At 68.8% G+C, this 56,751-nt stretch carries 52 protein-coding genes and 1 tRNA gene (2 of these 53 only partly in view); 25 read left to right on the top strand and 28 right to left on the bottom strand.

The genetic code is table 11. The features are described 5' to 3' along the window. Positions 1 to 848 carry the 3' portion of a polysaccharide deacetylase family protein gene (locus AQJ91_RS09470; protein WP_067018390.1) on the top strand. Its footprint begins 613 nt before the window's first position, so only the last 848 of its 1,461 coding nucleotides appear in the window; the start codon falls outside the window, past its left edge; the stop codon is at positions 846 to 848. A 30-nt stretch (positions 849 to 878) separates the two neighbouring features. After that, positions 879 to 1,241, top strand: a complete 363-nt coding sequence (locus AQJ91_RS09465; RefSeq protein WP_067018388.1) for a DUF1304 domain-containing protein — start codon at positions 879 to 881, stop codon at positions 1,239 to 1,241. A gap of 541 nt (positions 1,242 to 1,782) precedes the next feature. Here the strand turns inward: AQJ91_RS09465 and AQJ91_RS55330 are convergent. Continuing rightward, positions 1,783 to 2,082, bottom strand: a complete 300-nt coding sequence (locus AQJ91_RS55330) for a hypothetical protein (RefSeq protein ID WP_107056390.1) — start codon at positions 2,080 to 2,082, stop codon at positions 1,783 to 1,785. Positions 2,083 to 2,410: 328 nt separating this feature from the next. Beyond that, the gene (locus AQJ91_RS53445) at positions 2,411 to 2,611 is read right to left on the bottom strand and encodes a hypothetical protein (RefSeq protein ID WP_159054518.1); all 201 of its coding nucleotides are present in this window, start codon (positions 2,609 to 2,611) and stop codon (positions 2,411 to 2,413) included. A gap of 317 nt (positions 2,612 to 2,928) precedes the next feature. Here AQJ91_RS53445 and AQJ91_RS09450 point away from each other — a divergent pair, with 317 nt between their 5' ends. Beyond that, on the top strand, positions 2,929 to 3,570 hold the full coding sequence (locus tag AQJ91_RS09450) for a TetR/AcrR family transcriptional regulator (protein WP_067018385.1): 642 nt from the start codon (positions 2,929 to 2,931) through the stop codon (positions 3,568 to 3,570). Between the two features lie 28 nt (positions 3,571 to 3,598). On the opposite strand, the gene AQJ91_RS09445 is transcribed toward AQJ91_RS09450, so the two are convergent. Continuing rightward, complete coding sequence (locus AQJ91_RS09445; protein WP_067018383.1) at positions 3,599 to 4,573, bottom strand: SDR family NAD(P)-dependent oxidoreductase; 975 nt, start codon at positions 4,571 to 4,573, stop codon at positions 3,599 to 3,601. A 142-nt stretch (positions 4,574 to 4,715) separates the two neighbouring features. On the opposite strand from AQJ91_RS09445, the gene AQJ91_RS09440 reads away from it, so the two are divergent. Then, on the top strand, positions 4,716 to 5,693 hold the full coding sequence (locus AQJ91_RS09440) for an AraC family transcriptional regulator (protein ID WP_067018381.1): 978 nt from the start codon (positions 4,716 to 4,718) through the stop codon (positions 5,691 to 5,693). Positions 5,694 to 5,768: 75 nt separating this feature from the next. Next, positions 5,769 to 7,253, top strand: coding sequence for a helix-turn-helix transcriptional regulator (locus AQJ91_RS09435; RefSeq protein ID WP_067018379.1), 1,485 nt, complete (start codon positions 5,769 to 5,771; stop codon positions 7,251 to 7,253). Positions 7,254 to 7,899: 646 nt separating this feature from the next. Here the strand turns inward: AQJ91_RS09435 and AQJ91_RS09430 are convergent. From AQJ91_RS09430 to AQJ91_RS09370, 14 genes are all read right to left on the bottom strand, one after another. After that, positions 7,900 to 8,748: an oxidoreductase gene (locus AQJ91_RS09430; RefSeq protein ID WP_067018377.1), complete on the bottom strand. Its 849-nt coding sequence runs from the start codon at positions 8,746 to 8,748 to the stop codon at positions 7,900 to 7,902. Positions 8,749 to 8,808: 60 nt separating this feature from the next. Continuing rightward, on the bottom strand, positions 8,809 to 9,264 hold the full coding sequence (locus AQJ91_RS09425; protein WP_159054517.1) for an SsgA family sporulation/cell division regulator: 456 nt from the start codon (positions 9,262 to 9,264) through the stop codon (positions 8,809 to 8,811). A 237-nt stretch (positions 9,265 to 9,501) separates the two neighbouring features. Beyond that, positions 9,502 to 10,689, bottom strand: coding sequence for an XdhC family protein (locus tag AQJ91_RS09420; protein ID WP_079084818.1), 1,188 nt, complete (start codon positions 10,687 to 10,689; stop codon positions 9,502 to 9,504). A gap of 95 nt (positions 10,690 to 10,784) precedes the next feature. After that, on the bottom strand, positions 10,785 to 12,995 hold the full coding sequence (locus tag AQJ91_RS09415) for a xanthine dehydrogenase family protein molybdopterin-binding subunit (protein ID WP_067018375.1): 2,211 nt from the start codon (positions 12,993 to 12,995) through the stop codon (positions 10,785 to 10,787). Further along, a complete protein-coding gene (locus AQJ91_RS09410; protein WP_067018374.1) occupies positions 12,992 to 13,981 on the bottom strand; it encodes an FAD binding domain-containing protein in 990 nt (329 codons plus the stop codon). Before AQJ91_RS09410 ends, AQJ91_RS09415 begins: the two co-directional genes overlap by 4 nt. Positions 13,982 to 13,983: 2 nt before the next feature. Continuing rightward, positions 13,984 to 14,502, bottom strand: a complete 519-nt coding sequence (locus AQJ91_RS09405) for a (2Fe-2S)-binding protein (RefSeq protein WP_067018372.1) — start codon at positions 14,500 to 14,502, stop codon at positions 13,984 to 13,986. Positions 14,503 to 14,698: 196 nt separating this feature from the next. Next, a complete protein-coding gene (locus AQJ91_RS55325; RefSeq protein ID WP_456113457.1) occupies positions 14,699 to 15,079 on the bottom strand; it encodes a hypothetical protein in 381 nt (126 codons plus the stop codon). 37 nt (positions 15,080 to 15,116) lie between these two features. Then, positions 15,117 to 15,599 (bottom strand): Rossmann-fold NAD(P)-binding domain-containing protein, encoded by a 483-nt coding sequence (locus AQJ91_RS09395; RefSeq protein ID WP_067018370.1) that lies wholly within the window; start codon positions 15,597 to 15,599, stop codon positions 15,117 to 15,119. Further along, complete coding sequence (locus AQJ91_RS58160; protein WP_107122387.1) at positions 15,545 to 15,853, bottom strand: SDR family NAD(P)-dependent oxidoreductase; 309 nt, start codon at positions 15,851 to 15,853, stop codon at positions 15,545 to 15,547. Before AQJ91_RS58160 ends, AQJ91_RS09395 begins: the two co-directional genes overlap by 55 nt. Before the next feature lie 355 nt (positions 15,854 to 16,208). Then, positions 16,209 to 17,129, bottom strand: coding sequence for a helix-turn-helix domain-containing protein (locus tag AQJ91_RS09390; protein WP_067018368.1), 921 nt, complete (start codon positions 17,127 to 17,129; stop codon positions 16,209 to 16,211). 43 nt (positions 17,130 to 17,172) lie between these two features. Continuing rightward, positions 17,173 to 18,021, bottom strand: coding sequence for an oxidoreductase (locus AQJ91_RS09385; protein ID WP_067018366.1), 849 nt, complete (start codon positions 18,019 to 18,021; stop codon positions 17,173 to 17,175). A gap of 55 nt (positions 18,022 to 18,076) precedes the next feature. Continuing rightward, complete coding sequence (locus AQJ91_RS09380) at positions 18,077 to 19,354, bottom strand: MFS transporter (RefSeq protein WP_067018364.1); 1,278 nt, start codon at positions 19,352 to 19,354, stop codon at positions 18,077 to 18,079. A gap of 37 nt (positions 19,355 to 19,391) precedes the next feature. Further along, positions 19,392 to 20,813, bottom strand: a complete 1,422-nt coding sequence (locus AQJ91_RS09375; protein WP_067018767.1) for an aldehyde dehydrogenase family protein — start codon at positions 20,811 to 20,813, stop codon at positions 19,392 to 19,394. 409 nt (positions 20,814 to 21,222) lie between these two features. After that, a complete protein-coding gene (locus AQJ91_RS09370; RefSeq protein WP_079084817.1) occupies positions 21,223 to 21,537 on the bottom strand; it encodes a (2Fe-2S)-binding protein in 315 nt (104 codons plus the stop codon). A gap of 205 nt (positions 21,538 to 21,742) precedes the next feature. On the opposite strand from AQJ91_RS09370, the gene AQJ91_RS55320 reads away from it, so the two are divergent. Next, positions 21,743 to 21,910, top strand: a complete 168-nt coding sequence (locus AQJ91_RS55320) for a helix-turn-helix domain-containing protein (protein WP_234381968.1) — start codon at positions 21,743 to 21,745, stop codon at positions 21,908 to 21,910. A 332-nt stretch (positions 21,911 to 22,242) separates the two neighbouring features. Here AQJ91_RS55320 and AQJ91_RS09365 read toward each other — a convergent pair whose 3' ends face one another. From AQJ91_RS09365 to AQJ91_RS09355, 3 genes are all read right to left on the bottom strand, one after another. Next, positions 22,243 to 22,674 (bottom strand): Dps family protein, encoded by a 432-nt coding sequence (locus AQJ91_RS09365; protein WP_324617988.1) that lies wholly within the window; start codon positions 22,672 to 22,674, stop codon positions 22,243 to 22,245. A 127-nt stretch (positions 22,675 to 22,801) separates the two neighbouring features. Next, on the bottom strand, positions 22,802 to 23,608 hold the full coding sequence (locus AQJ91_RS09360) for an SDR family oxidoreductase (protein ID WP_067018763.1): 807 nt from the start codon (positions 23,606 to 23,608) through the stop codon (positions 22,802 to 22,804). 106 nt (positions 23,609 to 23,714) lie between these two features. Then, positions 23,715 to 24,272 carry a GlcG/HbpS family heme-binding protein gene (locus tag AQJ91_RS09355; protein ID WP_199847882.1) on the bottom strand — a complete coding sequence of 186 codons (558 nt, stop codon included), beginning with the start codon at positions 24,270 to 24,272 and terminating at the stop codon, positions 23,715 to 23,717. 195 nt (positions 24,273 to 24,467) lie between these two features. Here AQJ91_RS09355 and AQJ91_RS09350 point away from each other — a divergent pair, with 195 nt between their 5' ends. From AQJ91_RS09350 to AQJ91_RS09340, 3 genes are all read left to right on the top strand, one after another. Continuing rightward, the gene (locus AQJ91_RS09350; protein WP_067018362.1) at positions 24,468 to 24,725 is read left to right on the top strand and encodes a hypothetical protein; all 258 of its coding nucleotides are present in this window, start codon (positions 24,468 to 24,470) and stop codon (positions 24,723 to 24,725) included. A 122-nt stretch (positions 24,726 to 24,847) separates the two neighbouring features. Further along, positions 24,848 to 25,672: an alpha/beta fold hydrolase gene (locus tag AQJ91_RS09345; protein WP_324617985.1), complete on the top strand. Its 825-nt coding sequence runs from the start codon at positions 24,848 to 24,850 to the stop codon at positions 25,670 to 25,672. Between the two features lie 78 nt (positions 25,673 to 25,750). Further along, a complete protein-coding gene (locus AQJ91_RS09340) occupies positions 25,751 to 26,968 on the top strand; it encodes an acyl-CoA dehydrogenase family protein (RefSeq protein WP_079084816.1) in 1,218 nt (405 codons plus the stop codon). Between the two features lie 443 nt (positions 26,969 to 27,411). Here the strand turns inward: AQJ91_RS09340 and AQJ91_RS09335 are convergent, their stop codons facing one another. From AQJ91_RS09335 to AQJ91_RS09330, 3 genes are all read right to left on the bottom strand, one after another. Beyond that, a complete protein-coding gene (locus AQJ91_RS09335; RefSeq protein ID WP_107122386.1) occupies positions 27,412 to 29,826 on the bottom strand; it encodes a SpoIIE family protein phosphatase in 2,415 nt (804 codons plus the stop codon). Between the two features lie 280 nt (positions 29,827 to 30,106). Next, positions 30,107 to 30,430, bottom strand: coding sequence for a DoxX family protein (locus AQJ91_RS58155; RefSeq protein WP_407696833.1), 324 nt, complete (start codon positions 30,428 to 30,430; stop codon positions 30,107 to 30,109). Further along, positions 30,402 to 30,752: a winged helix-turn-helix transcriptional regulator gene (locus tag AQJ91_RS09330; RefSeq protein ID WP_067018358.1), complete on the bottom strand. Its 351-nt coding sequence runs from the start codon at positions 30,750 to 30,752 to the stop codon at positions 30,402 to 30,404. The genes AQJ91_RS58155 and AQJ91_RS09330 overlap by 29 nt, the downstream gene beginning before the upstream one ends. A 64-nt stretch (positions 30,753 to 30,816) precedes the next feature. On the opposite strand from AQJ91_RS09330, the gene AQJ91_RS09325 reads away from it, so the two are divergent. The 4 genes from AQJ91_RS09325 (at position 30,817) to AQJ91_RS09310 (ending at position 34,701) form a co-directional block, all read left to right on the top strand. Then, positions 30,817 to 31,722, top strand: a complete 906-nt coding sequence (locus tag AQJ91_RS09325) for an LLM class flavin-dependent oxidoreductase (RefSeq protein ID WP_067018356.1) — start codon at positions 30,817 to 30,819, stop codon at positions 31,720 to 31,722. Then, positions 31,719 to 33,044 (top strand): FAD-binding oxidoreductase, encoded by a 1,326-nt coding sequence (locus AQJ91_RS09320; protein ID WP_067018354.1) that lies wholly within the window; start codon positions 31,719 to 31,721, stop codon positions 33,042 to 33,044. Before AQJ91_RS09325 ends, AQJ91_RS09320 begins: the two co-directional genes overlap by 4 nt. 91 nt (positions 33,045 to 33,135) lie before the next feature. Then, a complete protein-coding gene (locus AQJ91_RS09315) occupies positions 33,136 to 33,786 on the top strand; it encodes an FMN-dependent NADH-azoreductase (RefSeq protein WP_067018352.1) in 651 nt (216 codons plus the stop codon). Between the two features lie 390 nt (positions 33,787 to 34,176). Beyond that, complete coding sequence (locus AQJ91_RS09310; protein WP_067018350.1) at positions 34,177 to 34,701, top strand: cupin domain-containing protein; 525 nt, start codon at positions 34,177 to 34,179, stop codon at positions 34,699 to 34,701. A gap of 430 nt (positions 34,702 to 35,131) precedes the next feature. Here AQJ91_RS09310 and AQJ91_RS09305 read toward each other — a convergent pair whose 3' ends face one another. Next, the gene (locus tag AQJ91_RS09305) at positions 35,132 to 35,488 is read right to left on the bottom strand and encodes an acyltransferase family protein (protein WP_407696832.1); all 357 of its coding nucleotides are present in this window, start codon (positions 35,486 to 35,488) and stop codon (positions 35,132 to 35,134) included. 364 nt (positions 35,489 to 35,852) lie between these two features. Between AQJ91_RS09305 and AQJ91_RS09300 the strand changes: the two genes are divergently transcribed. Continuing rightward, entirely contained in the window at positions 35,853 to 36,911 is a 1,059-nt protein-coding gene (locus AQJ91_RS09300) for an alpha/beta hydrolase (protein WP_067018755.1), read from the top strand. Between the two features lie 234 nt (positions 36,912 to 37,145). Then, entirely contained in the window at positions 37,146 to 39,974 is a 2,829-nt protein-coding gene (locus AQJ91_RS09295; RefSeq protein ID WP_234381960.1) for a helix-turn-helix transcriptional regulator, read from the top strand. A gap of 292 nt (positions 39,975 to 40,266) precedes the next feature. Here the strand turns inward: AQJ91_RS09295 and AQJ91_RS09290 are convergent, their stop codons facing one another. Together AQJ91_RS09290 and AQJ91_RS09285 are read right to left on the bottom strand one after the other, a co-directional pair. Further along, complete coding sequence (locus AQJ91_RS09290; RefSeq protein ID WP_234381954.1) at positions 40,267 to 40,728, bottom strand: hypothetical protein; 462 nt, start codon at positions 40,726 to 40,728, stop codon at positions 40,267 to 40,269. 28 nt (positions 40,729 to 40,756) lie between these two features. Beyond that, positions 40,757 to 41,209 carry an NUDIX domain-containing protein gene (locus AQJ91_RS09285; RefSeq protein WP_067018750.1) on the bottom strand — a complete coding sequence of 151 codons (453 nt, stop codon included), beginning with the start codon at positions 41,207 to 41,209 and terminating at the stop codon, positions 40,757 to 40,759. Between the two features lie 270 nt (positions 41,210 to 41,479). Here AQJ91_RS09285 and AQJ91_RS09280 point away from each other — a divergent pair, with 270 nt between their 5' ends. Together AQJ91_RS09280 and AQJ91_RS09275 are read left to right on the top strand one after the other, a co-directional pair. Next, entirely contained in the window at positions 41,480 to 44,122 is a 2,643-nt protein-coding gene (locus AQJ91_RS09280; protein ID WP_067018344.1) for an AAA family ATPase, read from the top strand. Positions 44,123 to 44,307: 185 nt separating this feature from the next. Continuing rightward, on the top strand, positions 44,308 to 44,964 hold the full coding sequence (locus AQJ91_RS09275; protein WP_159054514.1) for a hypothetical protein: 657 nt from the start codon (positions 44,308 to 44,310) through the stop codon (positions 44,962 to 44,964). 220 nt (positions 44,965 to 45,184) lie between these two features. Here AQJ91_RS09275 and AQJ91_RS09270 read toward each other — a convergent pair whose 3' ends face one another. Beyond that, positions 45,185 to 45,496 (bottom strand): helix-turn-helix domain-containing protein, encoded by a 312-nt coding sequence (locus AQJ91_RS09270; RefSeq protein WP_079084789.1) that lies wholly within the window; start codon positions 45,494 to 45,496, stop codon positions 45,185 to 45,187. Positions 45,497 to 45,607: 111 nt separating this feature from the next. Between AQJ91_RS09270 and AQJ91_RS09265 the strand changes: the two genes are divergently transcribed. Both AQJ91_RS09265 and AQJ91_RS09260 read left to right on the top strand, forming a co-directional pair. After that, positions 45,608 to 46,519 (top strand): hypothetical protein, encoded by a 912-nt coding sequence (locus AQJ91_RS09265; protein WP_067018342.1) that lies wholly within the window; start codon positions 45,608 to 45,610, stop codon positions 46,517 to 46,519. Between the two features lie 3 nt (positions 46,520 to 46,522). Further along, positions 46,523 to 48,304: a hypothetical protein gene (locus AQJ91_RS09260; RefSeq protein ID WP_234381952.1), complete on the top strand. Its 1,782-nt coding sequence runs from the start codon at positions 46,523 to 46,525 to the stop codon at positions 48,302 to 48,304. A 204-nt stretch (positions 48,305 to 48,508) separates the two neighbouring features. Here AQJ91_RS09260 and AQJ91_RS09255 read toward each other — a convergent pair. Further along, positions 48,509 to 48,592, bottom strand: a tRNA-Leu gene (locus tag AQJ91_RS09255). A 506-nt stretch (positions 48,593 to 49,098) separates the two neighbouring features. Between AQJ91_RS09255 and AQJ91_RS09250 the strand changes: the two genes are divergently transcribed. The 6 genes from AQJ91_RS09250 to pknB form a co-directional block, all read left to right on the top strand. Beyond that, complete coding sequence (locus AQJ91_RS09250) at positions 49,099 to 49,965, top strand: FhaA domain-containing protein (RefSeq protein WP_067018340.1); 867 nt, start codon at positions 49,099 to 49,101, stop codon at positions 49,963 to 49,965. 10 nt (positions 49,966 to 49,975) lie between these two features. Next, the gene (locus tag AQJ91_RS09245) at positions 49,976 to 50,488 is read left to right on the top strand and encodes an FHA domain-containing protein FhaB/FipA (RefSeq protein ID WP_067018338.1); all 513 of its coding nucleotides are present in this window, start codon (positions 49,976 to 49,978) and stop codon (positions 50,486 to 50,488) included. Between the two features lie 98 nt (positions 50,489 to 50,586). After that, positions 50,587 to 52,167, top strand: coding sequence for a Stp1/IreP family PP2C-type Ser/Thr phosphatase (locus AQJ91_RS09240; protein WP_067018743.1), 1,581 nt, complete (start codon positions 50,587 to 50,589; stop codon positions 52,165 to 52,167). A gap of 27 nt (positions 52,168 to 52,194) precedes the next feature. Further along, the gene (locus tag AQJ91_RS09235; RefSeq protein ID WP_067018336.1) at positions 52,195 to 53,637 is read left to right on the top strand and encodes an FtsW/RodA/SpoVE family cell cycle protein; all 1,443 of its coding nucleotides are present in this window, start codon (positions 52,195 to 52,197) and stop codon (positions 53,635 to 53,637) included. Beyond that, on the top strand, positions 53,634 to 55,106 hold the full coding sequence (locus AQJ91_RS09230) for a peptidoglycan D,D-transpeptidase FtsI family protein (protein ID WP_067018334.1): 1,473 nt from the start codon (positions 53,634 to 53,636) through the stop codon (positions 55,104 to 55,106). The genes AQJ91_RS09235 and AQJ91_RS09230 overlap by 4 nt, the downstream gene beginning before the upstream one ends. A 168-nt stretch (positions 55,107 to 55,274) precedes the next feature. After that, positions 55,275 to 56,751 carry the 5' portion of a Stk1 family PASTA domain-containing Ser/Thr kinase gene (gene pknB / locus AQJ91_RS09225; protein ID WP_067018333.1) on the top strand. Its footprint extends 539 nt past the window's final position, so the window shows 1,477 of its 2,016 coding nt (coding positions 1-1,477); the start codon lies at positions 55,275 to 55,277; its stop codon lies off the right edge, out of view.

The following is a 56,751-nucleotide window of genomic DNA, read 5'->3' as shown; positions in this document are numbered from 1 at the left end:
CGACGAACGCCTCGTCCCTCCTGGACGACATGACCTTCGCCGCCGACGGCTCCCTCAAGGCGGACTTCGACCGGGGCAACGTCGGCGCCCCCGCCGTCGGCCGCCGGTCGGTGACCTTCCCCAAGGCGACGGTCACGCCCTGGCTGTCCGGCTTCGGCAAACGCGTCCAGCAGCAGACCACCGACCCGAGCGAGGGCCTCGACCTCGGCGCCACCAGCACCCCCACCCCTACGGTGCCCGCGCCGAAGGACCCGGGAGAGGACGCGACCGACTGTGCGAAGGTCAAGTGCATCGCCCTCACCTTCGACGACGGGCCTGCCGCCCCTGAGACCGCGGACCTGCTGACGCACCTCGCCCAGTACAAGGCGCGCGCCACCTTCTTCCTCGTCGGCCAGAACGCCGCCGCCCACCCCGAGATCGTCCGCGCCGAGGCGAAGGCCGGGCACGAGATCGCCAACCACTCCTGGAACCACCCCGACCTCACCCGGCTGACCACCGCCGAGATCAAGTCCCAGCTGGCCCGAACCAACGCGGTGATCAAGCAGGTCACCGGCGAGGAGCCGGTCCTGTTCCGGCCGCCGTACGGCGCGATCGACAACAAGGTGCGGTCGGCGACCACGCTCTCGCCGGTGCTGTGGGACGTGGACACCGAGGACTGGAAGTACCGCGACGCGAACCGGGTCGCCCAGTACGTCATCGACAAGGCCGGCCGCAACGACGTGGTCCTGCTGCACGACATCCACCCCACATCGGTGGCCGCCGTGCCGGTCATCCTGAAGACCCTCACCGCCGAGGGCTACCACTTCGTGACGGTCAGCCGGCTGCGCGCGGGCCTGGGCCGTTCATGACATGGACCGGTCCACCGGCACAATCACTCCATGCATCTGATCTCAGTCGTCCTCGTCGCGCTCATGGCACTGCTGCACGCCTACATCCTGGTCCTGGAGATGTTCCTGTGGCAGCGCGGCTCCGGCCGCCGGTTCCACGGCTTCGACGCCGAACTGGCCCGCTCCACCGCCGCGATGGCGGCCAACCAGGGCCTCTACAACGGCTTCCTGGCCGCCGGCCTGGTCTGGGGCCTGATCGCCGACGACCCGACCGGCTACCGCGTCCAGATCTTCTTCCTGGCCTGCATCATCGTCGCGGGCGTCTACGGAGCGGCCACCGCCAACGTCCGCATCTTGTTCGTCCAGGCGGTCCCCGCCGCCATTGCCCTGGCCACGGTCGTGGCGGCGGGCTGAGCCCCCGGACCGCCGATTCCGGCGGCCGTGACCTGAGAGGTTCATCACAGGTCACGGCCGCCGGACACAGCAGAAGAGGCGGCATCGTGACTACGATGCCGCCTCTTCGACGGTGGGGCACCGACGGAACTCGCTGATCAGGCCCCGCGAGACCAGCTCGTAGATCGTTTCCCGCGCTGTTGGCGCAGATTTCCCACGGCCCAGATCAGGGGCTTCAAGGCCCCAAGCGTCCAGCACCCGCAAGACGTCCGCCCCCAGTAACCGCGGGAGGCCTTTTGGTGGCCCGCGTCACTATGCCCGAACTCACTTGCTCTCTCTGCTCCTCTTTCCCATCCAGGACTGGCAGACCCATCGGGCGAGTGCTCCTGCCAGGACGGCGACAACGATCGCCCCCCAGTCGATGACGTGCGGAAGCCCAGGGAAGAAAGCGAAGAAGGCGAGTGTCACGACGAGACCCGCCACGAACGCGGCGACCCCAGCCGACCGCCGTCGCGCCTCCCATCGCTGGTCACGCCCCTGCTGTTGATCAATCATGAACGGCTCACTTCGTGATGTGGTGGCACTGGCTCACTCGGCGCACCCCGTTGACGTGGAGATGCGCACACGCCTTTCCATAACGAGGCAGCGTCTGGGGAGAGTTGTTCCGCATCGGGTCGATCTTGCACTCGGGGTGCGTTCGCCCCCGGGAGGTCCTGTACGTCTTGTTGTTGGTGTTCGCGTACGTGAAGTCGATCCGCCAGTTGCAGAAGCCGGTGCCGAGGGCGGCGACAAAAGCACAGTCGACGCCGGCGTTCTGATAGGTGATCTTCTTCCCGCCACCTCGGATGATGTGTGTGAACATGCAGCCAGTCGGAACCTTCATCGTCATGCCGCCAACGCTGTACTCGAAGGTTCGGACAGGAGTCGATCCGACAGCGCCGGCCTGCGCCACCGAGGAACTCGTCAACACGAGAGCGCACGCGGTAGCAAGGGCCATGACAAGCCTGGATCGATAAAGCGCGACCATGAACAATCCCCTTCCGGCGGAGAATCTCTCCGACCGAAATGAACTCCGACGCCGCGATCATGTTTCTGGCCGATGGGATGGTTCACCGACTTGAGTGATCAACGGGTAGTGCGCTGACCAGCCGATTCGTTTCTTCGATCCAGCCCATCGAACTGCCTGCCAATCAACCCGGGCAGAGCCCCAGCCGACAGCGCAGCCGCTCCGGTCGGATGATGGTCTGGTTGCCGCCCACTTGCGTGATGCGGGAGTGCCCGCTTGCCTTGGCTTTCTGCCGGACCCCAGCTGCCCGCTGCGCGGCTTCCGGATCGCGATCCCTCCATTGGTTGAGCCACTCCAGCAGCCCCCGGCCCGCGTCCTGATCCATGTCGACGATGTCCTGCAGCTGTACGGCCCAGGCCGCGGCCAGATCGCGTGCCAGATCGTCCGCCTGCCCAGCCGGGGTGGCCGACAGCGCCGTCCGGTCGCGGTCGAGACGCGTGAGCTGGTGAGCTTCGGCCTCGGTGCTTCACTCCGGAAAAGGTCGTCCAGATTTCGTTCCCTGCCCTGGATCACCCACCGGAGGCCTGATCGGCCCCTGGGCGCGCAGCTACCCCATCAACGTCATCGTCTGAGTCCCGCCGGACCGGCGCCGTGCACGGATGCGGGCCCTTCGGCGTCCCAGCGGTTCCTTACTATGACCCCATGGCTTCCACCACTCGACGACGCTCCAGCGCGACTGAGCGACGGTCCGCGCTCGAAAAGCGGATCCTGTCGGTGATCGAGGAACTGCTGCGCGGTGGAGGTGTGACCTACACCGAGCTGAGCGTGGAGCAGATCGCCCATGCTGCGGGCATCTCGCGTTCCACGTTCTATCTCTACTTCCGCGACAAGGTGGATGTCCTTCTCCGGCTGAGCGGCTCGCTCAAGACGGAGAGTTACGCGATCGCCTCTTCCTGGTGGCCCTGCGGTCCGGGCGGCGGGCTCGACGGGCTGGCCCGCACCTATGAACTCATCCTGCGGCACTACCGCGAACACGCGGCTCTGCTTTCGGCGATCAACGAAGTGGCCGCGTACGACCCGGCGGTCCGGGAGGCATGGACGGCGGATCAGGACCATTTCGTCGACCACCTGGTTGCGGTACTGAAGGAGGAGCAGCAGGCGGGCCGGACACCCGCGGACATCGACCCCAAGCTCGCCGCCCGGATCATCGTCCAGGGAGGCGGTCAGGTCATCGCCCAGCAGATGTCCGGCAGCGACAGGGACGACGCCGAGGTCGCCCGCGAGCTGGCAGCGGGCTACTGGTACGGCGTGTACCGCCGCTCCCCCGGAGCGAGTGCCGGCTAGCCAACGGCCGGCCAGGTTCGGAGGGCGCCTACTGTGCCTTCGACCAGGCTCGGACGGTGTCTTGCGCATACTCCCAGAGTCTGTCCGCCGCTGCGGGGTCGAGGGCGTGGGCCGCGACGCCGCCTCCTTCCGCGTCGGCCCGTACGGCCTGCACCTCCTGGTTGTCCTCGAAGTAGCGGCCGGTCACGGCATCCAGCAGCGGCGATGCGGCGAGCAGCACGGACGTCGCGGCACCCTGCGCCGGAGTCTTGTAGTGCGGCAGCGGGGTGAGGTTCCCGTCCTCGTCCATCACGCCGAACGCGCGCATGGTGTCGTCGTCGAGATGGCGCTGGAGGTTGGTGAGGATGAACCCGGGGTTGAGCGCATTGGCGGTGATGCCGTCGACCGCCCAGCGACGGGCGCCCACTGCGAACAGGACGTCGGCGGTCTTGGACTGTCCGTAGGCCGCCCACGGGTCGTAGGGACGTCGCTCGAAGTGCGGGTCGTCGAAGTCGAAGGACGCCCAGCGGTGGGCGCCGGAGCTGACGACCACGACGCGGGCCGAGCCCGCCTCACGCAGCGAAGCATGCAGCGCGTCGGCCAGGGCGAAGTGTCCGAGGAAGTTGGTGGCGAGCTGCATCTCCCAGCCCGCGTCGGTGAGGGTCCGCTCCGGAAGCGCCATGATCCCCGCGTTGGCCACCAGGATGTCGAGCGGCCCGCGCCAGGCCCGTGCGAAGGCGTCCACCGACGACAGGTCCGCCAGGTCCAGGGCCTGCGCCCGTACGAGGCCGGCACCGGGGACGTCGGCGAGTTCGCGGACGAGTGGCTCGACGAGCTCAGGGCGGCGCGTGGCGACGGTCACCTCGGCGCCGGCAACAGCCAGGGCCCTGACGGTCTCGGCACCGATGCCCGAGGCGCCTCCGGTGACGACGACGCGGCGGCCAGCGAGGTCCACGCCGTCGATCACCTCGGTGGCGGTGGCGTCGAAGTCGTAAGGAGTGATCAGACGGGAGCCGGTGTTCACCAGGGGCCTTTCCGGTCGAGACGACGCTGCATATTGACTCTAGAGTCGGCATTCCGGACGACCTATGATTGAAAGTCCATCCTTCTTTATTCATCGTCCAAGCCGGAGTGGCGAGCCGACCGCTATCGGAGATGGAGGGCTCGTGGATCCCCTGGAGGACGTGCTGGCCCTGCTGGAGACCCGGAGCCATCTGTCCACGAGCCTGCTGGCAGGAGGAGAGTGGGCCGTGCGGTTCGCCGCGCCGTCAGGCGTGAAATTCAACGCCGTCCGGCGCGGCCACTGCCTGCTGGAGGTCGACGGCGTGGACGAGCCCGTCGCGCTGTCGGAAGGTGACTGCTACCTCCTCACCCGGCCGCGCGGCTTCACCCTGCGCAGCGGTCCCGGGGTGGTCCCGGTCGACGCGGGTCCCGTTTTCGCCGCGGCCGAGGGCGGAGTCGCACGGGTGGGCGGTGGCGAGGACGTGTTCCTGATGGGCGGCCGCTTCTCCTTCGGTCTCCGGGCCCAGGAGCTGCTGCTCGACGCGCTTCCTCCGGTCATCCTCGTCCCCGCCGCAACCAGGCAGGCGGAGACCGTGCGCTGGGCGCTCACGACGATCGACCAGGAAATACTGCACCGGCGGATGGGATCGACGCTCGTGGCCGAAAACCTCGCGGTCGTCATGCTCGTCCACATACTGCGACTGCATCTGGCGCTCGAGCCTCGCACCGTTTCGGGCTGGCTGGCGGGCCTGGCCGACCCCGTGGTGGCAGCGGCCCTGGCATGCATGCACGAGGAGCCGGCACGCCCCTGGACCGTGGCGGAGCTGGCACGGTCCGGAGCCGTTTCCCGTTCCACGCTCGCCGCACGCTTCAAGAGCACAGTCGGTCAGGGACCGCTGGAGTACCTCACCGCATGGCGGCTGGAGCTCGCGTCCAAGCAGCTGCGTGAGGGCACCAGCACGGTGGCGTCCATCGCCCGTCACGTCGGATACGGCTCCGAAAGCGCCCTCAGTACGGCGTTCAAGCGGGTCATGGGGGTGTCGCCCCGCGACTACCGCGCACAAGCCGGGAATCGTCCGGCCCAGCCGCACCGAGGCCACCCGGAACACAAGCCAAGGGCTCTTGACTCACAATTCACTTGACTTTTCTAGATCCCCTGACGTCCGGGTTGCTACCGTTACGCCACGCCTGGGACGGTTGGAAGGGTTGACCGACTAGTGGTGCCGTCACGCCTTTTGGGTCGGAAGAGGGAGTGCGAGCAGCTCGACGCGTTGCTCGCCGCCGTGCAAGGTGGCGACAGCCGGGCGCTGGTGATCCGCGGCGAGGCGGGCGCGGGCAAGACCGCGCTGATGGAGTACGTGATCGAACGAGGGCGAGGTTTCCAGACAGCCCGCGTCACTGGTGTTCAGTCCGAAATGGAGTTGGCCTTCGCCGGGTTGCAGCAGCTCTGCGCACCCATGTCGGATCAACTTCACCGGCTCCCCGCCGCTCAGCGTGATGCTCTGCGTGCGGCATTGGGTGGCGGTTCGGAACGCACGCCAGACAGGTTCCTCGTGGCCCTGGCGACGCTCGGCCTGCTCACCGAGTCTGCCCGGGAAGGGCCGCTGCTCTGCGTGATCGACGATGCACAGTGGCTCGATCGGGCATCCGTGCAGATCCTGGCGTTCACCGAGCGGCGGCTGCGCGCCGAGTCGGTGGCGATGCTCTTCGCCGTCCGGTTGCCGGACGAGACGTCGCCCGGCGCCACGGAACCTGCCGGCCTGCCGGAGTTGCTGGTCGAAGGCCTGCCCGAACGCGAGGCGCGGGCGCTGTTGCGCTCTGCCTGGCAGGGCCGTGAGGCCGAATGCGTGAACCTGTCCAAGGTCGCTGCCGCGGAGGCGGCTCGCCGAGGCGAGGGCAACCAACCGGTCGCCAGTGCATGGGCGAGGGCTCTGCTCTTCAACAGCCTCGGCCGGTACAGGGACGCGTTGGCGGCGGCGCGCGAAGTCAGCACCGATCGCTATCCGTTGGAGATCGGCGCCGCGATCTGGTCGCTTTCCGAGTTCATAGAGGCAGCCGTCCTGGGTGGGACGCCCGGACAGTCCGCCGATGCCTTCCGATGCCTCACTGAAGTGACTCGTCCGAGCGGGACGGACTGGGCGCTGGGTATAGAGGCACGCTCACGTGCTCTCATGAGCGGATCCAGGGATGCCGAGGGCCACTATCGCGAGGCGATCGACCGGCTCGGCCGCACCAGTGTCCGCGGGGAACTGGCCCGCGCACACCTCCTCTATGGTGAATGGCTACGCCGAGAGCGCCGCCGTCAGGCCGCACGCGACCAGCTGCGCACCGCCAACGACTTGTTCACCGCCGTGGGTATGGAAGCCTTCGCCGAGCGGGCCGCACATGAGCTGCTGGCCATCGGGGAAAGTGTCAGCAGGCGCAACACCGGCTCCCCTGACGAACTCACCGCACAAGAGGGGCTGATCGTCCGCTTTGTTCGTGAGGGCCTGACGAACCCCGAGATCGGCGCTCGGCTCTTCCTCAGCCCACGCACCGTCGAATGGCACCTGCGGAAGATCTTCAGCAAGCTCGGCGTCACCTCACGCAAGCAGCTTCTAGACGCGCCTCCCGACAGCAGTACCCGGCTCAGCAGGCACGCGCCTGTTGCCGGCCAGGACGACCCATGGAGCTGCTGTTCACGCAAGGTGCGGTCAGCCTGAAGTGGAAGGTGTTTCAGGGTGGTTGGCGAGTCGAGCGTTGACCCCGTAGGCGGTGTGGGTGACCAGGTTGCCCACCCCGACATGCCGATCCCGGTGGGGGTGGGCAATGGCCACAGAACTCGTGGCGGCCCCCACCGCTCCAGCACAGAGACCGGGCGGCGTCGCTTCGTGCCGCTGAGCCGGCAGGCAGAGTGCGATGCGCTCGACCAACTGCTCGCGGCGGTCCGCGCCGGCGAGAGCCGGTCGCTGATGGTACGCGGTGAGGCGGGGATGGCAAGTCGACGCTGCTGGAGTACCTGGTCGAGAGGGCGACCGACTGCCGTGTGGTGAGCGCTGCGGGCGTGCAGTCAGAGATGGAGCTCGCCTTCGCGGCGGTGCATCAGCTCTGCGCGCCGATGCTGGATCTGCTGGACAGATCACGCCGACGCGGTGCGGGCCGCCGTCGACGATCCAGCGCTCAGCCGGGGCGGCGCCGCGTTCCCCGGCGCCCTCGGGGGTCAGTTCGAACCAGCGACTTCCCGTGGCCTTTGCGGGCCGTGCAGGATCAGTCGGGTCGCACGCGGCGCCAGCAGACGGGCGGCGGCTTGCCCGATGCCGCTGGTAGCGCCCGTGAGCACCACTGCCCCTGTGTGACTCACCGGTTCTCTCATGCGATCTGTTCCCCGTCGGGGTAGTCGGTGGACTTCGACAGCTCGCTCCAGGCGGCTGTCTCGGCGTCGAAGGCGGCGCGGGCGTCGGCGACGAGACGGAGCGCGTCGCTGCCGAGGATGAGGTGGGTCGGCGGGTTCTCGGCCTCGATGACGGCGAGCAGGGCGCGGCCGGCTTGGGCGGGGTTGCCGAGTTGGTGTCCCCTCATGGCGAGGCGGTGTTCGCGGATCGGGGCGAAGACCGGGTCGTAGTCGGCGATGGTGGTCTCGACGCGGTGCATGGAGCGGCCGGCCCAGTCGGTGCGGAAGGCGCCGGGCTCGATCGCGGTGACGTGAATGCCGAGCGGTGAGATTTCCTGGGCGAGGGAGGCGGCGAGGCCCTCGACGGCGAACTTGGAGCCGTGATAAGCGGACAGGCCGGGGTAGGTGCGCAGACCACCCATGGAGGTCACGAACAGGATGTGACCGGCCCGGCGCTCGCGCATGCGGGGCAGGACGGCCTGGGTGACCGCGATGACGCCGAGGACGTTGACGTCGAACTGGTGGCGGAAGGTGTCGAGCGGGGTCTCCTCGAAGGTGCCCTCGACGCCGTAACCGGCGTTGTTGACGAGCACGTCGATGGGACCCGTCCCGTCCTCGATCGCCGCGACGGTCGGTGCGATGGCATCGGTGTCGGTGACGTCGAGCACGCGGGCGTGGGCGCGACCCGGGGCGAGCTGCTCGAAGCCGGCGATCTGCTCCTTGTCCCGAACGGTGCCGACGACGGTGTGGCCGGCCTCGAGGGCGGCGGTGGCGAAGGCGCGGCCGAGACCACTGCTCACGCCGGTGATGAGGAACGTGCGGGACATCTTCTCTCCGTTGAAATCATGAGGTGTCAGGTGAGGCGGGGGAGTTCGTCCGAGAGGTGCTCAGGCACCGCCGAGCAGCCGCTCCAACCACAGGTCCCAGTCGGTCCCGTCCAGTTCCGTGCCGGGTGGCACCAGGTCGAAGGTGCTCAGCAGCCAGGCCTCCAGCTTGGGCAGGTCCAACTCGAACAGTGCCGTCGTGCCACGCGATTCAAGCCGCATGTTCAGCACGGGCCGGGTGTGAGTCATGGACGGCCAGAGTCTTATGTCACCTGTGCCGGTGGGTCCCTGCGTGCCCTCATAGAGCAGATCACGCGAGACGACCCAGGTCACGACAGGGCCCTCGGCGGGGCGGAGACGGACGGACACCGAGAGGGGATCAGCCGGGGCGTAGTGGAACACGGCGCGCATCGGGACACGGATCGAGGACCACAGGATCCGATGGATGTGCATGGGCAGTGAGCTGAAGTGACCGACAGTCGGTCGGTCGGCTGAGATCTCCGGTCCTTTGTCGGGCATGGAGGCCCTCCCCTTTTTCTGAATGCACTGGCGCCGCACCGCAACCATGGCGCGGATCACCGTTCGGGACATCCGTCACATGACGGGATATGCGAAGCCCTCCCCCCTGTCACCCGTCCCGTCGGCACCCTGGGCTCCGGGTCCGCCCGCCCCGTCGCGCGCCGTGGTTCCTCCGCCCGAGCCGGCCTTCGCAGAGACGTTTCTTCTGCACGTTGTGCAGCGCTGGGCCGGGGCGAGTCATCTGACGGATGCCTGAGGGAGGAGCGGCGTCGGCATCGGCTGCCGACGCGCGGCGCAACCGGAGACAGGAGCGGTGTCGTGGTGAATGGGACTGCGAGTACCGGCCAGTGGGAGGCCTGAGCCTCCCTGGCGGTCGGCGACCAGCTCGGCGACGATCGACAGGGCCGTCTCCTCCGGCGTGCGCGCTCCGAGGTCGAGGCCGATCGGTGAACGCAACCGTGCCAACTCGTGATCTGTCACGCCTGCTGCGCGCAGGCGCCGCGTGCGGTCCTCGTGTGTTTGCCGGGACCCCATGGCCCCGACATAGGCAACCGGCAGCTTCAGCGCCCGCTCCAGGAGCGGTACGTCGAACTTGGCATCGTGCGTGAGCACACACAGCGCCGTCCGGTTGTCGACCTGGGTGACTTTCAGATAGCGGTGGGGCCAGTCGACGACCACGTCGTCCGCCTCCGGGAAACGCGCCCGGGTGGCGAATACCGGTCGGGCATCGCAGACGGTCACGTGGTAGCCGAGGAATTTACCGAGCCGCACCAGAGCGGCCGCGAAGTCGATCGCCCCGAAGACGATCAAGCGGGGGGCCGGGACGCTGGACTCGACCAGCAGGGTCAGTGGGCGACCGCAGTAAAACCCCTTTTCGCCGATCAGAACTGTCCCGGTGCGCCCAAGTTCCAGCATCGCTCGGGCCTCGGCCGCTGCGGTGCGATTCAGCTGGGGCCGGTCGCCGAGGGTGCCCTCATACGATCCGTCGGAGTGGACTGCCAGCCCGCGACCGAGCAGTTCGGCCGGCCCGTCGGCGATACGAGTCAGCGCGATCGTCTCGCGTGAGCGTGCGGCGAACAAGGCGGCAGCGAAGACGTCCCGGCGCGGATCGCCGACACGGACCGGCGTGACCAGGATGTCGATGACACCGCCACACGTGAGGCCGACGGCGAAGGCGTCCTCGTCGCTGTACCCGAACTGCTGCAGGACGGTCTCGCCGTCCTGCAGCACCTGCTGACACAGGTCGTACACCGCACCCTCCACACAACCGCCCGAGACCGAGCCGACGGCCACGCCGTCGCCGTCCACGGCAAGAGCGGCGCCAGGCGCACGGGGTGCGCTGCCGCTGACCGCGACCACGCTGGCGACGGCGAAGTCCCGGCCTTCCTCGATCCAGTGGCACAGCTCTCGTGCGATGTCCAGCATCGGTTTCTCCCCGGACTCGGGCGGTACGGCACGGCACCGGACTGTGGTGCCGGCGACGAGGACGGCTCCGCGGCGCATCGGCCGCGGAGCGGGTCTCAGAGCATGAGCTGGTCGATGGTGATCGGAAGGGAGCGGATGCGGCGTCCGGTGGCGTGGAAGACGGCGTTGCCGATGGCCGCTGCCAGGCCGACCAGTCCGATTTCGCCGACTCCCTTGGTGCCGACGGCGGTTGCCCGATCAGGCCCGCCGACAAACAGCGTGTCCATGTCGGGAACGTCCGCGTTGACAGGCATGAGGTAGTCGCCGAACGTCGCGTTGGCGATGCGGCCGGTGCCCTGGTCGGTGGCGGTTTCCTCGAACATCGCCTGGCTGATGCCGCCGACCGTGCCACCGACGATCTGGCTGGTGGCGGTCTTCTCGTTGAGGATGCGACCGCCGTCAATGGCGGAGACCACGCGTGCCACGCGCAGCAGCCCCAGGTCGGGGTCGATGCGGACCTCGACGAATTTCGCCCCGAAGGCACCGGCGATGGCCATGCCCAGTTCCTCGCTCCGAGGCGGTGTGCTTCTGCCGTCGGCGCTGAGTTCCTCCAGACCATGCCGAGCGAGGATGTCGACGTAGGACTCGCCTTGTTCGGGGTCCGTGATGCGGTGGATGCGCCCGTCGGTGACCGCCACGTCATCGAGCGCGGCTGCGCGCAGTGGGGATTCGGTGTCGTCGCGCACCACGTCGAGGAATTCCTGCACAAGGCGCCGGCAGGCGGCGTGGACGGCGTTGGCGAGGGCACCGGTGAGACCAGAGCCGCCGGCCTGTGGTGAGTACGGCATGTCGGAGTCGCCGAGGTCGAAACGCACTTGGGTGACGTCGAGCCCCAGAAGCTCCGCTGCCAGCTGGGTCATGACCGTGTAGGTGCCGGTTCCGATGTCGGTGGCGGCGCTGCGCACGTATGCCGAGCCGTCACGACGCACGGAGGCGCGAGCCTGGCACGGCACCTGGTAGAAGGGGTAGGAGACACCGGCCAGGCCGTAGCCGACGAGCCAGCGGCCGTCCCGCATGGAGCCCGGTTCCGGGGTGCGCCGCGACCAGCCGAACCGCTCGGCGCCCTCGAGATAGCACTCCCGCAGTGCCTTGCTCGACCAGGGAAGGCCGAGGACCGGGTTCTCCTCCGCGTAGTTGCGCAAGCGGATCTCGAGGGGGTCCATTCCGACGGCGTAGGCGACTTCGTCAATCGCGGACTCCAGAGCGAAGCTGCCCTGGCCCTCCGCCGGTGCGCGCATGGAGCCCGGGCAGGGGATGTTCAGGCGTGCCTGCCGGTCGACGGTCAGCACGTTGGGGCAGGCGTAGGAGACGGCGGAACCGACGGAGACCGGTTCGTAGTCGTCATCCTCCATCGCAACCGACGAGATGCCGTGATGTTCGATGGCGACGAGGTCCCCGTCGCGGGTGGAACCGATCTTGATCTGCTGGACGCTGTTGGGCCGGTGTCCCACGGAGGTGAACATCTCCGGCCGGGTCAGGACCAGCTTGACCGGGCGCTTGACCTCGCGGGCCGCGAGCACGGTGAGGATGACGTGGGACCACACGCGCAGGCCGGCCCCGAAGCCGCCGCCGACGAAGGGGGCGAGCACCCGGATGCCGCTCTCGGGGACCTTGAAGATCGTGGCCAGCGAGGTACGCACGTTGTGCGGCCACTGCGTGGAGTCGTGCACGGTGAGCGCGTCCCCGTGCCAGGACGCGATGGTCGTCATCAGGCCGAGCGGGTTGTTGGTGTTGTCGGGGGTGGTGTAGGTGCCCTCGACGACAACGTCGGACTGGGCGAATCCAGCGTTCACATCTCCGCGTTCGGTGTCCAGCCCCCAGGGGTTCTCGACGATCTCGGCACGCGGGTCGTCCACGTCGAGCACGGCCTCAGTCGCCTCGTACTCGACGCGTACCAGCCGTGCGGCGTGCCGAGCCTGCTCCGAGCTCTCGGCCACCACGATCGCGATGTGCTGACCGTAGTGCAGGACGCGGTCGTCCTGCAGCGGAGCCGGAGGCGATCCGCCCAGCAGCGTCATCGGACCGCGTTCCAGCTTCGGCGCGGTCAGATGCGTGATGACGGTCAGCACACCCGGCGCCGCCAGGGCATCCGTCACATCGATGCCGCGCATGCGCCCCGCGGCGATGGTGCTGCCCACCAAGGCGGCGTGCGCCATACCGGGGAAGGAGAAGTCGTTGGGATACTGCGCCGCCCCGGTCACCTTCAGCGGGGCGTCCACGCGGTCAAGGCCCGCACCGACGATCGTGCCGGCTTCGAGAGTCGTCATGACAGCGCTCCTGCAACGGTCTCCAGCGTGCGCACGAGAGTGCGCTTGGCCAACTCCACCTTGAATGCGGTTCCAGGTAGCGGCCTGGCCCCATCAAGGGCCGCCTCCGCCGCCGTGCGGAAGACGTCCGCCCCCGCGCGGGCCCCCTCCAGGACATCCTCCGCGCCCCAGGCGCGCCAGGGGATGGTGCCGACCCCGCCCAGCGCCACGCGCGCCTCCTGAATGAGGCCGTCTTCGATCGCGAGAGCGACGCCGGCCGAGGTCAGCGCGAACTCGTAGGAGACGCGGTCACGGACCTTGAGGTAGTGAGACCGTGTTCCTTCGCCAAGCAGCGGGATCTCGACCGCGGTGATCAGCTCACCGTGCCGCAGCACGTTCTCGATGTGAGGTGTGTCGCCCGGCGGCAGGTAGAACTGCGTCAGGGGAATCGGCCGTGCACCGTCAGGGCCCTGGATGTGGACGATCGCGTCGAGTGCTGCCAGCGGTACCGCGACGTCCGAGGCGTGCAGGGCGATGCAGTGGTCGCTGGTGCCGAGGATGGCGTGCATCCGCTGGATTCCCGTGATGGCGGCACACCCCGATCCGGGGTTGCGCTTGTTGCAGGCGCCGACGGTGGGGTCTCTGAAGTAGCGGCACCGGGCTCGCTGCAGAAGGTTTCCGCCGATGGTGGCCATGTTGCGCAGCTGGGTCGAGGCGCCGAACAGCAGGGCTTCCCGGACGAACGGCAGTCTCTCTCGTACGACGGGGTCCGCGGCCAGTTCCTCCATCGTCGTGAGCGCGCCGACCTGGATCGCCGAGTCGGTGTGCGTGATGCCGCCGAGGGGGAGGCGGGTGATGTCGATGAGCCGTTCGGGGTGCAGAACCCCGTCCTTCATCAGGTCCAGCTGCGTGGTGCCGCCGGCGAGGAACGACGCGTGCGGATCAGCGCTGACCACGGCCACGGCCTGGTCGGCGTCGGTGGCCCGGGCATACTCGAAGGGATGCATTGTCAACCTTCCGTTGTCACTTCGCGAATTGCCGCGCGGATGTTCGGGTAGGCGCCGCAACGGCAGATGTTGCCGCTCATGAACTCGCGGATGTCTTCCTCCGAGTTCGCACGTCCCTCGGCGATGAGGCAGACCGCGGACATGATCTGCCCGGGCGTGCAGTAACCGCACTGGAACGCGTCATGCCGGGCGAAGGCCGCCTGCATGGGGTGCAACTCGCCGTCGACCGACAGGGATTCCACGGTGGTGATCTCGCGCCCCTCGTACTGCGCGGCAAGCGCGAGACACGACACCACGCGCTTCCCGTCGACCATGACCGTGCAGGCCCCGCACGCACCCTGGTCACACCCCTTTTGCGCTCCGGTGAGGCCCAGGTGGTCACGCAGCGCGTCCAGCAGCGTGACCCGCGCATCGAGCCGGAGCCGGTGGAGTGTGCCGTTCACGTTCAGGGTGACGTCGACCTGGGGCACGTCCGGCGGCGCCTGTCCGGCCGACCGTGCCTCGGTTTCCGCATGCTTCATGGCGCCTCAATTCTGATTTTCCGGAGGTTTACTTGCCAGGCAAGGGAAATTCTGTGATTCTAGCCCTGCAGTCATATGTCTCGTCTCAGTAAAAGTCGCACACTCCGCCATGTTGTGCAATTATGCCGTTGAAGAGAAATTGCCGCCGTGCACCTATGCGTGTGAGGCGTGTTTCGCGATTCTCGTGCTCGACGCGTCAGCAAATCGAACTCGCGTCGGCGTCGTCCCAGGTCGTGGAGTGGACCTTGTGGTCGAAGTGGCCGATGAGCCGGTCCAGAAAGCGGCACATCACCGTCGCGTCGAAGGTCTCGGCGAAGACCATGAAGTGGCGCGGCCCTTCGTGCTGATCGCGGACATCGCATTGGCCGAGAAGCGGTTGCAGGTGCGGCGCACGATCGGGGCGCGGCCCCTCGCACCCCAGGTGCGGCCGGTGACCTGGTCGGTGAAGAGCACCCCGGCGCCCTCGGCCCTGGCCTTCGCGCGGATCGCCGGCCAGGTCTCTTCCTGCCGCCCGCATCCGCAACGCTTCCTGCGCCGAAGGCGACAAGTGCCGGGCATCCCCCACCAGTTCAGTCACACGGCGTTCAACGAATCAGAACCCTCGGCGTTTCGGATCAATAAGCCTCTTCAGGTGCTTTACCGGAGCGGTGCAAGAGATCGAAGGTGCGATGTGCGAGCCGGTCCCGGAAATCGGCGTCGAGGGTAATGGGGTTCGGCTGGACCAGCCGTCCCTCATCCAGGTACTGGCCGGCCCACCTACCGGTGGACTGGGAGGCATTCACTACGTGGTGCGCTCCGTGCACGACCGAGTCACCGCCGATATCGAACATGGCGTGCAAGAGCGCGGTGCTGATGACTCCCGGGTGGAGACTTACAGCGTCCGGCTGTGGCGGGGCCGCTTGCTCAACCAGCCACCGAGCGTGCGCCACCAGCGCCAGTTTCGAGCGCGCGTACGCGATCGATGCGCTGTAGTGGGAGCGCTCGAGATTGAGGTCGTCCGGGCCGAGGGAAGCGGACAGATGGGTCGCCGAAGCGAAATGTACTACTCGGCCGCTGGATGCAACGAGCAACGGGGTGAGACGTTCGGTGAGCAGCACGGCGCCAGGTAGTTCGTCTGGAGAGTCGCTTCATTGCCATCGTGGCTGAGTCGGCGCCGTGGTGCTCCCGGACGGCCGGTGTTGTTGATGAGCACATCGACCCGATCCGTGATCTTCGAGATCTCGGAGGCCAGCGTGCACACTATGGCCAGGCTGTCGAAGTCAGCGTGTACGTAATGCACCTCCCCTGGGCCGGCAGCGCGGAGCTCCTCCAGCTGCCCAGTGTCTTCTTGTGGCTGGCCTTTGCGGGCCATGGAGGAATCGGGTCACCTGCGGCGCCAGCAGACGGGCGCGGCTTGCCCGACGCCGCTGGTCGCGTCGGTGAGTACCACAGTCATGTCGTGTGTTCTCAATCGAGTCTCCGGTCGTTACACAGGTTGGCGCGGGAGAGCTCGGGTGACTTCGTCGGTTCTCTCATGCGATCTGTTCGCCGTCGGGGTAGTCGGTGGACTTCGACAGCTCGCTCCAGCGGGAGACGTTGCCGAATATCTGCTGGCTACTCAAGATCAGGGCGAAGGTGAGGAACGTATAGACGATCAGCGTTGGGGAGCAGAGTGTCGCGCACTCTGCTCCCCGACTGTTTCGGGCCCGGCCTGTCCCGCTGATGCGCTACGCCCCGTTCTTGGCTTCCCCCGCCGCAGGTGCTTCCTCAGGACGGCGGGGCGGTCCTGCCGCCTCCGTCGGCCGGGCGGGGAGTTCGGTGGCAGCCCAGCCCGCCAGGAAGGTCAGGGCCTGTGCGCTTGGCGAGTGCGGTTCCGCCGTGTAGACGAGCAGGCTCTGGTCCGCGGAGCCCCGCACATCCAGCACCTGGAAGTCCAGGCTCAGTTCCCCGGCGATCGCGTGGACGAACTCCTTGCGGCCAGGCCGCTGGGACCGCACTCTGTGGTCGGACCACCATCGGCGGAAGTCGGGGTCCTTCAAGGAGAGTTCCCCGACGAGCCGCGCGAGCTCGGGATCGTTCGGGTAGCGGCCGGCATCCATACGGAGGTAGGCCACACACTCCTGGGCGACTCTCTCCCAGTTCGCATACAGCCCGCGGACCTCAGGGTCGAGGAAGGTGAGCCATATGTGGTTGCGCCGCTTGACCGGCAGCCTGGAGTAGTCGGTGAACAGCGCGGCGCTCAGGCTGTTCCACGCCAGGATGTCCATGCGACGGCCAAGCACGAGCGCCGGGACGTTCACCATGCTGTCCAGAAGGACCTGTGTTGCCTGCGAGATCTGCTGGTTTCTCGGTGCGGCCGGCTTCGCCTCGCCGGAGATGCCGGCTTCGGCCGCGCACCGCAGCAGGTATTCCTCCTCGTCGGGGCGCAGCTCAAGCGCCCTGGCCAGGGCCGTGAGGATGGCGGGCGAAGCCGACTTCACGCGGCCTTGTTCCAGCCTCACGATGTAGTCCACGCTGACGCCTGCCAGCGACGCGAGTTCCTCACGCCGCAGTCCCGGCACTCGGCGGTGCCCGGTTGTGGGCAGCCCCACCTGCTCCGCAGTGACCCGGGCGCGGCATGCGCGCAGGAATTCACCGAGTTCAGTCACGGCAGTCTCCTTCTCGTTCGATCCCTGCGCGTCATTCGGCGGGTCAGATGCTGACCGTCACGTCGTCGTGATCGGTGGACAGGGCCAGTTCCCGCCAGGTGTTGGTCTCCTCGCGAAGCTGAGCGATCTTACGGTCCATGGCCGCGGCGCAGTCGCTGCCGAGCTGGGCGCGCAGCGGCGGGTTCGCAGCGTCGGCGAGGGCGAGGATGGCCGTGGCTCCCTTGATGGGGTCACCAGGCTGGGCGTGGTTGAGTCCGGGGACAGCCTGGCGAACGGCGCCGGCGGTGCCCGCGTAGTCGGAGATGAGCTGGCCCTCCGTGTGCAGGCTGGTGGCGTCGAGGAAGTCGGTGCGGAAGTATCCCGGCTCCACGATCGTGACCTGGATCCCCAGCGGTGCCAGTTCCGCGCGCATGGCCTCGGAAATGCCCTCCACGGCGAACTTGGTGGAGCAGTAGACGCCGAAGCCCGCTGCGCTCTCGAAGCCTCCGATGGAACTCAGGTTGAGCACGCGGCCCGACCTCTGCCGGCGCATGACCGGCAGTACGGCGCGGGTGACGTTGGCCAGACCGAAGACGTTGGTGTCGTAAACCGAGCGGAACACTGCGTCGGACGTCTCCTCTACCGCGCCCAGCACGCCGCGTCCCGCGTTGTTGACCAGGACATCGATCGTTCCGAACTTCTCGACGGCTGCCTCCACGGCTTCGCGGGCCTGCGCCTCGTCGGTGACGTCCAGGGCGACAGCGAGCAGGCTGTCCCCGTACTGGGAGAGCGCGTCCTGTACGTCCTGGGGCCTGCGGGCCGTCGCCACGACCTTGTCGCCCCGCTCCAGTGCCTGGCGTGCGATCTCCAGGCCGAAACCGCGGGACGCACCAGTGATGAACCAAGTGGACATGCCACTACCTCTCATTTGTTCGATGTTAGAAGGTCAGATGTAGCGAATTTTCGTATCACTGTGATGGAGCAGCATTTACTGCTCTCTGTGGCCGGCAGCGGCCCTTCCCGGCCTGGGATGCGGGCCGACGCTGGCGGACAGCGATGGTGCCTGCAACCATGGCGAGCAGAGCCACCAGCAGCCCGAACCCTGAGAAGGCGGCGGCGACGCCGAAGCGGGAAGCAGCGGCGCCCAGGGCGACCACCGGCACACTCACCGCCAGGTAGGCCAGGGCGAAGAACCCCGGCAGGAGCTGGGGGTGGCCCCCGGCGATCACCGCCGCCGTCACGGTGCTTGTGGAGCCCATGAACGACAGGCCGAAGCCCGCGCCGGTGATCGCCGCGCCGGAGAAGAACAGCAGGGCGCGAGCCGTGTCGAACCCGATCACGGACACCCCGACCCCGGCTACGAGCAGTGCGCACCCCGTTACCGATGCTGCCCGGTCGCCAAGCCTTCGCAGCAGCATCGGAGCGATGCCCCCGCAGCCCTGCACCACTAGGATGACCAGCGAGGACAGCGCTCTGTCAGTGGTGTGCAGCAGGCCGGCGACCAGGTCGACCCCCAGTGCCAGATACAGGCCGACGACCGCCCAGCCGGCCGTCACGATGGGGGCCACCCGGAGCAGGATCCCGCGTGGCTCGACACCCATCCGCAGCACCCGGGGGCGCCAGGGCCGTAGCCGTGCCGGCACGATCTGCCAGGCGGGAATCGCCCGCACCAGGGCGAGACCGCCGAGGGACAGGACGGTCAGCACGACGAACGGGGTGACCAGCGGCGCGGGAGCGAACTGGACGGCGAGGCCGGAGAACACCGCGCCCAGCGCGATGCCTGTCGAGGTCGCCGCGCTGTTGGCCGCCGCCGCGGCCTGGTGACTGCGGTCCCGGTGAAGGTCGGCCAGTGCCGAGCCCGCGCTGCTGGTGAGCAACCCGACCGCGACGCCCTGGATCAGACGAGCCAGGCACAGCGCCCAGGCTCCCGTGGCAAGGAGGAACGCGAGGAAGCTGACGACGATGGTGGCCATCGCCATCACGATCGTCCGTTGGGTGCCCAGGTGCTCGGCCAGGCCCCCGGCCAGCAGCAGGGTCAGGATCGCACCGAGGGCGTAGCAGGCGTAGACGATCGTCGACGTGGTCGTGCCGAAGTGCCATTGCTGCTGGTAGAGCCCATACAGTGGAGACGGCGCGCTGCTGGCGGCCATGACCACGAAGACGACGCCGACCACAGTTCGAAAGTGCCAGGGGCGGTGCGGCCGGTGGTGCTGGGTCTCGAGGGCGGTCGGCTTGCCGACGTTCATGTTCTTGCCATCTCCGGTGGGAATCCAGCGTCGGCGGTCAGCGGCCGAGGACGACCTTGGTCTCCAGGTACTCCTGCATGCCGTCGGGGCCCCATTCGCGGCCGTTGCCCGACTCCTTGTAGCCGCCCCAGGGGGCGGTCCAGTCGAACTCGGCGTTGTTGATGATCACGTAGCCCGCTTCGATCCGGGATGCGACGTCCGCGGCGTCCGCAAGATCGCTGCCGGTGACATAACCGGCGAGGCCGTACCGGGTGTCGTTGGCGATCTGGACAGCCTCGTCCACCGTGTCGTAGGTGATGATCGACATCACCGGGCCGAAGATCTCTTCCTGGGCGATGGTCATGTCGTTGGTGACACCGGAGAACACCGTGGGCTTGACGAAGTGCCCGTTCTCCAGGCCATCCGGCTTGCCCAGGCCTCCGGTGAGCAGCCGGGCACCCTCATCCAGGCCGGTCTGGACATAGCGCTGGACGGTCCGCCACTGCTCGCCGGAGATCAGCGGGCCCATGTCGGTGCCCTCCGCGCGCGGGTCGCCGATCTGGAGCGCCTCGACCCGCGGGAGCAACACCGACAGGAACTCCTCCAGCCGCTCGCGCGGCACCAGGGTCCGGCTCGGCGCACTGCAGATCTGGCCGGTGTTGGCCATCAGCCAGGTGAGCACCGTGTCGACCGCAACGTCCAGATCCGCATCCGGCATGATCACCTGCGGCGACTTGCCGCCGAGCTCGGTGGCCACGCGCTTGGCGCTCTTGGCCGCGGCGGCGTTCACCTGGAGCGCGGCCTCACCCGAGCCGGTGAAGGACACGACGGCGACGTCGGGGTGCGAGGCAAGCGCGTTTCCTATCACCGAGCCGCGGCCGGTGACGAGGTTGAAAACACCTGCGGGGACGCCGGCGGCCTCCAGGATCTCGGCCAGGACGACAGCCGAGTACGAAGCCAGCTGGGCCGGCTTGAGGACGACGGTGCAGCCGGCCGCCAGCGCCGAGGCGGTCTTGCCGGCCGGCTGGAGGGCGGGGAAGTTCCACGGAGTGATCAGAGCCGCCACGCCGATGGCGTCCTTGCGGATGTGGGTGGTGCTGCGATCTTCGGTGAACGCGAACGTCCTGAGCACCTGGGCGGCGGCCCGGAACTGGATCAGCCCGGCGGCAACGTGCATGGCACGGGACAGCGGCAGCGGACAGCCCAGCTCGGCGGTGACCGCCTGGGCCATGTCCTCGGCGCGCCGCTCGTACTCGTCGGCGATCCGCTCCAGCAGGTCGATACGCTCCTGGCGGGTGGTCCGGGAGAAAGAGGGGAATGCCCGGTTGGCCGCGGCGACCGCCAGGTCGACGTCGGCCTCGCCGCCGAGCGCCACCCGGCCGGACACCTCGCCGGTGGCGGGGTCGGTCAGATCGACGACTGCGCCGTCGAGGGGCTCGCGCCAGGCGCCGTCGATGTACAGCTTGGTGTAGTCACGCATGTTGTCTCCGTCAGAGTCGCGGTTCGCCACATGGGCGGCCATGTGGCGAAGGCGGCCTTTCGTGTGCGAAGGCGCCTTGTGGCATCCATCGTCGTGACAGAGAGCCCTGGCATACAGGGAGGCCTTTTCCTGGGCATCGGTCCCTGGGAAAACCAGTACCAGGCACACCGAGCAGGCTGGACGATCCCTGCGAGAGCAGGGCCGACGATGTGGCACGACGAGAGCCCGCACGACCGGTCGCGAACCGTGCCGGTGAGCCCCGAAGGGACAATGGCCCAACCGTGCTGTGCCTCGACGAAAGGCAGCAAGCGTGCGTCATGACGGCTTCCGAGCGGACGGGGAGATCTTCCTGGCCGCGGGCCGAGCACCGTGAAACATCAGCGCCGGGCATATTCGAAGGGGTGCATCGTCAACCTTCCGCTGTCACTTCGCGAATCGCCGCGGGAATGTTCGGGTAGGCGCCGCAGCGGCAGATGTTTCCGCTCATGAACTCGCGGATGTCCTCCTCCGAGTTCGCACGTCCCTCGGCGATGAGGCAGACCGCGGACATAATCTGCCCTGGTGTGCAGTAACCGCACTGGAACGCGTCGTGCCGGGCGAAGGCGGCCTGCATGGGGTGCACCTCGCCGTCGCCAACTCGAGTGGCGACGCCCGCGGACAGCACCCGCTCGACCTCGCCCGACGAAAGAGTTGGCATGCCTGTAGTTGACGACATGGCGGTCATGCGCGACAGGAAGGCGTTTGTCCCTCGGACGGCCACCACCCTGGGCACGCCAGTACCCCCCTTCCCTGCCGCGTGGAGGCCCCGATGAACCGCAACACGATGCTCCGGGATTTCCTGCGCTCACGCCGTGCCCGGGTGACACCCGAGGTGCAGGTCTGCCGCTCGGGCCTGGATCGCGCCGTGTGCCGGGCTTCGGCGGGAAGAGGTGGCCGACCTCGCCGGCATCAGTGTGGACTACTACGTCCGCTTCGAGCAGGGCCGTTGCCCCAACGTGTCGAACGCGTTGTTGGACTCGGTCGCCAGGATTCTGCGCCTCACCCCGGTCGAGCGCCTTTACCTGTTCGTCCGAGGTCGGCCTTCGCCGACTCATTAGTACCACCGAGCCGGCCATCGTCACGAGGACCATGAGACCGGCGGCCCCCGCAAGAACAACGGCCCCGGCCGCCTCCCGGAAGGCCGCCTCCGTAGCCGGGCCGCGGAGCAGCACCCGCTACGCGTCAACCGCGCCACGGCTGGTGGCTGCGCCGCTGAGCACGAACCGGAAGGTGCTAGGGGTGCCGCTGCCGACCTCCAGCGCGGCTGCGACCGGCACCAATGCCAGTGACTTACCGCTTTTCCGCAGGTCGGACAGGGTGGATTGGCCGACACCACCGTTCACGCCAGGCCGGAACGAGGTCGGACGGGAGTGTCCTCCTGGGCCGCCCCTCAACGGTTCTCCGCCCGCATCATCCAGGCGTGCTTTTCCAGGTCGTCGTTGATCGCGTGCAGGAGGTCAGCGGTCGGCGGGTCCTCCACGTCCACCTCGTCACGTGCCTGCCTGAGCGTCGCCGCCGTCGCGCGGAGGCGGGTGTCGAGCAGGGCAGCCACGGTTGCGGTGTCCCGCTCCCCGTCGGGAAAGGTGGGAAGCGTCGTGGTCGCGGCAACCATGTCGGAACGTCCGTCCGCTGCGGCACCGAGCGCCCGTATGCGCTCGGCAACCGTGTCGGCCGCCTCCCTGGCCGTGTCGACGATGTCGTCGAGTTGCAGATGCAGGTCACGGAAGTTGCGACCCACGGCATTCCAGTGTCCTGCTTTGCCCTGCAGATGCAGCTCGATCAGATCGACGAGCACCTGCTGAAGGGCCTGCCGGGGCCTCAGGTGGGACGGTATGAGGGCCTTCCGGTCGCCGCTGCGGATGTGGCAATCCGCAGCGCGCCAGAAGGCCCTCAGCCGTTTCAAGGTGCCTCGGAGGGGATCCGCGTCACCGATCTCGTGGACGGAACACCTAGATGGTGGCGTCCCAGGCCTCGGCCTGGCTCTTCTTCAGCATCTCCTCGACGAAGCCCGGCACCACGTTGCGGAACTTGCCCGTGTCGCTGGGCACGATCCGCACCATCGCGTCGATCATCTCGGTGGGGTCGAGGCGACCGTCGTCATTGCCGAGGAGCGAGTCGAATCCGGCCTGAACGTCGGCACGCTTGTTGAAGTTCTTCTCGTCGTCGAGCCACTTGAAGGCCGTCTCGGCCATGGTCTCGTTGAAACCGGTCAGGTAGGCACCCGGGTTGACGGTCTGCACCTTGATGTTGTGCGGGCGCAGCTCGTCGCGGAGCGCCTCCGCGATGGACTCGAGCGCGTGCTTGGTGGACACGTAGCAGCCGAAGCCGATCGGGGTGAACAGGCCGCCCATCGAGGAGGTGAACACCACCTTGCCCGGCCGGCCCTCGTCGATCCACTTGCGGGCGAACTTCTGAACGAGCTCAAGGGGCGCGAACACGTTCGTCTCGAAGTTCTTGCGCACCAGATCGACGGGGATCTCGCTGACCGGACCGGCCTCACCGACACCGGCGTTGCTGAACAGGACGTCGATGTCCCACTTGAGCGCCGTGGCCACGTCGTACGGGTTCAGAATGTCCAGCTTCTCCACGCGCAGGTTGTCCAGACCCAGTTCCTGCGCCTTCAGCCGGAGGGCGGCGACCTGCGGGGAGATCTGGGCCGTCGCGATGACGTCGTGGCCCTCCTTCGCCAGACCGATGGCCGCGCCCTCACCGAAACCCGAACCGGCACCCGTGATCAGAATCCGCTTACCGCTCATGATGATGCACATTCCTTTTCGCTTGGTGTTGTTTGTCCATGGCGTTGATTTTTCAGAAACCGATCAGCAGGACCGGTTCACAGAACGCCCCAGCCGGGGCGGAAACTCAGGCCGGCGCGGCAGCGAGCGCGACGGCCGCCGCCTGGGCGATCTCGGCGTCCTGGGCGACCGATCCCCCGGACACACCCACGGCCCCGACGACCACGCCCTCGGCGTTGCGAATCGGCTTGCCACCGGCGAAGACCACCAGTCCGCCGTTGCTGTTCTCCAGGCCGAAAGACGTACCGCCCGGCTTGCAGTATTCGAAGAGCGCCTCGGAGTCCAGCTGGAACAGTGCCGACGTGCGCGCCTTCGCCATCGCGATGTCCGCCGAACCCAGCAGAGCACCGTCCATGCGGACGAAGGTCTTGAGATTCGCTCCGGTATCGAACACCGCGATGTTCACGGGCAGCGCCATTTCCGCTGCGGTCCGCACACCGGCCGAGAGAACCCGCTGGGCCTCTTCGGTCGAAATGTCAGGCACTGCGACCAGCTCCTTACATGATGTCGTCTTTGCCGACCGATTGCGCCATTCCGGCGCTTGCCGCGAATTCCTGCGAACCGGCCGGTGCTTCCTTGCGACATCCATGTTTCGCCATGCCCGGCACGCGGAGTAATCCGTCATCCGACCACGCCGGAAAGGGATGTGAGCGAATCACATAGGTATGGTGTCCGTGGCGGGGCAGTCAGGGTTGATCCGCGCATAGGTATCGATACTCGGGACCGGCACGCGGCACACGGCACACCCTGCCGGGGTTCCGCCCCCTCCGACGTCCAGGGGCCGACCCATGGGGAGGCGGCGCTGGAGGCCATCGGCGCGATGCTGAACCAGGCGACATTGCCGCCCGAGGTGGATGCGGCCCTCTGTCGCGCCGCCGCCAGGATCCCCGGCGTCTCCGTGGCCGAGCATGCCGAGGACGCGGCCGGTCGGCGCGGCATCGGGCTTGCCTTCAGAGACGGCGACGACCGTGACCTGTGGGTCTTCGACCGCAAGACGCTCCACTACCTCGGATCCGACGAGGTGGCACTGCTGGACGTCGGCGTTGTCGACAAGATCGGCGAGATCCCGGGCGAATGACAAAGTCGACCACCGGCCCGCGTTCAGAACCGCTGCGGGCGGCCGGTGTGGCGAGCTCGGCCAGGTGGCGCGGCCACCTGGCGGAGGAGCTTGCGTAACTGCCCCTGTTCCAGGGGCGCGTAGTGGTCAACGCTCGTCCCGCAGTTCGGCGAACTCCGAGTTGCACACTGCGTTGGACACTATGTCTGATCACCTTTAGGGTCCTCCATGAGGGCCGCTGGGCGCCTGGCTCTTCTGACCGATCTGAAAGTGGACTCTTCGTGGCTGATGGGGTTTCCCGTCCGACTTTGCTCCTGGTGCATGGGGCATGGCACGGCGCGTGGTGCTGGGAGAAACTGAGGTCGGTGCTGGAGGCCGCCGGGTGGCGGACTCGGGCGATCGACCTGCCGAGCGCCGGCGGGCGGGCCGGCATGCCTGACGACGCGCACGCGGTACTTGAAGAGCTGAAGCTCATCGACGGCTCAGTGGTGGTCGTCGCGCATTCATACGGCGGCGTACCAGTGAGCCAGGCCGCCGCCGAGGCGGGGAACGTGTCGCGCATCGTCTACCTGGCGGCACTCCAACTCGACGTCGGTGAGAGCCTCTTCGGCTTCGCCGGCACGCCTCTTCCGCCGGAGCCGCGCTCATTCGAGCCCGTGCCGAACGACCCGATCACGATGTTCTACGGTGGCGTGCCCCGGTCCGAGGCCGAGGAGGCGGCCAAGCGGCTGGTGCCGCAGAGCACGAAGTCCTTCTGGGACGTCCTGACCCAGGCGGCGTGGCACACCGTCCCGTCGACGTACATCGTCTGCGAGGACGACCAGGCTCTGCCTGCTCAGGCCCAGCAGGTGCTGGCGGAAAGGTCCAACGAGGTCCGCCGGATCGCGGGCGACCACTCGCCGTTCCTGTCGAAGCCGGTAGAACTCGCCGCTCTCCTCTCGAAGATCGCACTCGAGTCGGACGGCTGAGTCCCGGGCCGCAGCCCTCACACGAGCACTCACCCCACTTGATCAGTTGGCAGTTAACCAGTGCAGAAGGAGAACGTGGTGAACAGCAACAACCGTCAGGACGAGACGGGTGTGCCGTCCAAGGAAGGCGTCAGGGCCGAACTCGTCGGCCGGGCGATCGCCCTGCAGCCGCTGCTGCGCGACCAGGCGGCGCGCGGCGAGTCGGACCGCGTCCTGCCGGTGGAGGTCGTCGACGCGATGGCCGATGCGGGCGTCTTCCGGCTACTGACCCCCAGGCGGTACGGCGGCTACGAGACCGACTTGCGGACCTTGACCGAGGTTTCCGAGGCCCTCGGTGAGGGTGATGGCTCAGCGGCCTGGGTCGGGATGATCATTGCGGTGACCAACTGGATGGCGTGCCTCTTCCCCGACAAGGCGCAGGAGGAGGTGTTCGGCGCCGATCCGGATGCGCGGGTTACCGGTGTGGCCGCACCGACGGGCATGGGAGAGCGGGTGCCGGGCGGCTGGCGCGTCAGCGGCAAGTGGTCGTACAACTCCGGCGCCCCGTATGCCACCTGGGCCGCGGTCGGCGCACTGCTGAAGGACGACAGCGGAGCAGTGGTGGACCAGGCGCTCGTCCTGATCCGCGCCTCCGAGCTGACCATCGAGGACACCTGGCACACCGCGGGCATGCAGGCGACCGCGAGCAACACCCTGATCGGGCAGGACGTGTTCGTTCCCGAGCACCGGGTGCTGTCGGTTCCCGCGGCCGCAGAGGGCGTCTATCCGCGTGCGTCCCTGGACGAGACGCTGTACGCCACGACGTTCGGGCCGATGCTGTTGCTGTGCCTGGTCGGACCGCTGCTCGGACTCGGGAAGGCAGCGCTGAACATGGCGGTTGGCGCAGCCGAGGAGAAGCCGTTGTCGTTCACCGTCCACGGCAGGCAGGCCGACTCGGTGGGCGTCCAGATACAGCTGGCCGAGGCCGCGCTGAAGCTGGAGACGGCACGCCTGCACACCTACCGGGCCGTCGACGAGGTCGATCAGGCCGCCGCCTCCGGCGGTCCCCTGGACTACGCCTCACGTACGCACATCAGGGCCCGGGCCGGCTTCGCCGCACAGCAGGTACTCGACGCGATCAGCACTCTCCTGAACGTGCACGGCGCCTCCTCGTTCGCCGACGCCGCCCCCCTCCAGCGCATCTGGCGGGACGCCAACGTCGCGGCCCGCCACGCCGGCCTGGTCCCGGCGGTCGGCCTGGAGGTCTACGGCAAGTCCCTCCTCGGCATCAGCGAGCGTGTCAGCCTCATGGTCTGACCTCGACCCCTGCCCACACCGCACGGCGACCACGCACGCCCTACGGTGTGGGCAGGCGCGCGTCACCGGTGACCTGCACGGAACTTCCTTCCTTTCGCCTCCTCAGGGTGCCTGTTCAGTTGGCACCACCCACGACCTTCCAGCGCAGCCCACCGGCGGGCCGCACTGCAAGTGGCGTTTCCTGCCGCCGCTCGGGCGTGCCTCGAACGGCCCCATCTCCTCTACCAAGCCCAACCGTGCGAACCGGGGCTGGACCAGATCCAGTGGAGTGATCATGCAACTCGCACGCCATGTCCATGCCCCGGTCGTTCTGCCCGCGGATGCGCGATGCTCGGTGGTCCGAGCAGCTGCTCACACGCTCCAGGTCGAGCTATTGGGGAGTTGCAGTCTGCCTGCACTGGAAAAATGCTCTGTGTACAGCCCGCCGAACCGGACTTCACGACTCACTCCAGGCCCTCAGAAATGCTCTGCTCGACCCAGACGGTCTTGCCGTCCTCGGTGTAGCGGGTTCCCCAACGTTCGGAGCACCGGGCGACGAGGAGCAGCCCCCGGCCGCCCTCATCGGTGGTACGGGCGTGCCGCAGCCGTGGAGACGTACTGCTGCCGTCGGAAACCTCGCAGGTCAGTACATGACTGCGGATGAGTCGCAGCCGCACCGGAGGCTTGGCGTAGCGGATGGCGTTGGTGACGAGCTCACTGGCTATCAGTTCGGTGGTGAACCTTGCCTCGCTCATGTCCCACGCTGTGAGCTGCCGGGTGACGAGGGACCGGGCTGTGGAGACCACGGCCGGATCGCTCGGCAGATCCCACGACACGACCCGCTCCGGCCCGAGCGTGTGCGTGCGAGCGACCTGAACCGCGGCGTCTTCCCGGATCCGGGCCGGGACCAGTGCTTCGGTCAGCATGCTGCACGCCTGGCGCGCGGAGCCGGAAAAACCGGCAAGGAGGCCGGCCAGGCGTTCGCGGCCCCGGTCCTCGGGCTGTTCCCGGAAGAGGCCTGGGGTGTACAGCGCGAGCATCGAGTCCTCGGGAAGGTCGATGTCGACCTTGCCGAAGGGCTCGCCGACGCAGCTCAGTGCGGCGCCCGGTGGATCGTCCAGGAGGGCAACGGTGCCGTCCGGGCGCACGACCACGGGCCAAGGGTGACCGGCGCTGGAGACCGAGCAGCGCCGGGACACGGGATCGTAGATCAGGTAGAGGCACGTAGCGCCGGCTTCGCCTCCGTCAGCAGACCTCCCGGCCTCCCGCACCTGCCATGGTTGATCGTCCACCGTGCCGGTGCCGTTCCCGAGGCGGCGTACCAGGTCGTCGAGCCGGGCGAGTAGTTCATCCGGTTCCAGGTCCAGGTCCGACAGCGTGTGCACCGCCGCACGGAGCCGCCCCGCGGCTGCAGCGGTCTGTACACCGCGGCCGGGCACCCGACCCGCGACAAGCGCCACCCGGGCTCCGGAGAGTGGTACGGCGTCGACCCAGTCGCCGCCGGAGCCCGCGTTCACGTACTCGTGCGCCACATCCAGGGCGTAGTCGGGAGGGAGTCCGCCCGGACGCAGGGCGTGCCGCAGTGCGACCAGGGAATTGCCCTCACGCAGGTACCGGCGGGCGTTGTCCAGGCACGCGGCGGTGCGTAGGGCGAGTTCTGCGGCCAGGGTCAGATCATCACGTTCGAAGGGCCTGCGTTCCCCCCAGCGGCAGAACGTGGCAAGCCCGAGAGCCCTGTGCTGGGCGACCAGCGGTACGAGCATCAGCGAGTGGACCTCCTCTCTGGGGGCCCGCAAGCTGCGCAACGCCCGCTGTCCGAGGGGACTCAGCGGCTCGACCATGCACGGCTCAAGGTCAGCGAGGGCCTCGGCAGCGATCACCGGCGGCAGCCCGCCGTCCTGGTCGCAGGCCGTCCAGGGCTCCGTGTCGTCCCGGGACCGGCATGCCGCCCGTCGCAGCACGGTGTCGCGTTGCACGGGACCGGGTTCGAGGTCCTCTCCCGCGAGTACCGGCTCCACCACCTCCACCGCCATGCTGTCGACCAGCCCCGGCACGGATACCTCCGCCAGGCCCCGCACGGTGTCGAGCACATCGAGGGTGGAGCCGATCCGCGTGCCGGCCTGTGCGAGCACCTTCAGCCGCTCCTGCGCCAGGTGGCGGTCTGTGACATCGACAGTGGCGTCGGCGATGCCCAGGAGCCGGCCATGAACGTCCTGCAGGCGGAACACGGAAGCCGAATAAACATGATCATGATCGGGGTCTCCTGGGGGGCGCATGTGCTTCTCCATGCCGATCACCGGCTGCCCCGTGGCGAGCACCTGTTCCATGACGCGTTCCACCGTTTCAGCGGCGAAACCCGGCCACACCTCTGTGGGGCGTTTGCCGACGGCTTCTTCGACGGAGGCGCCCTGCATGCCCTCGGCTGCGGGATTGAACCGGATGAGCCGCAGGTGAGGATCGAGGAGGAACAGACCTACGGGAGAGATAGTGAAGAGGGTTTCCAGGAGGGCCTGATCGAGTGCGGCCGTCGGGCTTCCCTGTTCCGCAGGCGCGAGGGTCACCCCCCAGCACGTGCCTGCCGCGCCTCCGCGCTCAGGACGGACGGTCATTCGACAGGCCAGGGCGGCGCCGTCCCGGCGTCGCAGCGGAACGGCGAAGTCGTCGATGGCAGCGAGCGAGCGCCCGGCGACGTCGACACCGGCCAGCAGGTCCACCACCGGGCGCCCCAGCACCGCATTCGCCGGATAGCCCAGCAACCCTTCGGCCGCCCGGCTCCATCCGACCACGGTGCCCCGCTGGTCAACAAGGATGTGGGACCGGTTCCCCGCCGAGACTCCGTCATGGGGGCCACTACCGTTGGTAGCACGAGTTGCACCCATAGTCATCAGCTTTCGTTTGCCTGAGAACCTGGTACGCACTCAGTGTCCGCCAAGACGGGCGAGCGCAACATCGGAGCCACACTGGCAAGGCTGACGTTCGGCGCCGACTCCCCTCAGGGAAGCCAGCGCCGCTGTCGCTCTGGATGCCTGGGGCGGGCGGGCGGGTGTGCTGTGGCTACGGGGCGGCCGGGCAGGACCGCAGCCCAGGCACCGTGCCCGACTGTGCCGCCCATCGGCTGCCCCTCAAGGCTTCTCGACGATCGTTGTCACCCGACCGGTCTCAAGCCGACAGTAGGCGCAGGGCCAGGGAGGCCGTAGCGACTGCGAGCAAGACAGCGCTGGGGACGACATCGAAGCCGCGGACACGCAGGTGCGCAACAACCGCCCCCACGAAGTACCCGATGGCGCCGATTGCGGCCAGCGCTCCAAGCGGCCACCAGAAGAGGCCGACGACCAAGCCTGCCAGCGCCGATCGATAAGCGGATGGCTTCTGAAAGCCGTGCTCGCCAGCGGCCTGGGCGCCTCCGGGCCGACGGAGTGAGTGCGTGCGCCTCCTGTACGCGCGTATCCGGAGACTACGTCGACGACAGAATCCGCCCCGCACCCCTGGGGCCCGAGCGGTGCATGCTCCACTGCGCGAGCGGCAGCAGGGCGTCCAGCAGTGCCTGGCCGTCCGGGGCCAGCTGATAGCGGATCTGTACGGGCGTGGTGGGGATGACGGTGCGCTCGATGAGGCCCACGGCCTCGAGTTCCTTCAGGCGCTGGGAGAGCAGCCGGTCGGAGATGCCGTCGATCATCGCCCGGTACTCGCCGAAGCGCCGGGCACCCTGGGCGGCGGCCTTCAGTACCGAACCCGTCCAGCGGCGTCCGATCAGTTCGAGGGTGTCCTCGAAGCTCGGGCAGGCGTCGTCATGAATGGAGTTCACTTACGAAAGATTAGCATCTTACCCACTGTTTTGCCAGTGGGGCGGTCCGGCGCAGCCTGGACTCATGACCGACTACGGACGCCAGCTCTCCTTCGGAGTGAGCCTCGACCCCACCGCCGGGGCATGGGCGCAGACCCGGCGCCTCGCGCGCACGGCGGAGGACTCGGGCCTGGACCACCTCGCCGTCCAGGACCACCCGTACCAGCCCGGACACCTCGACGCCTGGACCCTGATCACACATCTGTCGGCGGTCACCGACCGCATCTCCTTCCTCACCGATGTCGCCGACCTGCAGCTGCGCCCGCCGGTGATGCTCGCCAAGGCCGCCGCGTCGCTGAGCGTGCTCACCGACGGACGGATCCAGCTCGGGGTCGGCGGGGGCGGCATCCCCGACGCCATCGCCTCGATGGGCGGGCCGGCGCGACGCGGCCAGGACATGGTGGCGTTCACCGAGGAGTCCCTGGGACTCCTGCGCACGGCCCTGGCCGGAGGCGTCGTACAGCTGCACAGCCCGTACCACGCTGTCGACGGCTACCGTGCCGGACCGCTGCCCCCCAAGCCCGTCGAGCTCTGGCTCGGCGCCCAGAAGCCCAGGATGCTCGCCGTCACCGGCCGGTCGGCCGACGGCTGGATCGCTCCGCTGAACATCTACCTCCCGCCGCGGGAGGTGCCCTCGCGTCAGCGGATCATCGACGAGGCGGCCACCGACGCGGGCCGCGACCCGAGCACACTGCGGCGCGTCTACAACGTGATCGGCGTGATCGGCGACCACGGACACGGGAGCGGTCCCGGGCTCGTCGGCGATGGGCGGCGGTGGGTGGACACCCTTACCGAGTGGACCGTCGAACTCGGCTTCGACACCTTCGTCTTCTGGCCCGCCACCGACCCCGAGCAACAGCTCGCGCTCTTCGCCGACGAGGTCGTGCCCGCGGTGCGCGAGCGCGTCGACACCCTGCGGAGCGGGCGATGAACGCCACCCTCTCGAACGCCACCCTCTCCACCGTGCCGGCCGAACTCGCGGGCAAGGTGGTCACGCCCGACGACCGCCGCTACCGGCCGCTGCGCTCCACCTACACCACCGTCGGCCGCCCGGCCGCCGTGGTCCTGCCCGAGTCCGCGGGCGATGTCGCGGCAGCGCTGCGGCTCGCGCGGGAGACGGGGCTTCGGGTGGCCGTCCGCAGCGGCGGACACGGCCTGTCCGGCAGCGGCACCAACGACGGCGGGCTCGTCATCGACCTGAGCGCGCTGCACCGCATCGACGTCCTCGACCGCGGCTCCCGACTGGTCCGCGTCGAGGCGGGCGCCCGCTGGGCCCAGGTCGCCCAGGCGCTCGCCCCGCACGGGCTCGCCATCAGCTCGGGCGACCACGGCAACGTCGGCGTCGGCGGCATCGCCACCGGGGGCGGCGTCGGCTGGCTCGTACGCCGGTACGGGCTCACCATCGACCACATCCGCGCCGTCGAGGTCGTCCTGCCCGACGGAACGGCCGTACGCGCCGATGCCGAGACCGATCCCGACCTGCTGTGGGTGATGCGCGGGGCCGGCGCGGGTGCCGGGATCGCGGTGGCCTTCGAGATCGAGGCCATGGAGCTTCGTGACGTCGGCCACACACAGCTCGTCGCCGCAGTGGACCCGGCCGGTCAGACGCTGCGCCGCTGGGCCGACGTCATGGCGCAGGCGCCGCGCGAGCTGTCGACGGCGGTGATGCTGTCCTCGCAGGGCACCACCACCGCCGCGTTCATCACCGCCGTCGTGGCCTCGGACAGCCCCTCCGTCATCCGCGACGCCCTCGAACCGCTCCTCGGCATCGGCGACGTGAGGGCCCAGCAGACCCACATCGTCCCCTACACCGAGCTGGTCCCACCGCACCATCTGCACACCAACTCCGGCCAGATGCCCGCCAGCACGACCAACGGACTGCTCACCGACATGACCCCGGACGCCGCCCGCGCCCTGGTCACCGCAGCCGCCGCCCCCGACCCGGTCCTGATCCAGCTGCGCTCACTCGGCGGCGCGACCCACGCCCCGGCCCCCTCGGCCACCGCGTTCGCCCACCGCCACCAGAACACCCTCGTCGTCGCCACGGCGTTCCCACCGGACGCCCCCGCCACACTGGCCGCCGCCTGGCGCCCCCTCGCCCCGCACACCGACGGCGCCTACGTGAACTTCGAGAGCGCCCCCGACGAGGCGACGTTCACCCGCGCCTACCCCGGACCGACCCGCACCCGCGTCACCGACCTGTGGAAGCGCTACGACCCCGACGGCGTCCTACGCCCGGGGCCACCGGCCTGACCGCCGGCCCCATTCACCTCACCGACCACGGGCCCGCGGCACCCGCCGCGAGCACCCGACCTTTCATCTCACCCCTTACTGGAGATACTTCATGGCCACGTTGCTGCACATCGACTCCTCCGTGTTCCCGGGCGGCGCCTCCGCCTCCCGCGCCGTGACGGAGACCTTCCGCAAGACCTGGGAAGAGCAGCACCCGGAAGGCACGGTGATCTACCGCGACCTCTCCGCCAACCCGGTGCCGCACATCACCGCCGACGCCCACACCGCCGGGTTCGCCGATCCGGACGCCCACACGCCCGGGCAGGCCGCCGCCTTCGCCGACCGCCTGGAGCTGATCGAGGAACTGGAGCGTGCGGACACGGTGCTGATCGGCGCGCCGATGTACAACTACACGATCCCCTCGACCCTCAAGGCATGGCTGGACAACGTGATCCTCTTCGGCCGCACCTCGGGCGAGAACCCCTCCGCCAAGGGCACCCCGGTCACCGTCGTCGCCAGCCGCGGCGGCTCCTACGCGCCCGGCACCCCCAAGGAGCCCTACGAGTACGTGCAGAACTACCTGACGGCGACCCTCAACGGCATGCTCGCCCTCGACCTCGACTTCATCGTCCCGGAACTCACCATGGCCCCCCACGTCCCGGCCATGGCCGAACTGGTGCCGCTCTTCGAAACCTCCCGCGACCGCGCCTTCCAAGACGCGGCCACCAAGGCCAAGGCCCTCGCCGAACGCCTCGCCGCGTAAACACGAGAACGCCGCGTGCGTCCCTGCTAGGACATCGCACGGCGTACTGGATTCGCACAACAGCGTCACGGGAATGAAGGTCGTCTTCGATGCCGACACCACCAGTCCCCACCGTCGTCCACGAAGTGACGCAGACCGTGGGCCCCTCGACGTGCTGGTCAATAACGCCGGTTATGGCGTGGAGGGCCTCCCCATTGCTGGAGCTGTCTGTGCGTCGTCCAGTGCCTGCGCGGCGCACTGCCCGATGGAAACCGGGGCCACGTCAATCATGGGCCGGCGTACGGGAGCGGCTCCGTCTACGAACCGCGGTAGATCTCAACTCCGGTGCCGAAAGCTGGGGACACCTGGATGCGGTCAAGCATCATCAGAACCATCAACAGGAGGAATGACATGACCTTCAACGTATCGATCCCGGACAAGAATGACCCGCGCTGGACTCAGCGAGACGGTATTTTCGTGCGACGCGGCGAGGGCATCACCAAGTGGCTCACCGGTGATACGACTACCGTGAAGATCTCAGCCGCACAGACGGAGGGCCGACTTGGCGTGCTCGAGACCTCCGTCCCGCCCGGTGGGGGAGCCGTGGCACACTCGCACGGAAGGGAGGACGAAGCTTTCTATATCCTCACGGGTGACTTCGAGTTCATCAACGGGGATGAAGTCCTCGCCGCCGGTCCCGGCGACTTCATCTGGATTCCCCGCGGAAATCGACATGGATTCAAGAACGTGGGGGCGCTTCCCGCCACTCTGCTCACGTTCCTTTTCCCGGGCGGCCACGAGCAGTTCTGGATCGACAACGGGGAAGACCCGGTACCCGGAGAGCAGGCACCGAAGTGGGGGCCGGAGGAGTTCGCGCCGCTCGTCGAGGAGCTCGCACGACACCACGTGACCCTGCTCCCGGACGACCCCAAGTAGCCATGCGCTCAGTGTGGCTTCCGTCGGCCGCGGCACTGCCCAGCGTCATGAAGGCCTGAGCAGCGCGTGAGGCGCAAGGGCCCATGGCCGACAACGCGGACGTGGCTCTCTCCCGTGCGGCAACTGGGAACTGATCCGGACAGCCGGATCGCGGTGGCCGCCGGCATCCTCACGGTGCTGGCGGCCGCAGCCGAGACCAGGGCGGCGATGCCGGTGGCGGCCTGGACCGTCGCGCCGACCATCTGGCCGGTATCAGGGCTGTCCAGCAGCCAGACCAGCGGTGTCGACACGACGCCGGGCCGCCGCAGCCACCATGACCGTGATCTTCCAACTTGGCGACACGCTCACCCCTCCTCGTCCATCCCCGACAGCTCATCAGCCCACAGCGTCGCGTGGGGCCTTCACTGATAGTAAGAACTGATACCCGCGGCTATGTCGCGAGCGGGAGGATGCGCACCGCGCGGCGGGCGTAGAAGCGCCGCAGCGACAGCGATCCGGTGCGGCCGGTCTCCCGGAGCAGGCCGGAAGTGATGAGGAATCCGGAGATGACGAAGAACACGTCGACCCCGACGTAGCCACCGGCGACGTACGGAATCCCGGCGTGCGCGAGCACGACGAGCGTGATGGCCAGTCCGCGCAGCCCCTGGATGTCGCGCCGGACGAAAGGCTTCGACGAGGGGGCGGGACGGGATGCGCTCACATCGCGCCCGCGCGGTGATGGCTCCTTGGCCTGCCGGCCAGGCTCCCTGTCCCCCAGGGGGCGGGAGGCCGTGGAATTGTGCGTCATGCCCTTGAGCTGTCCGACGAGCCGGGGGAGTTCTTGTGATCCGGAACACAGGGGATTCGAGTCGGCGGCGCAGGGCGGAACCTGACGGTGCGTCCAGACAGGGAGGAACACGGGTGCATCGGCGACCCCCCGCCGAAAGGTTTCACGCACTGCCCGGTTCACCAGCTGGCCCCAGTCACATGCCCGACCAGCAGGCCGCGGTCCACGGTCATGTGACTGATGCGCTCGGAGCTGCACCCGGGTTCCCATTGCAGTTGATCCCTCGCCTGCGCCGGTGCCCGGCCGCGCCTCCACAGCTGCGCGGCGCAGGCGTACCTGGTGTTGGGCTGCCGTGCACGACGCCACCGCCATCAAGGAGTACGTGATGTCCGACCTTTCCGCCACCCCCGAGGAACCTGTGCTCGAACCGGTGGCCCACGCGTTCGCGGAGGCCACCGCAGAGCCGCCGTACCTCACGGAACTGGGGCCGGTGGAAGGCCGCAAGGCCCTGCAGAGGGTGCAGACGACGGGAACGGTGGAAGCGGTACGGGCGGCCGAGGCGGCACCCCTCGAGCACAGCGCGTCCGGTGGTCGGGAAGGACGCACGGGACAGGCCGGCATGCCTGGAGTCGACGAAAAGTGGATCGCGGTCTCAGGCGGACCGAACGGCAGTGTCGCGGTGCGCATCGTCCGCCCCAAGGGGGCCGTCGGCGCGCTGCCCGCCATCCTGTACCTCCACGGCCCGGGCTGGGTCTTCGGCAGCGCGCTCACTCATGACCGGCTGGTGCAGGAACTGGCGGTAGGTGCACGAGCGGCCGCGGTCTTCCCCGAATACACGCTCTCGCCGGAGGTCCGTCACCCCGTCGCGCTGGAGGAGTGCTACGCCGTGGCCCAGTGGGCGGCACACCGAGGAGCCGACCACGGCATCGATCCCACACGGCTAGCCGTCGCAGGGGACTCCGCGGGCGGCAACCTGAGCGCGGCCCTGACGCTGCTGGCCAAGGAGCGGGGGGACGTCAGCTTCGTCCAGCAGGTGTTGTTCTACCCGATCACCGATGCGAACTTCGATACCGACTCGTACCGCCGTTTCGCGGACGGCTACTTCCTGCGGCGGGAAGCGATGCGGTGGTTCTGGGACCAGTACGCGCCCGATGAGTCGCAGCGCAGGCAGATCACCGCAAGCCCGCTTCGAGCGACCGAGGAGCAGCTCGCCGGACTGCCGCCGGCGCTCGTCATCACCGCGGAGGCGGACGTCGTACGGGACGAGGGTGAGGCATACGCGGCCAAACTGCGTGCGGCAGGAGTGGCAGTCACCGCCACGCGGTACGAGGGCGTCATCCACGATTTCGTCGTGCTCGCCCCGCTGTCGTCGACGTCTGCCGCACGCGGGGCGATCGCCCAGGCTGTCTTCGCTCTGCGACAGGCACTGGGCACCGCCGGCTGACTCACCACCGCAGCGCACCACCGCGCGTGACTGACCTACCCAACTGCCCCTCGATTCGTCCCAGTTGTCCGGCTCATCATAATTAGACACGACACTCTGTCCAACATAATGTCGTGCATACTGTGTGAGGCCCGCGGTCGTTTGCGGTCGCGCACAGAGTCCTGCTCGAACCGAAGGCAGACTCCGACGCACCCACGACCAGGGCAAGCCTTGGAGAGCAGATGGGGAGTGGTTGTGATCGGTGGTGGTGGCTCAGTCACGTACGGCGCGACGGGCGCGCTGATCGGCCGGGACGGCGACCTCCGCCGCATCCGTGAGCTGCTCGGCATCAGGGCCGGCGGCGGGTCGCTGCTGCTGGCCGGCGACGCCGGGGTGGGGAAGACGGCAGTACTGGATGCGCTCGCGGGGGCCGCGGACGAGGAAGGCGTCCGGGTCCTGCGCGCCGCCGGTGTTGAGTTCGAGGCGGACTGCAGCTACTCCTGCCTCAACCAGATCTTCTTCCCATTCCTGGACACCCTTGACGATCTCGACGTGCCCTTCCGTGACGCCCTCCGGGTGGCGCTCGGCTTCGACAGCGGCGGGCCGCCGGAGCGGCTCGTCGTATCCAATGCCGTTCTGCGACTGCTCCAAACGGTTGCCGCCGGAGGTCCGCTTCTGATCGTCATCGACGACCTGCCCTGGGTCGACCGGGCGAGCACCGCCGTGCTGGGCTTCGTCGCCCGGCGGGTGACCGGCGTCGGGGTGAGCTTCCTCGCCGCAGCACGCTCCGGAGATCAGAGCCTCTACGAGGGCGGCGCACTGCCCACGTACGAGCTGCCGCCGCTCGACGAGGGGTCGGCGGCTCAGCTGATCGGCAGCCGGTTCCCCGACCTTGCGCGCAGCATGCGCCAACGACTCCTGGCCGTGGCGGGCGGAAACCCCCTGGCTCTCATGGAACTGCCGACAGCGCTGCAGCCGGCGCCGGCCGACCCACCCGCCGTGCTACCACTCGGCCGACGCCTGGAGACGCTGTTCGGCTCCCGTGTGACCGGACTGCCCGGAGCGTCCAGGCGCCTGCTGCTGCTCGCGGCGCTCGAAGGCACCGGCGACCTCGGCGTGCTGCAGGCCGCCTCCCGGCAGGCGCACGACGGATACACCCTGGATGATCTCGCGCCCGCCGAGCGCGAGCAGCTGGTGCACATCGAACAGGGGACACGGCGGCTGAGGTTCCGCCACCCGCTCATCCGCTCCGCCGTGGTGGGCAACTCCACCAGCAGCGAGCAGCGCGCGGTGCACGGGGCGCTGGCCCAGGTCCTCGTCGACCAGCCCGAGCGCCGCGCCTGGCACCTGGGCGAGGCCATCCTGGAGCCCGACGAGGAGGTTGCCGCCCTGCTGGAGCAAGCGGCACACCTCACCCTGCGCCGCGGTGACGCCGCCGGCGGAATGCGGACGCTGATCCGGTCCGCATCCCTCACCCCTCAGGGCCCGGACCGCAGCCGCCGCCTCGCGGAAGCGGCCTACCTCGGCGCCGAGTCCACCGGCGCCCTCGCCAATGCGCGCAAACTCCTGGACGACGCCAGGCACGCCGCCCCAGAGCTCCAGGGCTCCCTGCACTCCGCCACAGCAGCGGCGCTGCTCGTCCTCAACAGCGACGGCGACGTCGACACCGCACACCGGCTGCTCGTCGATGCACTCGAGTCCACGGCCGACACCCATGGATACGACGCCGGCGACAAGGCGCTCGTCGACGCGCTCCACATGCTCGCGCTGGTCTGTTTCTTCGGCGCCCGGAACGAGCTCTGGCAGCCCTACTACCGGACCCTGGAACAGCTGCGGCCAAATCCGCCGCTCTTCCTGTCCGCACTGGGCAGGACGTTCTCCGACCCGGCACGCACCGGCGCGGCCGCCTCCGGGGAACTCGACCTGCTCATCGCGAGCCTGCCCAGGGAGATCGACCCCCTCCAGATCAACCGCACAGGAACGGCGGCCCTGTATCTCGACCGGCTCGGCGAAGTCCGCGAAGCGGCGTGGCGTGTGGTGCGGACGGGGCGCGACGGCGGCCCAGCACGACGGCACCTGTCCGCACTGATCCACCTATGCCTGGACGACTACCTCACCGGAAGGTGGGACGAGGCACTGGACCTCGCCGACGAGGCACTCCCGGTGTGCGAGGACCACGGATACAGCGCCTTCGCCTGGTACTTCCTGTACATCAAGTCCATCGTCCTGGGCGCCCGCGGGGACGCGGACAAGAGCCTTGCGACGGCCGACCGCGTCATCAACTGGGCCTCACCCCGCGGATTGCATACCGCCGCACACTATGCGCACCATGCGGCCGCGGTGGCGGCCCTGGGACGCGGCGACTTCTCGCTGGCCTACGATCACGCCAGCGCGGTCAGCCCGGCCGGAACCCTCGCCTCGCACGCCCCGCACGCCCTGTGGGTGGCGATGGACCTGGTGGAGGCCGCCGTCCGGATCAACAGGCACCAGGACGCGGCCGATCACGCACGTGCAATGCGTGAAGCGCGCACGGCCGCCCTTTCCTCCCGACACGCCATGCTGATGAACGCGTCGACCGCCCTGTGCAGTACCGACGACGAGGAGGCACTGCGGCTGTTCGCACGGGCGTTGGCGACTCCCGGCGCCGAGCGATGGCGCTTCGACTTCGCACGGGTACAGCTCGCCCACGGGGAGCGTTTGCGGCGGACCAGGGCAACTGCCGACTCCCGGAAACCGCTCGGCGCCGCGCTGCTGACGTTCGAACACCTGGGAGCCCAGCCGTGGGTCGAACGCGCGGAGCAGGAGCTGCGAGCCGCGGGCTGGAACAGGCGAAGTCCCCGTGAGCCGAAAGCGCACACGCTCCTCACGCCCCAGGAGTGGGAGATCGCCCGACTGGCGGCCTCCGGCCTGACCAACAAGCAGATAGCCGAGCGCCTGTTCCTCTCCCACCGGACCGTGGGCGCGCATCTGTACCAGGTCTATCCGAAGCTGGGCATCACGTCGCGTGCCATGCTGCGCGACGCGCTCGACTCCGGGGCCACCGGCCGCCGCACTGGCGCTGTCGGCGATGGTCCGGATGCCTGAAGCCCTGCTGCACGCCGGACCTCCTCGCCGGTCTGAGCTTAGGTCCGGCCTTCACGCCCACGCAGCGCGTCGTTCGACACTGCTGTACCGGTGAACTCGCCCTGACCCAGCGCGAAGGCTGGCGTCGTTTCGTGGCCGCAGCACCGGTCCCTGTCGGCGAACAGAGAGGGGAATTCGACCGGGGCCGCCTCGCTTATCACGGCCAACTACCCATGTGAGTGCCCCGCCTCCGTGAACCCTAGCCGTTTCCGGCCACTTTCCGTCGGTGAACGGGGCACAGCCCCCAGGCTGCTCAGTTTGACAGTCTGATCCGCCGGGCGGCTTCCGCCGTGACCTCCTCGGGGGTGTACGCACGCAGCAGGACATCGAGCGATCGGTCCAGCCGTGCCCGGCGATCGGACCGGTCACGGGCGAGAGCCTGTGCAACGGCCTCGTTCAGGAAGTGCTCCGGAGTATTACCAGCCGCGGCGGCCTGTGCACGGAACCGTTCCCATACGTCGTCAGCCATCGGGATGCTCATGAGGTACTTGCCGTCGGGCCCGGGGAAGACGCTGCACAGCACGTCAATGGGCAGCGCGTGCTGCAGCCGCCGCCAGATCTTCCTTATGGCCCGGTGCTCGTTCTTCGCGGACACGAGCACGGCGAGGCGTGTGCGGTCCCCGGAGGCCGCCAGGGGCAGGCGGCCTTCCTCTCGCGCGGCTCTCAACTCGATGGCGCCGACCGCGCGGGTCAACGTGATCTCAACGGCATGCATGGGCACTTGGTCCCTCCTGTCTTGCGGCTCATTCAAGGGAGATCACCCCGTCGGGCAGCCATCCCTCCCAGTAGCCGTCGATGAGGTCGAGCAGGGCTTCCGGTTCCACGCGCGCGCCGCCGTGCCGCAGTTCGGCTGTCGTCCACCACCGCACATCCGGTGCCAGCAGGAGGCGTACGCCGCAGGGCCAGGCCCTTACTGCGGGGGCCACCAGGACGAAGTACTCCTCGTGCCGACGCTGATCGAAGGCGGGGAGGCGTCCGGTGACAGCGGCGATCCGCAGTGCGGGCAGCCGCAGTTCATGCCTGAGGCAGCGTGCCGCGGCGCGGTAGAAGGATTCGCCCGGCTGCATCGGATGCGCGGGAACGCTCCAGGTGACCGGGGGCACGGTGCGGTTGCGCACCAGCAGGAAACGCCGTGCGGCAGGGTCGATAACGACGGGGCGGAGGTGCGCGGCGGGCGCGCGGCCTGGGCTTGTCACATCGGCCACTCTGCCCGCATGTGATTGGAATAGCATCTCGATGTGTGCCACATGGGTGGCCCAGGGCAAGATCCGGCGTGTGTCATCCAGTGAACTTGATGCAATGTGCGTGCGGCAGCGCCCGCGCATCAAGTTCACTGGATGACGCAGGCAGGACTGGCCGGACCCAGCGGCGGCGGTCCGGGCTCGTGGGCGGTGTGAACGCGTACGAGCCGGCTCGGCACCGCTGGGCCCGGCCAGGTGCGGACGATCGGGGAGGGGAGGAGCGCGGTGTGGCCCGACCGGCTGGCCGTGGGAGACCGGGTCCGGTTCGACGGGCAGGAGTGCACGGTGACCGGCGTGTGCGGCGGGCGTGTGGCGCTGCTGGACGGCCTCGGCGCCACCGAACACCTCGACGTGGTCACGCTGCTGGCCGCGGAGGACTTCGCGTTCGTTGGACGCAGCACCGAGCCCGACCGGCAGGAGGCTCAGCCCCTGCCGGAGGCAGTGCTGGAGAAGGCGCGCTGGTGGCGCCGGCACGTCACCGAGGTGCTGGGCGGGGTGCCCTATGGTGCGCCGCCTGGCACGAGGCCGCGCTCTGCCTACGATCCGGCCCGCTTCTCCCTGGCCGAGCGGGAGGAGGCCAAGGCCAGGGAACTGGCCGAGCAGGGGATACGCGGGGCGTCGGCGCGGACGGTGCGGCGTAAACGGCAGCGCTATCAGCAGCACGGGCTGGCCGGTCTCACCGACGGCCGGGCCGGGCCCCGCACACCCGGCCACGACCCGGTGCACCCCCGAGTGGAGGCGGTCGTGCGGGATCTGCTCGCCAGTCAGCTGCGGGGGCAGCACCTGAGAACCGAGCAGTTGCACGATCAGGTGCTGACTCAGCTTGCCGTGCCCATCGCCTCGGGCGAGGTGCCCCGGCCCTCCCGGGCTGCCGTCCGGCGCCAGGCCGCCCGGTTGCTCGCCAATGCGGCAAGGGGCCGGGTCGGCCAGCCGACCGCTGTGGCTGTGGGCGAGCGCGTTCATCTGGACGTGGTCGAACTGCCCCTGCCCGCCAGTGGGGAGGGCAGGGACGAACACCTGCGGCTGCTGGTCGCCCTCGACGAGGCGACCAGGCTCGTTACGACCGCCGTGGTCCACACCGGGCACCGGCCGCCGCTGCACACGACGCTGCTCGCCCGGATGTGCGCCCCGCCAGGGGGGTGGACCCACGGGGACGCCCTCCTGTCGGTCCCCCCTTGCGGCGCACTGCGGCGCGAGGCGCCCTCACTGACGGTCCGCCCGCACACCCTTGTGATCGACGGCGCGAACGCGCCCGGATTGCGCGTGCTGCGCGAGGCCTGCGCCCATCTGGGGATCCATCTGCACTACGCGCAACGCCTGCGGCCGGTGGACCGTCAGGGCGTGGAGCGCACGCTTCGGCGCTTCGTGTCGCTTTTCACCGACCATCTGCTCTCCGCTGCCGGGCGGGCCGCACACGAAGCCGGATGGCCGCCCGAGATGGTGCAGGACCTGCTCGATGCGTGGGTGGCCCACCTCTGGCCGGACACTCCCGTACCGACCGCGCCCGCGGGCGGAGCGCACACCCCGCGAACCCGCCATGAGACGCTGACCGCCTCGGCGGGGTGGACTCCGATCCCCGTCCCTTCCTCACGGCTCACGGCGTTTCTGCCCACAGCCCGGCGCGCGGTCGGATCCTCGGGGCTGCGGCTCGGCGGGCGCCTCTACGACTCCCCCGCCCTCGATCCCCTGCGCCACGCGAAGGCGCCAGGAGGCCGCCGCCGCACGTTCGAGGTGCGGTGGGACCCCTACGACATCAGGAGTGTGTGGCTGCGCGCCGCAGACGACGAATGGATCACAGCTCACGCCGTGCCTCCCGCCGACTGGTCCGCCGCTCAACGCACCCTGCGTCACGCACCACTTGAGAGCACCGAGGTCTACGCCGGCACCGGGCAGGGTCAAGGTGGGGCAGCCGCCACCGGCCCGGCTGCACAGCACGCCGTCACCGCCGGCGGGCAGTCGTTGCAGGACTGGAGGAAGGCCTTCTTCTCGCCCCCAGCCCCGGACGACGGCACCCGCACGCTGCCCGAGGATCTCCGCGTGGCCTACCACGCCCAGCTCCCCCTGCGCGTGCCTGGTGTCTCGTCCGCCGTGCGGCGGATCGAGGACGTACTGGCCGTCAACAGCCATGCGTCAGGCGCCCGTTACGGGGTGCTGTTGGTAGGCCAGTCCGGTACCGGCAAGACCACGGCCCTGTGGGACGCGGCCCGCCGCTGCGCCACCCAGGATCCGGACGACGGGAGTGTTCCGATGGTCTACGTCCGGCTCGCTCCGGCCACCTCACCGCGTCTGCTCCTGGCCGAGCTGGTCCGCTGCCTCGGCGTCCCGTTGCGCGGCTCGTCCACGACCGCCGACCTGGTGGTCCGGGTCAGCGAGGCGATGGAGACGGCCCGGACCCGACTGGTCCTCATCGACGAGGTCCACAACCTGCGCAGTCCGAGTCGGTTCGGCACAGCCGTCGCCGATGTCCTGGACTACTTGTGCGACCGTGTTCCGGCGACCTTCGCGTTCGCCGGAATCGGTGCCCCCCATGCTCTCGCCGCCGAGGTGACGCATGCTGCACAGCGCCGACTGGTGTCTGTCCACCTGTCTGCGCTGCCGCTGGGCGCGGACTGGGAGCAGGTTGTCTGCGAAGCCGAGGCTGCACTGCGCCTGCACGCGCACGAACCGGGCAGTCTCACCGCCCAGGCCGACCTGCTCCACCAGCGCACCGGCGGCAACGTGGGCCAGCTGGCTTTCCTGCTGCGCGCCGCAGCCGTCCGAGCCGTTCGCGAGGGCACGGAACAGCTCACGGCCACGCTGCTGTCCGAGTTGCCCCTCCCCGGCCAGGCAGGCGGAGCCGAGTGCAGCCAGCCAGTGCGGGCTTTCTGAGCAACAAAGACCCGGATAAGAGACCCGTTGCAGCCCCCGAAATTCCCCATCCGGCCGCACACGCCATCGCGCAGCGAACATGCGGGCGAGAAAAAGCCACGATAAAAGGCCCGTAGCCGATAAGACAGCCACCTGGTCACCCAAAAGCCAGACAGCCAGTCTCCGACGGCCCTACCGTGGTGCGCATGACGTACCAGGAGACTTTCCCGAGTCCCCCGGCAGAGTCCGGGGACGAAGCGGAGCATGTGGTCCGTCAGTACGACGCACGGATCGAAGCCTCCAAAGCCGCCATCGAAAGACACACAGAGGCTGCCGAAAAACACAGAGCAGCCGCGGGTAAGGAAACCGAGAAGTGCGAGCTACTGATCGCCGACCGCGAGGAGGCCCTGAGCCTGGTGGGGGTGGGATCGCGCCTGCGAGCCATGCAGGAACGCGCCATGAAGCACGGCATCCTCACCAGCATGCAGACCTCGCCTCCGGTCACGCTGCACATCGTCCCGGACCCGCGCGAGGGGGAAACCTCCATGCCGGACTCGGAACCACCCGCTTCCGGCGAGCCCACGCCCCCACCGCCGGCGGCTGAGGGACAGTCAGTGCCCGAGATCATCATCCGAAGCCGGAAGCGGCAGCAGGTCCTCAACGTCATCGCCTCCCGCCCCGACCTCCCGTGGGGCAGTGAGGACATCGCCAAAGTCCTCGGCATTCCAAGAAACCCCAAGGACCGTAAGAGCCTGCGCAACTGCCTGCAGGCCCTCACTGTTGCCGGCGCCCTGGAACGCGTCACCCGCGAGGACGACCCGCACGTCTATTACCGCCCGCGCATGAACTGGAAATTCGCCTGACCCGTACCACCGACAACACAATGACCGGGCAGCATAGCTGCCCATAAAAGACCGCCGCCGCTTACAGACCCAGGGCCAACTGGATCCGCGGCGACGGTCATGACCCGCTAAGGCCGTTTCCGACACTACCCGGCTCCGACCGGGCGTGTCCGGCATTCGGCCACATTCTCCTGCCTCTTTCACGAGAGCCAGTTCGAGGGATCCGAATGCCCATGCGAATTCACTCCGGAGGATTGCCCGGCTCACGGCCGGGCCACAGGTCCACCTCCAGCACCTTCTCCAGATTCGCGATCGTCAGCAGGTCGCACCACACCACGCCGTCGAGCACCTGCGAGATCGTCATCCGCGACACCCCGCTGCGGCGGGAGACCTCCGCGATCGACCAGCCACGTGCGTCGATCGCCCTGCGCAACCGCGCCGCCACCTCCTGCGCCACCCGCGCCCCGTGGTGGTCATCGAGCACGGCGTGCGGCCACGCGCCATCGATCAGGTACTCGGCAGGGCTCCGGCTTCGCTTGTCTCCTCGTGGCACAGCGAAGAGTGTCGCCCATCCGGACCTCCTGGCATGACAGCAGCCACCATCTCCACCACATGCTATTCCAAAAACACCCCTCCTGGTGTTCTTTCCTGGTGGAGAATCTCGATGGACGCGATCGACCAGTACCGGCCCAGAATTCCCGGCCCCGTCTGGGAGCACATCGGCCCCGACTGCCGCCGCGCGGTGGCCAAGGCCCAGCCCGCCACGCCGAAGGAAGCACGCGACTGGCTCGGCGCCCTCGCACACGCCGCCGCCCACGCGTACGGCACAGGACGCCCCACCCGGGCCGAGCACCTGGTCACCCCCGAAGCGATCGAGTGGTACCTGGCCACCGGCTGCCTGCACGTGGAGGAGTCCTCCCGCTCCAACCGCCGCTGCCGTCTCAACAAACTGCGCCGCGCCCTGCTCGGCCCCGACCTGGTCACCGGCCAGCCCGCCGCCTACTCCGGCTCGGACTCCTCCCGCCCCTACACACGATCCGAACAGGCCCAGCTGTACGCCAACGCCCGCGCCCAGCCCACCGACGAACTGCGCTACGGCCTGCTCACCCTGCTGGCGCTCGGCTTCGGCTGCGCCCTGGACTCACCCGAGATCATCCCGCTGCGCACCCACGACGTCCGCGAAGCACCCAACGGCGCCGTAGCCGTCGCCGTCCGCGGCCAGCGCGCCCGCGTGATGCTGTGCCGCACCGCCTGGGCCCCCGTCCTGACCGAGGCCACCGCCTGGGCCTCCCGCCCCGGTGAAGCCCGTCATCTCTTCCGCCCCTCCAGCCACGCCCGCGGCACGAACACCGTCACCAACTTCCTCGCCCGCACCAAGAAACCGCCCGGCAGCCCGCCCCTGGTCATGGGGCGGACCCGAGCCACCTGGCTCGTCGACGCCATCGAGGCCCGCATGCACCTGCCCACCCTGATGGCCGCCGCCGGCCTGACCACCCTGCGCTCGATCGACCGAGTCCTGCCCTACGTCCGCAACTTCACGCCCGAACAGGCCGCCGCCGCGCTGAAGGAGTTCTGACAGGTGAACCGTAGTCTCGCCCGCCACGCCCACATCGCCCGCCTGCGCTCCCAGCGCGTCCCCGTACCCGAACGCGAGGTCATGAAAATCATCGACCAAGTGGCTGGCTCCGGTCTGGTCAAGGAGATCGAACCGCTCGTCTCCCGCCGGACGGGCAGCCCCTGCACCCTCCCGGTCAAGGCCCTCCTCGTCGGCATGTGCCTGACCGCTGCCCGCGATGGCGGCGTCATCCTCTTCACCCGTGTCACCAACCTGCTGTACTTCGCGCTCTCCGACGAGATGCGCCAACAGCTCGGCCTGCGCCACTACCCCGACCACGACCGCGGCTTCGAGTCCGCCTACGCCGTCGTCCGCCGCCGCATCCACAGCGTCCTCGACGCCATCGACCCCTCACCGCTGCCCAAAAACCACCGACTGGCCCGCCGCCACGCCGAGAAACTCCTGGCCCAGGCCGACCCGGCCGAACTCACCCGCAGGCGCACGCTCATGCTCCGCGTGACCAACATGATCCTCGCCATGTCCCTGCGCGAGGCTCTGCCCCTCCTGGAAGGCCACTGGGACGGCTCGGTCTGCGTGGACGCAACCGTCATCGGCACCTACGCCAAGGGCCTCGCCTCCGACAGCCCGGTCACCTCCACCGACCCCGACGCCGCCTGGTACGTCCGCACCGCCAAGCACAAGGACCCCCTCGCGCTCGACGATCTCGCCCCCGCCCAGCAGGACAAGAACGGCGCCAAGCTCCAGAAGAAGGCGGACCGCATCAAGAAGCGCCTGTACGGCTACGACGCCTCCCTCGTCATCGCCCGCGACCCCGACCACGACGGTCTCCCCCTGCCCGACGGCTCGGCGAACCCCGACGTCGTCCCCGCCCTGGTCATCGCCTTCTCCGTCGAAAAGCCCAGCCACCGCCCCGGGCAGGTGGCCGTCGAAGCCCTCCAGCAGATCGGCAACAGCCTCCCGCGCGGCTACCTGGCCGGCGACCGCGCCTACAACGACCAGAAACCGGAGAACTTCCAGCTCCCCATCCGCGCCATGGGCTACGAACCGGTCTACGACTACGCCAAGGACCAGCTCGGCGTACAGGCCGGCTTCGCCGGCGCCCAACTCGTCGAGGGCAACTGGTACTGCCCCTCCATGCCCGACGAGCTCAAGAACGCCACCAAGGACCTCATCGACGAGAAGATCGACAAGCAGACCTGGATCAACCGCATCCGCGCCCGCGCCGCCTACCTCTTCATGCCCAAGCAGCGCCCCGACGCCGAGGGACACCGCCGCGTGATGTGCCCTGCCCAAGCAGCCCGCGCCCAGTGCCCCCTCAAGAAGCACACCCTCGGCCGCGGCATCCACCTGCCCCTTATCGACCCCGCCCCCAACCCTGCGGGCTCACCCCCGTGCTGCAACCAGAAGACCATCACAGTCCCGCCGGAATCCGGCGCCAACCTCTGGCAGCCCCTCCAGTACGGCTCCGAAACCTGGCAGCGCGTCTACTTCCGCCTCCGCAACAGCGTCGAAGGCATCAACGGCTACGCCAAGGACCCCCTCTACGAGCGCCTCGAAGACGCTGGCACCCGCCGGATCCGCGGCATCGCCGCTCAGACCCTCCTGCTGGCCTTCCAGCTCGCCCACGCCAACCGCCGCAAACTCACCGCCTGGGCGAACTCCATCGCCCTCCACGGCGACCGACCCCACCGTCGGCCCACCCGCCGCCGCAAGACCAAGCCGCTGGGCACCTGGACCCCCAAGGGCTACATCACCGGGCCAGAAAAGACCGAGCCCGATGAGTGAGACTGCACACACTTCAAGGGCCCGCTGAAGATCAACAATTGCAACAGTCGACTGCCCGGCGGCTCGCCAGCCGCCGGGCAGTCATGCATGTAAGCACCATCACACGGCGCCTGGCCTGCCCAGGCATAGCGAAACGGGCTCATCGTGATCACGATGAGCCCGTTTCGTCGGTGCTACTAGGACACTTTCGTCGGTGTCCCACGGTGCGCGAGGGGGGAGTTGAACCCCCACGCCCTTGCGGGCACTGGAACCTGAATCCAGCGCGTCTGCCTATTCCGCCACCCGCGCATTGGGTGTGTCCTCGGGCCCTTCCCCCTTGGGGTTGGCGCCTTCCGACACCGAGAACATTAGCATGATGGCCGGGGTGGGTTCACATCCCTTATCCCTGGGCAGCGGCCCTGCGGCAGCCATGCGGGCGCCGACCAGCACAGTCGCCGGAGAGGCGACGGCCACCGCCCGGCAACGGCTCCCTCCGCTTCGTCTCAACACGTACTGGTTCACGTATCAACCTCGTACCGGTACATGCCATCTCCCCAGGAGCCGGTCAGGGTCCACAGTCAGGTGCGGGACACTGGTCCATGGCCGCCTCTACGATCCTTGGCGGGACTATGTCCCTGAGGAGTTCGAAGGGGAGCTCCGGAGGGAACTTCGGAGGCGTCGACACCCGTCGACAGGGCCGACAGGGGGAACCAGCCGATCGACCGGCGCGTGGATACGATCAGTAAGCAGTACCAGGTAAGGCAGTGCCCGCCAGGCGGGACACAGGACGGCAGCAGTTACGGAGGAGGTGCCCCATGGGAGTCCTGAAGAAATTCGAGCAGCGCCTCGAAGGTCTGGTCAACGGCACCTTCGCCAAGGTGTTCAAGTCCGAGGTCCAGCCCGTGGAGATCGCGGGAGCGCTCCAGCGCGAGTGCGACAACAACGCGACGATCTGGAACCGCGACCGGACCGTCGTACCCAACGACTTCATCGTGGAGCTGAGCACGCCCGACTACGAGCGGCTCAGCCCCTACTCCGGCCAGCTCGGCGACGAGCTCGCCGGGATGGTCCGCGACTACGCCAAGCAGCAGCGGTACACCTTCATGGGCCCCATCAAGGTCAACCTGGAGAAGGCGGACGACCTCGACACCGGCCTGTACCGGGTCCGCAGCCGTACGCTCGCCGGCTCCACCGACCAGCAGGCCCCGGGGCGGCAGGCGCCCGCGCGCCCCGGACGGCCCGGCGCCCCGGGCGGCTACGGCTACCCGCCGGCCGCCGCACCCGCGGGCGCCCCGCCCATGCCGGCCGCACCGCCCCCCGGCGGCGCACGCCCCGGCGGCTACGGCTACCCGCAGCCCGCGGGCGGCCAGCGCCCCCCTGCCGCCCCGGCGGCCGGCGGACGCACCCGCTACTGGATCGAGATCAACGGCACCCGCCATCAGATCTCCCGCGCGACGCTGGTGATGGGCCGCAGCACCGAGGCCGACGTGCGGATCGACGACCCCGGCGTATCCCGCCGGCACTGTGAGATCCGGACCGGAACGCCCTCGACGATCCAGGATCTCGGGTCCACCAACGGCATCGTGGTGGACGGGCAGCACACCACCCGCGCTACGCTCCGCGACGGCTCGCGGATCGTCGTGGGCAGCACCACCATCATTTACCGGCAAGCCGAAGGGTGAAGCGGGGGCAATGTCAGAGCTGACCCTCACGGTCATGCGGCTGGGTTTCCTGGCCGTCCTGTGGCTGTTCGTGATCGTGGCCGTGCAGGTCATCCGCAGCGACCTGTTCGGTACGCGTGTCACGCAGCGCGGAGCGCGCCGCGAGGCCGCCCGGCCGCAGCAGGCCGCCCGCCAGGCGGCGCCCCCGCAGCAGCGCCAGCAGGCGGGCGGCGGCCGCCAGCGCCGTAACGCCCCCAGCAAGCTGGTCGTCTCCGAGGGCACCCTCACCGGGACGACCGTCGCACTCCAGGGCCAGACCATCACCCTGGGCCGGGCGCACGACAGCACCATCGTGCTGGACGACGACTACGCCTCCAGCCGCCATGCCAGGATCTACCCGGACCGCGACGGCCAGTGGATCGTCGAGGACCTGGGCTCCACCAATGGCACGTACCTCGACCGAACGCGGCTGACGACCCCCACACCGATCCCGCTGGGTGCGCCGATCCGCATCGGCAAGACCGTCATCGAGCTGCGGAAGTAGTGCTGCATCATGAATAGGCGCGAGCGGAGCGAGCACGCAGCGGCGGCCCTCACCCCGGGCCCCGGCGCGCTCCCGACCGGAGGGTGGCCACCGTGCGGATGTACCCGGAGCCGACGGGCGAGGTGCGCATGAGTCTGTCACTGCGCTTCGCCGCCGGATCGCACAAAGGCATGATCCGGGAGGGCAACGAGGACTCCGGATACGCCGGGCCACGCCTGCTCGCCATCGCCGACGGCATGGGCGGCGCGGCCGCGGGTGAGGTCGCCTCCTCCGAGGCCATCTCCACCATCGTCGCCCTCGACGACGACGTCCCCGGCTCCGACATCCTCACCTCCCTCGGCACCGCCGTACAGCGCGCCAACGACCAGCTGCGCGCCATGGTGGACGAGGACCCGCAGCTGGAGGGCATGGGCACGACCCTCACCGCCCTCCTGTGGACCGGCCAGCGCCTCGGCCTCGTGCACGTCGGCGACTCCCGCGCCTACCTCCTCCGCGACGGCGTCCTCACGCAGATCACCCAGGACCACACCTGGGTGCAGCGTCTCGTCGACGAGGGCCGCATCACCGAGGAAGAGGCCACCACCCATCCCCAACGCTCCCTGCTCATGCGGGCGTTGGGCAGCGGCGACCACGTCGAACCCGACCTCTCCATCCGCGAGGTCCGGGCCGGCGACCGCTACCTGATCTGCTCCGACGGCCTCTCCGGCGTCGTGTCCCACCAGACCCTGGAAGACACCCTCGCCAGCTACCAGGGCCCCCAGGAGACCGTCCAGCAGCTCATCGAGCTCGCGCTGCGCGGCGGCGGCCCCGACAACATCACCGTCATCATCGCCGACGTCCTCGACCTCGACACCAACGACACCCTCGCCGGGCAGCTGTCCGACACCCCCGTCGTGGTCGGCGCCGTCGCCGAGAACCAGCTCCAGCTGCACGACAACGGCGTGATGCAGACCCCCGCCGGACGCGCCTCCGGGCTCGGCCGGCAGCTGCCCGGACAGGGCGGCGGAGGCGGCGAGTTCGGGCCCCCCGGCTCCGGCGACACCACCGGTTACCTCCCGGCCGGCAGCTTCGGCGGCTCCCTCGACTACACCGACGACGACTTCATCAAGCCCCGCAAGGGCCGCAGGTGGCTGAAGAGATCCTTCTACAGCGCCCTCGCGCTCGCCGTCGTCGGCGGCGGGCTCTACGGCGGCTGGCGCTGGACCCAGACCCAGTACTACGTCGGTGTCAACGGCAACCACGTCGCCCTCTACCAGGGCATCAGCCAGGACCTGGCCTGGGTCTCGCTCTCGAAGGTGGAGAAGGACCACCCCGAGATCGAACTCAAGTACCTGCCGCCGTACTGGCAGAAGACGGTCGAGGAGACCATCGCCGAGGGCGGTCTCAGCGACGCCCAGAAGAAGCTCGACGAGCTGGCCCTGCAGGCCTCCGCGTGCAAGAAGCGGGCCGCGCAGCAGGCCGCCGAGAGCGAGCAGAACTCCAAGACCGGCGAGGGCGAGGCCGGAGGCACCACGGGAACCACCCGCACCTCCCTCACGTCCAAGGCGACACCGACCCCGAACCCGTCGGGCTCACCGTCGACTTCCCCGACCCCGTCCACGACCGCACCCACGCCCAGCCCCGGCCCCACTCTCTCGGAGGAAGAGAAGCAGGTCGTCTCGCAGTGCGGTACGCAGTAGGCAAGCCGTGAGAGGCCCCGTCACACGATGAGCAGTAGTACAACGAACACGTCGACGCACCACACGTCCACGATCGGCTCGATCGGCACCCCGAGCCGGCGCAACACCGAGCTCGCCCTGCTCGTGTTCGCCGTCCTCATCCCGGTCTTCGCCTACGCCAACGTGGGCCTCGCGATCAACGACCAGGTGCCGACCGGCCTGCTGAGCTACGGCCTGGGCCTCGGCCTGCTGGCCGCCGTCGGCCACCTCGTCGTACGGAAGTTCGCGCCGTACGCCGACCCGCTGCTGCTGCCCCTGGCCACCCTCCTCAACGGCCTCGGGCTCGTCGCGATCTGGCGGCTCGACCAGTCCGAACTACTGCAGTCGATCAAGCAGGCCGGCTCCGCCGCGCCCCGCCAGCTGCTGTACACCGCGATGGGCGTCGCCCTGTTCGTCGTCGTGCTGATCTTCCTCAAGGACCACCGCGTCCTGCAGCGCTACACCTACATCTCCATGGTCGGCGCGCTGATCCTGCTGCTGCTGCCCCTGGTGCCGGGCCTCGGCAAGAACCTCTACGGCGCCAAGATCTGGATCTCGGTCGCCGGATTCTCCATCCAGCCCGGTGAGTTCGCGAAGATCGTCCTCGCGGTCTTCTTCGCCGGCTACCTGATGGTCAAGCGCGACGCCCTCGCCCTCGCCAGCCGCCGCTTCATGGGCCTGTACCTGCCGCGCGGCCGCGACCTCGGCCCGATCCTCGTCGTCTGGGCGATCTCGATCCTCATCCTGGTCTTCGAGACCGACCTCGGTACGTCGCTGCTGTTCTTCGGAATGTTCGTCATCATGCTGTACGTCGCCACCGAGCGGACCAGCTGGATCGTCTTCGGTCTGCTGATGTCCGCGGTCGGCGCCGTCGGCGTGGCCTCCTTCGAACCGCACATCCAGCAGCGCGTCGACGCCTGGCTCGACCCGATGAGGGAGTACACCCTCAGCCGCAACGGCGAATTCGGCCACTCCGAGCAGGCCATGCAGGCCCTGTGGGCTTTCGGCTCCGGCGGCACCCTCGGCACCGGCTGGGGCCAGGGCCACTCCGAGCTCATCCGGTTCGCCGCCAACTCCGACTTCATCCTCGCCACCTTCGGCGAGGAACTCGGACTCGCCGGCGTCATGGCGCTCCTGCTGCTGTACGCCCTGCTCGTGGAGCGTGGCGTGCGTACCGCCCTCGCCGCCCGCGACCCCTTCGGCAAGCTGCTCGCCATCGGCCTGTCCGGCGCCTTCGCCCTCCAGGTCTTCGTGGTCGCCGGCGGCGTCATGGGCCTGATCCCGCTGACCGGTATGACGATGCCGTTCCTGGCGTCCGGCGGCTCCTCCGTCATCGCCAACTGGGCGCTGGTCGGCATCCTGCTGCGCATCAGCGACACGGCACGCCGCCCGGCGCCCGCGCCCGCCCCCAACCCCGACGCCGAGATGACCCAGGTGGTCCGCCCGTCATGAACAAGCCCCTGCGCCGGATCGCGATCTTCTGCGGACTCCTCGTCCTCACCCTGCTCATCCGGGACAACTGGCTGCAGTACGTCCGCGCCGACGAGCTCAAGACCGACAACAACAACCGCCGCGTCGCCATCGAGCGCTACGCCACACCCCGCGGCAACATCATCGTCGGCGGCAACCCGATCACCGGGTACAAGGAGACGTCGGGCGACTTCAAGTACAAGCGCACGTACAAGAACGGCGCGATGTGGGCGCCCGTCACCGGCTTCGTCTCACAGGCCTACGGCGCCAACCAGCTCGAGTCCATCGAGGACGGCATCCTCTCCGGCACCGACGACCAGCTGTTCTTCCGCAACACCCTCGACATGATCACGGGCACGGCGAAGAAGGGCGGCAACGTCGTCACCACCCTCAACGCCGCCGCGCAGAAGGCCGCCTACGACGGTCTGAAGAGGCAGGGCGGCAAGGGCGCCGTCGCCGCCATCGACCCGGCCACCGGCAAGATCCTGGCGCTGGCCTCCTACCCGTCGTACGACCCCTCCACGATCGCCGGCGGCACCACCTCCGACGAAGAGGCCTGGAAGAAGCTCCAGAAGAAGAACAACGCCGACGACCCGATGCTCAACCGGGCGCTGCGCGAGGCCTACCCGCCGGGCTCCACCTTCAAGGTCGTCACCGCCGCCGCCGCGCTGGAGAACGGCCTCTACCCGGACCCGGACAAGCCCACCAAGACGCCGCTGCCCTGGACCATGCCCGGCACCACGACCGAGCTGAAGAACGAGGGCGACATCCCCTGCAAGAACGCGACCCTGCGCGTCGCACTGCAGTGGTCCTGCAACACCGTCTTCGGCAAGGTCGGCTCCGACCTCGGCAACGAGAAGATGCTGGAGCAGGCCAAGAAGTTCGGCTTCACCTCCGAGCAGTTCACGCCGGTCCGCTCCACCGCGTCGGTCTTCTCCGAGGACATGGCGCCCTCCGAGGTCGCGCTGTCCTCCATCGGCCAGTTCAACACCGCCGCGACCCCGCTGCAGATGGCCATGGTCGCCTCGGCCGTCGCCAACGACGGCACCCTGATGAAGCCGTACATGGTCGACGAACTCCAGACGAACGACCTCGACCCCCTCGAGAAGACCAAGCCCGAGGAGCTGAGCAAGCCGCTGTCGCCGGCGAACGCGCAGATCCTCCAGTCGATGATGGAGACGGTCGTCAACGACGGCACCGGCAAGAACGCGCAGATCAGCGACATCACCGTCGGCGGCAAGACCGGTACCGCCCAGCACGGCGTGGAGAACAGCGAGAACCCCTACGCCTGGTTCATCTCCTACGCCAAGCTCAGCGACGACAGCTCGCCGGTCGCCGTCGCGGTCGTGATCGAGGACGACAACGCCGTCCGCGACGACATCTCCGGCGGCGGCCTCGCGGCCCCCATCGCGAAGAAGGTCATGGAGGCGGTCATCGGCAACAAGAAGTGACCCCGCTCACGTCCCCTTCACATCGGTGCACGTTGCGATACCGGTCCTGTATCGGGTGACGGGCTTGGCCAGGTCACACAGAGGGATCCGGGTACCGTATGCCCGGACGACAGCCTCCGACCGCACACTCGTGCCGGTCGGGACCGACGGAGAGGGCTGGTAGGGAACATGGAAGAGCCGCGTCGCCTCGGCGGCCGGTACGAGCTGGGCCAGGTGCTCGGCCGTGGTGGCATGGCCGAGGTCTACCTCGCGCACGACACCCGGCTCGGCCGCACCGTGGCAGTGAAGACGCTCCGCGCGGACCTCGCGCGCGACCCGTCCTTCCAGGCCCGGTTCCGCCGGGAGGCCCAGTCGGCCGCCTCGCTCAACCATCCCGCGATCGTCGCGGTCTACGACACGGGCGAGGACTACATCGACGGGGTCTCGATCCCGTACATCGTCATGGAGTACGTAGACGGCTCCACCCTCCGCGAGCTCCTGCACAGCGGCCGCAAGCTGCTGCCGGAGCGCACGCTGGAGATGACGATCGGGATCCTCCAGGCCCTGGAGTACTCGCACCGCAACGGCATCGTCCACCGCGACATCAAGCCCGCGAACGTCATGCTGACGCGCAACGGCCAGGTCAAGGTCATGGACTTCGGCATCGCCCGCGCGATGGGCGACTCCGGCATGACGATGACGCAGACGTCCGCGGTCATCGGCACCGCCCAGTACCTTTCCCCGGAGCAGGCGAAGGGCGAGCAGGTAGATGCTCGCTCGGACCTCTACTCCACGGGCTGCCTCCTCTACGAGCTCCTGACGGTCCGCCCGCCGTTCGTCGGCGACTCCCCGGTCGCGGTCGCGTACCAGCACGTACGGGAAGAGCCACAGGCCCCGTCCGTCTTCGACCCCGAGATCACGCCGGAGATGGACGCGATCGTCCTGAAGGCACTGGTCAAGGACCCCAACTACCGCTACCAGTCGGCCGACGAGATGCGCGTCGACATCGAGGCCTGCCTCGACGGCCAGCCGGTCGCGGCGACCGCGGCCATGGGCTCGGTCGGCTACGGCGGCTACCCCGACGACCAGCCGACGACGGCCCTGCGCGCCCAGGACGCCGGCGCCACGTCGATGCTGCCGCCCATGAACCCGGACGACGGCGGCTTCGGCTACGACGACCGCCCCGACCGGCGCCGCCAGAAGAAGTCGAACACCTCTACGATCCTGCTGGTCGTCGCGGGCGTGCTGGTGCTGGTCGGCGCGATCCTGATCGGCCGGTGGGTGGTCAGCGGCAACGGGGGTGTGGGCAACGACACGGTTGCGGTGCCGCAGTTCGTCGGGGAGCCCCTGAGCAACGCCGAGAAGCTGGCGGAGAACTCCGACCTCAAGCTGAATCCGACGGAGAAGCCCTGCGAGGACTTCAGCAAGGGCAAGGTCTGCACGCAGGAAACGGACCCCGGCCAGGAGGTGGAGAAGGGCACCACCATCAACGTGGTGGTGTCTACGGGCGCGCCGAAGGTGGCGGTACCGAGCGTCCTCGGCCAGAGCTTCGACGCGGCGAAGGCGACGTTGGAAGGCGACAAGTACAAGTTCGAGGTCAAGAAGAAGGAGCAGGTTTCGACGGAAGAGGAGGGCAAGGTCCTGGAGCAGGACCCGGAGCTCGGCC

Source organism: Streptomyces dysideae (genome assembly GCF_001514305.1).
Taxonomy (GTDB): domain Bacteria; phylum Actinomycetota; class Actinomycetes; order Streptomycetales; family Streptomycetaceae; genus Streptomyces; species Streptomyces dysideae.
This window is presented reverse-complemented; position numbering and strand designations above follow the sequence as displayed.

Coding starts and splice junctions, on each gene's coding strand:
- AQJ91_RS09465 (WP_067018388.1), top strand. CDS start 879: ATGCATCTGATCTCAGTCGTCCTCGTCGCGCTCATGGCACTGCTGCAC.
- AQJ91_RS55330 (WP_107056390.1), bottom strand. CDS start 2,082: ATGTTCACACACATCATCCGAGGTGGCGGGAAGAAGATCACCTATCAG.
- AQJ91_RS53445 (WP_159054518.1), bottom strand. CDS start 2,611: ATGGATCAGGACGCGGGCCGGGGGCTGCTGGAGTGGCTCAACCAATGG.
- AQJ91_RS09450 (WP_067018385.1), top strand. CDS start 2,929: ATGGCTTCCACCACTCGACGACGCTCCAGCGCGACTGAGCGACGGTCC.
- AQJ91_RS09430 (WP_067018377.1), bottom strand. CDS start 8,748: ATGTCCCGCACGTTCCTCATCACCGGCGTGAGCAGTGGTCTCGGCCGC.
- AQJ91_RS09425 (WP_159054517.1), bottom strand. CDS start 9,264: ATGCCCGACAAAGGACCGGAGATCTCAGCCGACCGACCGACTGTCGGT.
- AQJ91_RS09420 (WP_079084818.1), bottom strand. CDS start 10,689: ATGCTGGACATCGCACGAGAGCTGTGCCACTGGATCGAGGAAGGCCGG.
- AQJ91_RS09415 (WP_067018375.1), bottom strand. CDS start 12,995: ATGACGACTCTCGAAGCCGGCACGATCGTCGGTGCGGGCCTTGACCGC.
- AQJ91_RS09410 (WP_067018374.1), bottom strand. CDS start 13,981: ATGCATCCCTTCGAGTATGCCCGGGCCACCGACGCCGACCAGGCCGTG.
- AQJ91_RS09405 (WP_067018372.1), bottom strand. CDS start 14,502: ATGAAGCATGCGGAAACCGAGGCACGGTCGGCCGGACAGGCGCCGCCG.
- AQJ91_RS58160 (WP_107122387.1), bottom strand. CDS start 15,853: ATGGCCCGCAAAGGCCAGCCACAAGAAGACACTGGGCAGCTGGAGGAG.
- AQJ91_RS09385 (WP_067018366.1), bottom strand. CDS start 18,021: ATGTCCACTTGGTTCATCACTGGTGCGTCCCGCGGTTTCGGCCTGGAG.
- AQJ91_RS09380 (WP_067018364.1), bottom strand. CDS start 19,354: ATGAACGTCGGCAAGCCGACCGCCCTCGAGACCCAGCACCACCGGCCG.
- AQJ91_RS09375 (WP_067018767.1), bottom strand. CDS start 20,813: ATGCGTGACTACACCAAGCTGTACATCGACGGCGCCTGGCGCGAGCCC.
- AQJ91_RS09370 (WP_079084817.1), bottom strand. CDS start 21,537: ATGACCGCCATGTCGTCAACTACAGGCATGCCAACTCTTTCGTCGGGC.
- AQJ91_RS09360 (WP_067018763.1), bottom strand. CDS start 23,608: ATGAGCGGTAAGCGGATTCTGATCACGGGTGCCGGTTCGGGTTTCGGT.
- AQJ91_RS09355 (WP_199847882.1), bottom strand. CDS start 24,272: ATGACGGATTACTCCGCGTGCCGGGCATGGCGAAACATGGATGTCGCA.
- AQJ91_RS09350 (WP_067018362.1), top strand. CDS start 24,468: ATGCTGAACCAGGCGACATTGCCGCCCGAGGTGGATGCGGCCCTCTGT.
- AQJ91_RS09335 (WP_107122386.1), bottom strand. CDS start 29,826: ATGGGTGCAACTCGTGCTACCAACGGTAGTGGCCCCCATGACGGAGTC.
- AQJ91_RS09325 (WP_067018356.1), top strand. CDS start 30,817: ATGACCGACTACGGACGCCAGCTCTCCTTCGGAGTGAGCCTCGACCCC.
- AQJ91_RS09320 (WP_067018354.1), top strand. CDS start 31,719: ATGAACGCCACCCTCTCGAACGCCACCCTCTCCACCGTGCCGGCCGAA.
- AQJ91_RS09315 (WP_067018352.1), top strand. CDS start 33,136: ATGGCCACGTTGCTGCACATCGACTCCTCCGTGTTCCCGGGCGGCGCC.
- AQJ91_RS09310 (WP_067018350.1), top strand. CDS start 34,177: ATGACCTTCAACGTATCGATCCCGGACAAGAATGACCCGCGCTGGACT.
- AQJ91_RS09305 (WP_407696832.1), bottom strand. CDS start 35,488: ATGACGCACAATTCCACGGCCTCCCGCCCCCTGGGGGACAGGGAGCCT.
- AQJ91_RS09300 (WP_067018755.1), top strand. CDS start 35,853: ATGTCCGACCTTTCCGCCACCCCCGAGGAACCTGTGCTCGAACCGGTG.
- AQJ91_RS09290 (WP_234381954.1), bottom strand. CDS start 40,728: ATGCATGCCGTTGAGATCACGTTGACCCGCGCGGTCGGCGCCATCGAG.
- AQJ91_RS09275 (WP_159054514.1), top strand. CDS start 44,308: ATGACGTACCAGGAGACTTTCCCGAGTCCCCCGGCAGAGTCCGGGGAC.
- AQJ91_RS09265 (WP_067018342.1), top strand. CDS start 45,608: ATGGACGCGATCGACCAGTACCGGCCCAGAATTCCCGGCCCCGTCTGG.
- AQJ91_RS09250 (WP_067018340.1), top strand. CDS start 49,099: ATGGGAGTCCTGAAGAAATTCGAGCAGCGCCTCGAAGGTCTGGTCAAC.
- AQJ91_RS09245 (WP_067018338.1), top strand. CDS start 49,976: ATGTCAGAGCTGACCCTCACGGTCATGCGGCTGGGTTTCCTGGCCGTC.
- AQJ91_RS09240 (WP_067018743.1), top strand. CDS start 50,587: ATGTACCCGGAGCCGACGGGCGAGGTGCGCATGAGTCTGTCACTGCGC.
- AQJ91_RS09235 (WP_067018336.1), top strand. CDS start 52,195: ATGAGCAGTAGTACAACGAACACGTCGACGCACCACACGTCCACGATC.
- AQJ91_RS09230 (WP_067018334.1), top strand. CDS start 53,634: ATGAACAAGCCCCTGCGCCGGATCGCGATCTTCTGCGGACTCCTCGTC.